The organism is Niallia sp. 03133 (assembly GCF_052663225.1).
In genome coordinates, this window is the sequence record NZ_JBQTCY010000014.1 from 1 (window position 1) to 57,671 (window position 57,671).

The following is a 57,671-nucleotide window of genomic DNA, read 5'->3' on the forward strand; positions in this document are numbered from 1 at the left end:
AACTTACAATTTTTGGAATCTTAAGTTGATGACATTGGGATGAACCCCCACTGATGGAAGGTTCACTTTATGAAATTTTTTTATGAATTATATCTACTAAATAAGGAACGGAATGAAATGCATATATTTTTTCTTTCAATTCTCTTTCTTTAAAAATCAAAAGACAAGGTACACTCTCCACTTCATATTTTTCTGCTAGCTGTGGTGCATAATTCAAGTCAATCTTTGCAAATTTCTGATGCTTTAGCATCGCTTGAACAACATTCAGCATTTTGGATGCTATTGCGCAAGTTCCACAAAGGGGAGTATACAAATAAAGCATAAATCCGTTTTCCTTTTCTTCTATTAAGATATTCTCTACTTCTTCTAGTGTACAATCATTCATGACTAACTCATCCTTAAATCTAAAAATTCTGGAAAAATATCAATATTTGCATGCAATAATACTGCAGCTAAATGATGCTCAGGCGCTGATGCAACTTCCCTGTACATTCTGTCTATATATAAATGCTCAGCCTCGGGAAGTTCTTTTTTAAATTGTTTTCTTAACTTTTCTCCTGACTTATCGGCATCAACTAAAATATAGACATCTTTATCAAATAGCTCTTCGATTAATTCATCTAATTTGGAAATCCCAATCGTTCCATTTGTACATATAATGTCTATTGGTTCTCTAATAATATTTTTTATTTTGCTTTTATCCGATTTACCTTCAACAATGATTATTTTTTTCATATGATCACCTAAAGGAAGTTTTGAGTTTGAATTTAACTTTATCATATTCAGAGCAGGAGATAAAGTGCCGACTTCTTTTTTTCTGAATTTTTAAATTATTTTTATAGGGTCCACTCCATTCATTAAAATTTTCGTTCCTCCCATTCACCATTAACAAATCTTTACGGATCTCCTTCTTATCCTACTCTCGTATAGGAACACGAAGGCTTTGCCATGTAATTTTATCCCACTCTTAACGGGTAGTAAGCCTCCCACCTCGGGGATGCTGAGAAATCGAGGAAGCAGGTGTTGAAACTTGCCCGTAAAGGTCCGATAAGTTCAACTAACCATCAGTGGGGGATGAAGAAAACCCCCACTGATGGTTAGTTGAACTTTATGATACTTTGGAGGTATTTTTGGTTGGAAGTTGAAAACCAGTGTATATGCAATAAAAGCACCGGAAAATACCGGTGCTTTTCATTATTAATCTTCTTTTGTCATTTCTTCATACTGCTCAGCAGTCATAAGATTATCGATATCTTCTTTATTGCTTGGTTCAACTACGATCATCCATGCTTTTTCATATGGAGATTCATTTACAAACTCAGGACTGTCATCTAAGTCTTCATTTACCTCTACTACTTTTCCACTAACAGGAGCATATAGTTCAGATACCGTTTTAACAGATTCAACACTGCCAAATGGCTCGTCCGCAACAATTTCGTCTCCAACTTCTGGAAGCTCGACAAAAACAATATCCCCTAACTCGGATTGAGCAAAATATGTAATCCCTATACGAACATTGTCACCTTCAACTTTTACCCATTCATGTTCTTCTGAATAACGCAAATCTTTTGGTGTACTCATTTACAAATCCCTCCAAATTAATAATATATAAGAAAAGCACAAGACGCCTTTTTAGCAAAAAATGAACGGATGCGCTCCACATGTAATAAAGGAAACTCAAAAAGAAGTGCAAAGTACATAAGTCGCTGGCGCCTAGAGCTAGACATCCATATTGTTATATAAATTTAATGCTATACTTCACGTAAGTTCTCGCAGTTAATGAAGGGTTGCATTACAATGTCCTGCTGACAGAAAAATCGTTCCTTTTATGTCCAGCTTTTTTTAAAATCCTCTTCTTTAAATCCTACGGTAACTTGCTTGCCATCTGTAGTCAGTGGTCTTTTAATCAGCATCCCATCCGATGCAAGCAAATCTAATAATTCATCTTCTGATGCATCTTTGATTTTATCCTTCAAACCAAGCTCACGGTATTTTTGTCCACTCGTATTAAAGAATTTTTTTAATTCTAGACCACTTTTCTTATAAAGATCTTCCAACATTAAACGTGAAGGAGGATTTTCCACAATATGTACTTCTTCATATGTTACATGATTTTCATCGAGCCACTTTTTGGCTTTTCGACATGTACCGCATTTCGGATACCAATAAAAAGCAACTTGCATTCCATCACCTAATTTTATCTGAGATATTTTTTCATATATTTGAATATTATCATAAGATTGCACAAAATCATAACAAATAATACTAAAAATAGTATTTATTCTATTAAAACACTTACTATAAAAAAATATAAATTATAAGGTGAAACTAAACCATTTGAAGATTTTAACCATCCCCCATGAAGGTTAGTCCCACCATTTAAGCTTACAGAGAAAAAATATTTATTTATACAATATACTGGCTGTTAGCTAATATTTTGACTGCAGCTTCTCTTTTTAATTGAATAATTGGTTTTGGTGTATATCTCGTTAATTTTTTTAAAGTGGCGAGCATCATGCGTAAATTATCGCCGCTTTCTATATAAGCTAATGATTCTGTTGCTTCTAAAACAATTTGTTGAAAAGCTTCTTGGCAAAATATTTCTGTATATAATTTTTTTTGTTTATTGTCTTCTATTGAATGATTAACCGCTTTTTCCGTTCTTAATACAGCAGACTCCATTGCATATACTAACGAAATAATATTAGAAATATTTACAAGCAACTCTTGTTCCTGCTCTATAGTATGCTCATAGTGTTTTGCTGATAATCCTAAAAGAAGCAGTGTAATTTTTTTGCTGTTGGTTACAAACATCTTTTCTTGTGACAACAATGTTTGATCTGGATCATGAGGGAAAAATCCTACTAGTTGTTTTACTAGCAGCTGGGCAGATTGAAGAATAGGAAGTTCTCCTTTTATCCCTTTTCTTAATAGATTCCCAGGAACTAATAAACGGTTGATTTCATTTGTTCCCTCAAAAATTCGATTGATTCTCGAATCCCGGTACATTCTGGCAATATCATAATCTTCCATAAAACCATTTCCTCCGTGTAATTGTAAACATTCATCTACAATCCTATCTAGTACTTCGGAGGCAAATACTTTATTTAAACTGCATTCCAGTGCATATTCATTCGTTGCTTTGGCTGCATCTTTAAATTCGGAATCATCTTCTAATGGATTCATAATATCTGCTAGTAAACCAGCAGTGCGGTAAACTGAACTTTCAGCGGCATACAAATGGGAGGACATTGCTGCTAGTTTCTCTTTTGTTAAAGGAAATTGTGAGATAGGGGAATGAAATTGTATACGATTATTTGTATAAGAAATGGTTTGTTTCATTGCTTCTTTACTTGCACCTATTGATCCAACTCCTAATTTAAAGCGACCAAGATTTAAAATATTTAATGCAATAATATGTCCTCTTCCTATTTTCCCAAGAATGTTTTCTACGGGTACAGCTACGTTGTCTAATAGAAGCGAACAAGTAGATGAGCTTTTGATTCCTAATTTATTTTCTTCTTTCCCGATAGATACTCCCTCAAAGTTACGCTCAACAAGAAAAGCTGTATATTTTTTTCCATCTATTTTCGCATAAACGGTATACAGATCTGCAATACCTGCATTTGTAATCCATTGTTTTTCCCCTTTTAATAAATAATGGGTGCCTTCTTTATTTAGTTTTGCAATTGTTTTAATTCCAACTGCATCAGATCCTGCTGAAGGCTCGGTTAAGGCATATGCAGCGATTTTTTCGCCTGTTGCCAGCAAAGGTAAATATTTTTCTTTTTGTTCCTTGCTTCCAAATAAAACAAGCGGAAGAGAACCAATACCAATATGAGCTCCATGTGTAATAGAAAATCCTCCTGCAATTGCCATTTTCTCTGAAATTATGGCAGAACTTATTTTATCAAGACCTAATCCACCATATCCTTCTGGTATATCAGCACTTAATAAACCTAACTCCCCTGCTTCTTTCATTAATTGTATGGTTTTTGCAAAATCATGCTGTTCCATAAAGGGCAAATTTTTCAACACCCTATCTTGAATAAAATCGGATGTCATAGCTGCAATCATTTCATGCTCTTCTTCAAAATCCTCTGGTGTAAAAATTTCTTCATAGTTAGTTTCTTCTATAATAAAGCTTCCACCTTTTTTCATGATTCGATTCTCTCCCTTACTGGATTACTTCCGTTATTTTATTTTTCCTGTTTGTAAAAGGTGTAATATCCGGTCCTGGGTTTGTTTTTGCTGAATTAATGATAAGAAGGCTTCTTTTTCTAAGCTTAATAAATAATCTTCTTCCACCTCAGTTTTAAAATCTACGTTTCCTCCTGTTAATACGAAAGCGAGCTTTTTCGCAATAATTAGATCATATTCCGCTAGTTTTCCTATTTTTTCTAGTTCCTGTAATTCACTCATTAACAATTGATAGCCAGATGTTCCAGCAACCATAATTTTATTTCTTTTCGGAGGAAGATAGCCTTGTTTCTCCAACAGAAGTACTTGCTGTTTTGCATCATATAATAAGTGTCGATCATTTATCGTTATGTTATCTACCTTTTCCAGGAAACCAAGTTCCTTTCCATTTTCTGCGGAGGTTGATACATTACTTGTTAACACCGTATAGAAAACGTCTTTTACCAGTTCCATCAATTCTTTATCACTGTAGGATTGCTTGTATTTTAATCGATTTATATAAAGCTCTTTTGTACCACCGCCTCCAGGCACTAACCCTACAGCAGTTTCTACTAATCCAATATATGTTTCTTGTAGTGCTTGAACTTGCGAAGCAGCCAAACAAATTTCCGCACCGCCGCCTAAGGTTTTTTTGCTAGGTGCTGCCACAATTGGTTTTATGCAGTATTTAATTTTCTTCATTGCCTGTTGAAATCGATTTACTGCCATCTCCAATTCCAGCTTATCACCAGACTGTGCTTCTAATAATAACAGAGCTATATTTGCTCCAACACTAAAGTTTTTGCTTGTACTTCCTATGACCAGTCCTCTGTAATTTTTATTTTTTTCTATTATTTCGACTGATACCTCTATCATTTCTAATGCATCCATGCCAATGGCATTATTCAAAGTATGCAGTTCCAGCAATGCAACACCATCCCCAATGTCTATAAGGCTGGCAGAATTATTAGAATGAAGTAATCCTCCTTTTTCTTTTTCTTCTTTTACCAAAATTCTTTTTGCATCTTTCGGTACCGCTTCATATCTTCCGTGCTTATAGTAATGGAGTGTCCCTTTCTCTTCTTTATAAAATGAAGTAAAACCATTGTCTATCATTTCATTAATCCAATTCGGAACTGTTGTATTTTCTTCTTCTAATCTTTTCACCACGTCTTGGATCCCTATAACATCCCATGTTTCGAAGGGGCCTTTCCTCCAATTAAATCCTGTTTTTACTGCTTCATCGATTTCGTATATAGAATCCGAAATTTTTCCTACTAATGATGCAGTATATACTAAAATCGGAGTAATACAATTCCAAATAAAATTTGCTTCTAATGAATTTTCATACAAAAAATCTTTTAATTTCCCAGGTGGGTTAGAAGGTTTTTTTTCTTTTTTTATATCGATATATTGCATGGTTTGATAATCTAAAACCTGTATGCCGTCCTTTGTTTTTTTATAAAATCCACGGCCGCTTTTTCTTCCTAGCATATTATTACTGAGCATTGCCTGCAATAATGGGGGCATCTTATAAATATCCTTTTCTTCTTCAGAAAAAATGCGGTTTTTCATATTTTGAATAACATAAGAAAAAGTATCTAAACCTACCATATCCAACGTTTGAAATGTACCACTTTTAGAGAATCCAATAAAAGGACCAGTCAGCTGATCCACTTCATAGATACTTCGATTGGATTGAATCATTTCATTAATTATCGTTAAAAAGGCGAATCCACCGAGACGATTTGCAATAAAATTCGGTGTGTCCTTTGCCATGATTACAACCTTCCCCAATTTTTCTTCAGCAAAATTTTTAAAAGTATTAATGATAGCAGGATTTGTTTTTGTACTTGGAATAATTTCTAATAGGCGGATATAGCGAGGTGGATTAAAAAAGTGCGTACCAAAAAAGTGAGTTTGAAAATCTTCTGAAAAATCTTCCATCATTTCTTCTATGGATATCCCTGAGGTATTGCTGCTAATAATAGAACCTGTTTTTCTAATCTTATCTATTTTTGTAAATAATGTTTTTTTCTCCTCTATATCTTCTGTTATAGCTTCTATGATCCAGTCCGCTTTTGATAATAAATCAAAATTATCTTCTATATTTCCTGTTTCTAATAAAGATAGCTTTTGGTTGGAGACAATAGGACTGGGTTTCATTTTGACTAAATTTTTTTTGGCTGAATCTACATAACGATTTCTTACAATAGGATGCGTTAATGTTAACTGATGGTCTATTTCTTCCTGAAGCAATTGGTTTGGAACAATATCAAGAAGCAATGTAGGAATGTTCACATTCACAAGTTGTGCTGCAATAGCTGATCCCATTACTCCAGCACCGATAACTGCTGCATATTTAATTTCACTTGCCATAATACTCCTCCTTCTTTTTCATTTTTTCTACAAGAACTTTTCCCAATAATTCATTACTTATTAACAATAAAATAAACAAAACCGTTATACAATAAACACTAGCGGAATTTAGCACATATTTTTGTCGATCGTTCAAACAAATTTCTTTCTCTATTTAAACTTGCCCTTCACAAAATTTGACATGCTTTTACTAAAAACTCTGCTTTTTGTTAATCCATTCATTAAATCAGTTGGTTTGGGAGACGCTAGTAAGTGTACATAGTGGAGGAGGTGACAATTCAAATGGCTAGACTTAAAAAAGACCCTTCTAGAGCAGGAGTTAGTGCAGCAAGTGTAAAAGGAAATGCAGGTCCTACTGTTGAGAATGATGGTGGAGGAAAGGTAAACAGTCAAAATAATCAATATAAAAAACAATAAATGAATATACTTAATAACTATGAATGGAGGAGTAAATTATGCAGCAGCAAACTAATACTATGCAAAATACGAATAATATGATGCAGCCGCCATCAACACTTACAGTAAAGGATTCACTCTATTTAACGGATATGCTTTCATGGAATTTATTAGCTATGAAAAAAGCTCATTTTTTTGCTAATGCAGTACAAGATCAATCCATTAAATCTTATTTGGAAAAATGCGGACAAATGCATCAACATCACTACGAAAAAATCTTGTCTCATTTAAATTTCCAACCATCTCAGCCTAATAATAATTACCAATAATAACCACATCGAACAAAGATTATGGACAGGAGGAATTAAAAATGAAGCAACAGCCAATTCAGAATCCAGAAAAACAAGTACCGAAAACACCTCAAATGAATGATCGAGATTTTGTTAATGATTTATTATCGACAGAAAAATATATGACAGATTCTTATTCCATAGCATTAAATGAAGCAAGTCATCAAGCTTTGTACCAAGATTTATTAGCGATCTTTACTGAAGCACAAAATATGCAAAGAGAGCTATATACTGTTATGTTCCAAAATGGCTGGTATAAGCTGGAGCCTGCCGAACAGCAGAAAATACAACAAACATATCAGCAATTTAAAGGGTATACAACCCAATTTCCTTACGGCAGCTCTACTCTTCAATAACTTGCCGGGACAGATGGCATAGATATTAAGAGTGGCATGAAATAAAGTTGTCTATGCCGCTCTTAATATCATATGTTTTATTTTTTATTTTGTTTTTGTAATTCGTTCAATTTCTTTATTTCTGTCACAATTTTCACCATCTCTTTTTTGCCATTTGGAAATTCTGCATTCCAATGCTTCACTAATCCAGGCATAGATTTAGCCATATGAGAATAAAGCATCCACAATTCTACTTTTTTCTTTAAAGTTTCATTCTGTTCCCCTAACAATAATTCTGTATAATTTGTTAAAAGTACATCAAAATTCTCTAAAAAATCTTTTTCCATTTTTTAAAACCTCCAAAAAATCAAAATATTCTAACCTAAAATATTGACATTATTCCTATTATATTTTATTATTAAATTAAATCAATTGATAATGATTATCAATTTCATTATGTGTTTTCCATCTATATTTATCACCGCTTCCTTTTCCCCTCACCCAAAAGGAAGCTAGTGAATAAACAAGAAAGTTGATAAAGTGAACCTTTCCATCAGTGGGATTTTCTTCATCCCCACTGATGGTTAGTTGAACTTATCGGACCTTTACGGGCAAGTTTCAACACCTAGCTTCCTCGATTTCTCAGCATCCCCGAGGTGGGGGTATTACTGCCCGTTAAGAGTGGGATAAATAACCTAAGTATAAAAAATTAAGCTTTTTCTGCTCCTAAAAAATAGTGTAAGAAAACCTATCTACCACTCCAATTTATTGTATTTTACGTCAAAAAGTTGGTGCTACCCGATAAACGAAAAAAATAAACAAACGCCAATCCCTTAAACGTATGGGTTTGGCGTTTTTGCTAAATGAAATTAATATAGGATTTACAATCTTTTAACAAAACGATGCTATACCTCCCTATACCCTCTGGTTACAATTGTCGGGAAGATTAATAAAAGGGTTCGATGTAATAGGGGGAAGAGATATTATTTAAAATCTTCCCCAAATCCTATTACTTTTGTTTTCATTATATAATTTTACTCGCGAATCTCCCTTTATTTTTCCTTCAGATTCTTTGTAGCGATTTGTCACCTCAACTAGTTCCTCAACCGCAGATTCAAATTCTTGACGCGTTAATTGTTTATTTGCGAAAGATAAACATAGCAATGAGAGTGCAATTGGCATCGTATCAATTTGAACATTTACATTAACATCTACGTCTGAATTTCCACTTTGATCAACAGAAGAAGAGAGGTTAGATCGAATATCGTTAAAAGAACTTTCCTTTGTTCTCATTAATTGATCGAAATGCTGCAATGATCGATTTTTGCTCTGTTTCTCCATCAAATATCATCTTCCTCAAAAACTAGTTAATTTAAAGGAGTATTAGCACTAAAGAATACCCCTTTAAATCAATCATTTAAAATTACGCTTTAAAACTCTTAATCTTAATCTTGATCCTGTTCTTGATCTTGGTCTTGATCAGATTCAGCACGTGAACGAACTCTTGCCTTAGAGTTGGAATCTACATCAATATCAAGATCAACTTTAGAATTCCCACTGTTAGAAATCTTAGCATCTGCCTTTGCTACGTTAATATTTTTGTCAGTGTTTTTTAATTTGTTATCAACATCCGTATCTATATCGTTGTCGAAATCTACATCTGCCTTTGCTTTTGAATCACTGTCTGCCTTTGAACGACTTTTGCTATTATTTCTTTCATCATTATTCGGAAACCATGGTTTGTTCATCTGTTCTCCCTCCTTTCATGTTGTTCACAAGCAATATATTCAAACATGGTAATATCGGTTGGACAAGTTTATCAGTTGATTTGCGGATTTCAAAAACAGTTATACAATGACGAAAAGAGAACGTGACTCTCACGTTCTCTAAAATGTGCAACATTATATACAAAACCTTATTTAAATCCATTTTCTTGACTTTTAATAAAATATAATAATAGGTTCTGTTTGTCTTCAATTCCTTATTCATCATTAGAAAACATGTACTTTTTATAATGATAACGGATAGAGAATATTAACCCCATCGCAAGCATATTTCCCATTAATGAACTTCCTCCATAACTAATAAATGGCAATGGTATTCCTGTAATTGGCAGAATCCCAATGGTCATTCCGATATTTTGGAATACATGAAAGGTAATTATGCTAATTATCCCTACACATATACATGTATAAAAAGGATTTTTTGTTTCTAATGCAACTTTTGTTATATGGTAAATAAGCAAAAAGAATAAGCTTACCAAGACACTTGCACCGATAAATCCAAACTCTTCTCCAACTACACTGAAAATAAAATCTGAATGACTTTCAGGTAAATAAACATCTCTAATTCCTATCCCTTTTCCTGCAGTTTCACCTGATCCTATAGCTAATAGCGACTGTGTTAAGTGATATCCAGTGGTACTTTGATAATTATAAGGATCTAGCCAAGAATAAATCCGACCAAACTGATATTCTTGTACACCGAGGTATTTCTCCAGCCAATCTGGATGCCATAAGACTAAATATAATACACTTGTAGCAAGAATAATACCGGAAAGAAAAATAGGTAGCAATATTTTCCATGTTATTCCTGAAATAAAAGTCATGCCAAGCATAATAGCAATAAAAACTAAGGAAGTTCCTAAATCAGGCTGCTGCATAACTAATAGAAGAGGGAAAAAGGTAATTAGTCCAATTTTTGTTAATAGCCAAAAATCAGAGCTTAAAGTCTTTACTATATACTTTTCCTGATGCTCTACAATGACTCTAGATAACGTTAATACAATAAATATTTTAACAAATTCCGAAGGCTGCAAGGAGATTCCTGGAAGCTGAAACCAGCTTTTCGCTCCATTTACTTTTCTTGCTATACTTTCAGGAGCCACTATTAATAATAAAAGCAAAACAATTCCAAAAGCATAGGAATACCAGGAAAGCTTCTTTAATTGATCGGAATCTAAAGTGATGATACTGGCAATTATAGCAATTCCCACTCCATACCAGAAAATTTGTTTTACTAGAAAATTTTGATTATATTGTCCTGTGCTTTGTGCACTAAATATAGCTACACAGCTTGCAATACATAACAGCATTAAAATAAGGACAAGGGTAAAATCTATTTTAGAAGTATTTTTCATTCGCGTCATTTATTCATTACTCCTTGATATAACCACAATATTAAGCAACTGCCTCCAAGGCAGTTATATGCTATCAACAACAGACTGCTTTTCAACCACCCTGAAGAATTCGTCATTCTCATTTTCTACACACTTATTGTCTTTTCCATGACAAATATACTAATAAAAATAAGATAATTTCATTCATGCTTAGAAAAGCTTCATACAATTCTCCATTATATTTGTAATTTTGATAAATAACAACTTTCGACAATGATTTCACTAAAATTTAATCCAAATTATCTATATAAAAAAATGTACTGCACTACCCAACGATAAAAAAAAAGCCTTATTCAGGCTTATAAAGATGATAACTTTTTCTCTAATCTTAACCGTTAGCATTTTTCCTACTTCTAGTTCCTGGGTCCACCTAAGAGGAAAGATTCGAATAAAGGGACCATTTCACACATTAACTCTTTTTGTGTCTGCGAAGTTTTATATATTAAAATCTTTTGTTAACATAACTAAATCATCTGAAATGCTTGCAAGCAATTTCGTTGAATGCGCAATTTCTTCAATAGCTGCTAATTGTTCCTGCGAAGATGCCGATACACTTATGGAATTTTGGCTATTTTCTTTTGCGATACTTGTTACTTGATCAACAGATCCAGCAACTTCCGCGATATTTGCTGTAATATTATTTGCTGCTTCCAACACAGACTGCATCTGACTGCTCATATTAGACATAGAATCAGAAATCATATTGAACTTTTCTTTCGTATTATTTGTAATGCTGATTCCTTCTTTTACTTCATCTGTTACTCTTTTCATGGTTTTGACAGATGTAAGTGTATCCTTTTGAATTTCATTTACTAGCACCGCTATTTGCTTAGCGGACTGATTAGACTGTTCTGCCAGCTTTCTTACTTCTTCTGCAACTACTGCAAATCCTTTTCCAGCCTCTCCTGCTCTGGCAGCTTCAATTGCTGCATTTAGTGCCAATAAGTTCGTTTGATCTGCGATTTCTGTTATTACATTTAAAAATTGGCCAATCTCCTCTGATCGCTCCTGCAACAGTCCAATGGAATCATTTGATTCTTTCACAGAATTTTGGATTAAACTCATTTGTTTTACTGTGCTGTCAACTACTTGCTGCCCCTCTTTTGCTTTTATAATCGTATCATCTGATGATTTTGCCATCTCTTCTGTATGTTTTGCAATTTCTTTTATTTCCGTATTTACAACTGCCACTGATTCTACAATCGTTTCCATACCCTTTGTTTGTTCTTCCGAACCAGCTGCTACACTTTGAATCGCATTGGATATCTGCTCTGAAACATGACTTGTTCCTACCGTATTTGCTGTCAATACCTCTGCAGAGGATGTAATATGTACAGATGTTTCATTAACTTTTACAACAAGACTTTTAATCGCATCTTTCATTAAAATAAATTCATCTGTCAACAAACCAATTTCATCATTCGATTTTTTTTCAATACTCATGTTTAAATCGCCTTTACGAATCGCTTTTGTATAATTCAGCAATGTTTTTATTGGTTTAATAATGAGCCAGCTAATAAAAAGAGCTGAAATGAGAGTAGTAAAAATCAGATTAATTACTGTATTTATGACCATCCCAAATTGAGGTGGCAGCATCTCCGTTTCTCTAATAATACCATTTAACTGAATAGAAATTGGGGTACTAATAATTGTTGCCAAAACTATTACCATAATCATTTTAGCTCTCAAGCTGCGAAACTGAAGCCTTTTTTTCATATCATGTACCTTCCTAACCTTTTTATTTTTTAGGATATTTTACCTATTTTTTTATAAAAACTATTCAAACATACCTATATATTAGTTCTATCGGCATGATTTTAATTTTTTGAAGTTTTAACCATTATTTATTATTTTTTTTAGATTCTAAAAAACAGGACCATATATGGAAGAATTAAAAAAGAGACATAGTATCGCTACTATGTCTTAAATGAGAGGAGGTTATGGGGTTACGGTATAAAGGGAAAGCATTGTTATTAGCTTCTGGGAAGATAATACAAGCTATCCTTTATACTTTAAAGATATGTTTTTAACAAGAAAAAGTGAGGGCTTATCCTCTTTTATTAAAAAAAGGGCAAAAAAAAAAACGAAAAGCAAAAGGTGCCCGCTTAGCGACAATGGTCTTCTAATTTTTTATGTTCAAGCATATGTTAACGATAGATAAAGCGAAACTTTTCTTTGGAATGAATTTTACTGGCAAAAGCAGTTTTTTATTTTTTTAGAAAGAAGGTACCTTCATGGAAAAAACCTTTAAGCTGTCTGCTGTACAGTATTGTATGCTCTGGACATTTATCAGTACGTTTTGCTGCTTCCTTGCAACTGGAATTTCTGTTTATACAATTGCAGCATTAGCTGCTGGCATTACACTTGCTTTTTTAAACTTATTGGAAGATGAAATAATCCATGAAAAGATTCGTGGGGAATAAGAAAAATTCTTCTTGTCTCACCAGAAAAAATTCTAATAAAAATAATTTTATATGTATAAAAAATGAAAAAAGGGAACACAATGTTATTACAAAGTGTAATTCCCCCTTTTGTTGAAGAGGCGTTAGAAACATTCCCCCTAAAGAATGACTAACAGCCTCTTTTTTTTTATTGAATTAGCTGCAAAAATCTTTTTGTTCTTTCTTCTTTTGGTACAGTAAATATTGTTCCAGGATCGCCTTTTTCCACAATATAACCGCCGTCCATAAAAATTACTTCATCTGCCACTTCTTGTGCAAACTTCATTTCATGTGTCACAATGATCATTGTCATGCCCTCAGTTGCAACTTCTTTCATTACTTTTAATACTTCTCCGACTAATTCTGGGTCCAGGGCGGAGGTTGGTTCATCAAACAACATTACTTCCGGCTCCATCGCTAATGCTCTAGCAATTCCAACCCGCTGCTGCTGTCCGCCCGAAAGCTGATAAGGATAAAAATCAACTTTATCTGCCATGCCTACTTTGGCAAGCAGCTGCTCTGCTTTTCTTTTAGAAGTCAACTTGTCTTCTCTTTTTACCGTTACCGGCCCTTCCATCACATTTTCCAATGCAGTTTTGTGTGGAAATAAATTATAGTTTTGAAAAACCATACCGGTTAATTTGCGAAAAGAGGTAATCTGTTTTTTTGTTACTTGATTAGAAAAATCAACTTTTTGATCTTTGATCAACAATTCTCCATTTGTTGGTATTTCCAATAGGTTTAAACAGCGAAGCAAGGTTGTTTTCCCTGAACCAGAAGGACCAACAACAACAATTACTTTCCCTTTTTCCACATGTAAATTGATATCTTTTAATACCTCTAATTTACCAAAATGCTTCGATAATCCATTAATTGAAATCATTTTCCTGCCCCTTTCCATAAAGCATCCAGTCATATAAAGTGAACCTTTCCATCAGTGGGGGTCTTGCTCAATGTCATCAACTTAAGATTCCATAAATTGTATTAATATAAAAATTGTTCGTTTGGAGAGGCGTCCGCTCGCCCCATGGAAAGCGAGCGGTAAGCCTCGGAAAACCTAACGCATACTCCCACTTTTTATTCGATTTCCAATATATTGAAGTTAAACTTGATTACATTGGGGTCTTGCTGCCCGTTAAGAGTGGGATAAAGATTTCTTTTATACTATCTAAGTAAATGCCTGCTTAAACGCTCCTCGATATGCTGCTGAATAAGTGAAAGTGGAAAACAAATTATCCAATAGATAAGGGCTACCTCTGAATACAATAGTAAAAATTCATAATTGGTGCTGGCAATCTGCTGTGCTGCACGAAACATTTCTGTTACTAAAATAAGTGATGCTAGAGATGTATCTTTGATTAAGCTTATAAATGTATTCGATAATGGCGGCAATGAAACTCTTGCAGCCTGCGGCAAAATAATTCTTCTTAAATTTTGTCCATAGCTCATGCCAATGGAATAGCCAGCTTCCCACTGTCCTTTCGGAATGCTGATAATAGCGGCACGAACAATTTCGGAGCCGTATGCGCCAACACTTAAAGAAAACCCGATAACAGCTGCTGGAAATGGATCAATAATAATGTTTAAATTAGGCAAACCATAAAAAATAATAAATAACTGCACTAATAAAGGAGTTCCTCTAAAAATAGATACATAAATTCTCGCTATGATTTGCAGTAATTTAACAGTCGATATTCTCGCAAGGGCGGTAAATACAGCTAAAATTAAACCAATGATAAATGCAATAATGGATAATGGTATCGTATAAAAAACGGCTCCCTTCAGCAATGGCAGAAGGGAACTTTGGGCTATGTCCATATATCTTTGAAGCTGTTCAGGATCTGTAAATATATTACTTAAGTACATCTTCACCGAACCATTTTTCAGAGATTTTTGTATACGTACCATCATCAATCATTTCTTTTAATGCTTTATTAACAGCCTCAACCAATGTGTCATTGTTTTGTCTGAACATTAATCCGCTTTGTGCAACATCATCTGCTGTATCTGCAATTTTGATTTTAGCATTTGGTTTTTGTTTTTTATAATCCAAATAGGACAGTTTATCATTGATGGTCACATCTACTCTTTTGGAATTTAATAATTCCACCGCTTGGTTAAAGCCATCCACACTAATCAGTTCTGCACCATAGTTTTTAGCCATTTTTCCATAATTGCTTGTTAATGACTGCGCCGATTTTAACCCTTTGATGTCATCAAAGCTTTTTACTTTTGAATCATTTCTTGTGATTAATACAGCTGACGAGGAGATATATGGTTCAGAGAAAGAATATTTTTCCTTTCTTTCATCGTTGATTCCTACTTGGTTTGCAATCATATCAAAACGTTTTGCATCTAACCCTGCAAACAGCGCATCCCATTGCGTTTCTTTAAATTCTGCTTTTACTCCCATTCTTTTTGCCACTTCTTGTGCTATTTCTACATCAAAACCAGTTAGATCTCCATTTTTTTCATGAAAAGAAAAAGGTGGATATGTGCCTTCCGTCCCAACAACTATTTTGCCACTGCTTTTGATGTTTTCCAATAAATCTTGATTAGTATTGTTCGAACTTGACTTATCTGAATCTTTATTAGTACCGCAAGCTGCCAAAACAAGCGATAAGCTCAAAATCAACACAGTCAATATATTAATTTTTTTCATATGAATTCCTCCAAATTCCGATGAGTTTTATAGACAATCGCTATCATAATATACAAAATAATCTTTTGTCAAAGTTATTTTCTCCAAAATAATAATTGCTACACTTTGTTTTTATTCCACATAAAAAAACCATGAAACCTTCTTTACCTAACAAATATATGTCAGGTAAATTCACATTTATTTCAAAAACAAAAGAGTGGCAAATGCCACTCTTTAATTAACTGCTGCCTCCGAAAACTGACTATTGTACAAATCTGCATAAAATCCATGTTGTTTTACCAGTTGTTCATGATTCCCCTGTTCGATTACTGTACCATTCTTCATTACTAAAATAATATCTGCATCTTTAATAGTAGAAAGGCGATGGGCAATAACAAAACTTGTTCGATCTTTCATCAATGCAGCCATGGCTGCCTGAATTTGCGATTCTGTCCGTGTATCAACACTGCTTGTTGCTTCATCAAGAATTAATAACACTGGATCTGCCAATATGGCTCTAGCAATCGTAAGTAATTGTTTCTGCCCTTGAGAAATATTAGTACCTTCTTCATTAATCAAGGTATCATAGCCGTTTGGCAGGGTTCGAATAAAATGATCAGCATTAGCGGACACTGCTGCCTGCACAATTTCTTCTTTTGTTGCTCTTTGTTTTCCATAGGCAATATTATCACGTATTGTCCCTTTAAATAACCAGGTATCTTGCAAAACCATACCGAACAAACTTCGAAGACTGCCTCTGCTCATTTCTCGTATATCGATGCCATCAATGGAAATCGAACCGCTGTCAATTTCATAAAAACGCATCAATAAATTCACCAGCGTTGTTTTTCCTGCCCCAGTTGGACCAACAATAGCAACTTTTTGTCCTGATTTAATGCTAATGGATAGATCTTTGATTAGCTCTTCTTCTTGTTTATAACAGAAATTCACTAAATCAAATCGAACCGCTCCATTAGGGTAGGCAATTGTTTTTTCATCTAGTACGGCAGCTGCTTCTTCTTCTTGATCCAACAGCTCAAATACTCTTTCTGCTGATGCTAATGTGGATTGAATTACATTCGATATATTGGAGAGCTGAGTAATTGGCTGGGAAAATTGGCGTGAATACTGAATAAATGCTTGCACATCTCCCACTGTTATTCTGCCGGCAGATGCAAATATCGCACCAACAACCACCACAAAAACATATCCTAGATTATTAATAAAAGTCATCAGCGGCATAATTAGTCCTGAGACAAATTGAGAGCGCCAGCTTGATTCATATAGATTGCTATTAATGCTGTTGAATTTTTCGATTGCTTTTTGTTCATGTCCAAATGCTTTAACAATAGTGTGTCCAGTAAATATTTCTTCCACATGCCCATTTATTTTTCCAAGTGTTGTTTGCTGATTTTTAAACTGGACCTGTGAACTTTTCGCAATTTTAATTGTCACAAATATGCTTAATGGGATTGTTAAAAAACAAATCAATGCAAGAATTGGACTTATTGTTAACATCATAACTATGACTCCAATAAATGTTACAATCGAAGTAATCAACTGGGTTACACTTTGCTGCAATGTATTATTTATATTATCAATATCGTTGATTGCTCTGCTTAATGTTTCTCCATGTGGTGTTTGGTCAAAATATTTTAATGGCATTTTTTCTAATTTCTTTTGAACATCCTCCCGCATTTCAAAAATGGTTTTTTGCGAAATGCTTACCATGATAATTTGTTGAATATAGGTAAATACTGCACTTATTGCATATAATGCAATTAAAACCAGCAATATTTTTCCAATAATATAGAAATCTATTGAAGCTCCTGGCACTCCTTTAATCTTACCTACAAGTCCTTCAAATAGATGATCAATTGCTTTTGCCAGTATTTTCGGACTTAAAATAGAAAAAACTGTACTCATAATAGCTGACAATAATACAAATAAAAGCTGCATTTTATAATTTCCTAAATAAACGGACAGCCTTTTTAATGTTCCTTTTGCATCTTTTGCTTTTTGTACAGGCATCTGCAAATGCATCGGTCCGCCATGTCCTCTTGAAGGGAAGCCTGAGTTTCCTTTATTTCTTATGCTGCTGCTCATACTCTCTCCTCCATTACACCTTGCGAGTAGACAATTTCTTTATATACTTCACAAGAATCTACAAGTTCCTGATGGGTGCCGGTCCCTGCTACTTTACCATCATCAAGCACAATGATCTGATTGGCATCTTTTATCGTACCAACCCTTTGGGCAACAATAACTATTGTTTTATTTTCCATATTCTGCTTTAATGCTTTCCTTAATGCAGCATCTGTTTTGTAATCCAATGCTGAGAAACTATCATCAAAAAGAGACAACATAGGTTTTCTTACTAGTGCTCTAGCAATGGATAAGCGCTGCTTTTGACCGCCTGAAATATTTGTCCCGCCTTGTGAAATAGGAGCATGAATCCCTTTATCCATTTTCTCCACAAATTCCTTTGCTTGAGAAATTTCTAAAGCTGTTTCTATCTCCTGCTCGGATGCATTTTCCTTGCCGAAGCGTATATTTTCTGCAATTGTTCCAGAAAAAAGAACAGCCCTTTGTGGCACATAGCCAATCTCATTTCTTAGGTCACTTTGCGGATACTCCTTAATATCCATACCATCTATTACTATTTCTCCGCTGTTCGCATCATAAAATCTCGTGATTAAATGTAAGATGGTAGACTTGCCAGAACCTGTTCCGCCAATAATAGCTGTTGTCTCTCCTGCTTTTATCCGAAAAGTTACATTTTGCAGCACTGGTTTTTCTGCTCCAGGATAAGAGAAATCGACATTTCGGAATTCAACCTCTCCACTTATGGGCTTTTTCTGCTTTGCTTCTTTGGAATCTTTTATGCTTACAGGCATTTCCAGCACTTCATTTATTCTATCTGCAGAAGCTGATGCTCTTGGCATCATCACAAAAACCATGCTTACCATCATTAAGGAAAACATTATTTGCATTCCATATTGAATAAAAGCCATAATATCCCCAACTTGCATGGTGCCTTCCTCTACTTGAATTCCTCCAAACCAAACAATTGCAACGGTTGAAATATTTAAAACAACCATCATAATCGGCATGGTCACCGCCATGATTTTATTCACTCGAATTGCTGTTTCTGTTAAATCTTTATTTGCATGGTAAAAACGCTCTTGCTCAAACTTCTCTTTATTAAAAGAACGGATAACACGCATTCCCGTTAAATTTTCTCTAAACACGCTGTTTAATTGATCCAGTTTTTTCTGCAATACTTTAAATAATGGAATTCCTTTTTTTATGATCAGAAAAATAACGAGTGCAAGCACAGGTATTGCTACAACAAAAATAAAAGATAATACAGCATTTTTGGAAACAGCCATTATAATTCCGCCAATACACATCATTGGTGCGAATATAACCATTCGGAGCATCATGATGGTAACCTGCTGCACTTGGTTTATATCATTTGTTGTTCTATTTATTAAGGAAGAAGTTCCTATATAATTTACTTCTTCCACCCCAAAGCTTTCGACCTTCTGAAACATTTTTGTCCTGATGTCTCTGCCAAATCCAGCAGCTATTTTTGCCGAATAATAGCTGGTAAAGACTGAACATAACGTGCCGAATGCAGCTACCAGCAGCATCCATCCGCCTAATTGAAGCATATAGGTTTTATTATTTTGCACAATGCCGACATCCACAATATCGGACATAATATTTGGCAAATACAGCTCTGAAAAAGCTCTGAAAATAGTAAATCCAAGCACAATAAAAATACCAATCCGATATTTGCCTACTTCTCGTAATAGCTTGCTCATCCTCGAATACTCCTGTCTATTTTTTTCTTATCTTATTATTTTTCTCCATCTGGTTTATCTGTTAAAAAAAAGACATTCACTTCTTCCAATAAGCTTATTAATAATTTGCTTTTTTCTTCTCCAAGATGTTCAACCAGCTTCATATACTTTTCTTCTATTTTTTTATGAATTTCTTTTGTAACAGATTTTCCCTTTTCAGTTAGGACAATCCGAACAATTCTGCCATCTTTTTCATCATTGATTCTTTCTACATACCCATCCCTTTCTAACACATTAATTACTTGTGTTACAGAAGGAGAGGTGATTTGTAAAATGGAGCTTATTTCTGATACAGTGATTGCTTTTTCACCTTGCTCGTTTCTGCGGTGGATTACAAATAACATCATCATCTCACTTCTTTTAAAACCATAAATAGTCCGATTCATATGAATCAGCTTTTGAAATTGTCTAAATGACTGTACTAATTGATGTGCTAAATCAGCCAATTTAATTCTCTCCTTTTTATTTAGGTAGGCAACCTAATTATATATTCTTTTAAAATATATTTCAAACAAAGGACACTGCCACCATTATTAAATAAGTTTCTTTATATTCGAAAGGATTTTTGCATAAAAAAATAGATTGAATAGACCTGCAGTGGGTCTTTCAATCTATTAGTCACTTTATCATCCTGTTGCACCCTATTCGTTATACTGCTTAAATTCTAAATTTGTTTACAACAACTAATAATTCTTCTGCCATCAATGTTAAAGCTTTTGCGGATGCTGTTATTTCTTCCATCGAAGCGAGCTGTTCTTCAGAAGCAGCTGCTACTTCTTCTGCTCCATTTGCATTTTGTCCAGCGATAGAAGATATATCGCTCGCAGATGATGTTACTTCGTGAAGACCTGCAGACATTTCTTGAACAGTTGCAGACACTTCTTCAATTTGTGGATTCATTTCTCTTGTACTTCTAATAATCTGTTCAAATTTATCAGAAGTCTCTTTTGATATTTCCACCCCATCTTCTGCATTTTTCGATACTTCCCCCATAATGCTGACTGAGTGCTCCGCATCCTTCTGTATTTCTCTAATAAGTGAAGCAATATGTTTTGCAGATTCCTGTGACTTTTCAGCCAACTTTCTTACTTCGTTTGCAACAACGGAGAAGCCTTTTCCATGTTCTCCTGCTCTTGCCGATTCAATCGCTGCGTTTAATGCTAATAAATTGGTTTGATCTGCTATGGAGCCAATTACGTCAATTATTTTGCCAATTTCATTGGAACGATGGTGTAATAAATCAATTACTTCATTTGATTGTTTTACAGAATGATGGATAAATTTCATTTGTGTTAAGTTTTTTTCAACAAATAATCCACCTTCCTCTGCCACCTGTGAAGTTTCTTTTGATAAGGAAGATACTGTTGCAGACCGCTCCGCTATTTGTTGAATTCCTTGCAGTACTTCTTCCAATGAATGGTTATTATTCTCTATTTTTGTTGTAATATTTTCTGCATCGAAAGCAATCTGCTGAACCGATATACTTACTTGATCAGATGCTGCCGAGGTTTGCTCCGCACTTGCCATTAATTGTTCTGATGATGCAGTTACCTGCTCCATTGCCTTATTTAATTGCTCGACAATTTGACGGAGATATGACTGCATTTCTGCAAAACCTTTCGAAAGCTGTCCAATTTCGTCGTTTGATTCGACATTAATGTCCTCCGTTAAATCACCACTGCTTATGCGGTTAGCACTGTTTGTTAATTTTTTTAATGGTGAAATAATAGACTTAATAATAAAAATGACAAGTACACCACCCAATAGGATAGACGCTGCTAATACAATGGCCGTAATATTAAAAATACTCGAAGATGCCTGTAATATTTCCGAATTATACATAACTCCGGAGATTTTCCAGCCTGTTTTTTCATCCGATTCATAAACCATTATCAGTTTATTCTTATCTTCTCTATAGTTATATTCACCATTTTTATTCCTGTAAATTTCATTTAGCCACCCGGGATTCCCTGTCGGTTTGTAACCTGAAGTGAATTTTGGATGATAGATAAAGTTTTTATTCTTATCCAATAACATTAAATAACCTTTTTCACCGATCTTGCTGCCTCGAATCATATCTTTTAAAGCACTGATTTTCAAATCAATGCCAATAACACCTTTTTTATCGTATGTAGATTTTGCAAATGTTACAATGGAATTACCAGTTCTTCCATCTTCTCTAGGCTGAAGCATCACTATATTGCCATCAGCATCCATTGCTTCTTGGTACCATTCTTGTGTCATTGGTTCCAAGTCCTGCGGGATTTCTTGGTTTGCATTCAAAAACATTTCCCCGTCTTCTCGCGCATAATAAACATTCGAGACGTCCTGATTCTGACCTAAATATTGTGTGAACATTCTACTAATTTCATTTCTATCGCCATCCAACATCGATCCATTTATATTATTGGCAAGGAACGTTGCATCTTGTCCTTTTTTATCGGTGATTTTTCTTATCTCATCATGGATATTCGCGACATTTTGATGTGCAGAAATAATCAAATTTTTTTTGATTTTTTGTTTTGCACTAATATAAGATGTTGAACCTATGATAATGCTTGGAATGAATAGAATGGCTAGAAAAGATAAAATAAGCTTCTTTCTCATCGATTGTTTTTTATTTCCTGCTTTATGTTTCAAGAATATGTATTTATTTTTTTGTTTTTTTTTCCTTCCTCCCTTCTTTTTCTCTATTCTTTTCATCTTTATTTTCATGAAAATTACTCCTTTAAAACTAGTGATATCTTTTTTATCGACAATTCTCAGCAAATTATTATAGTAAAATAGCCATTTTCAGAAAAAATTTAATAGTGGAATATTTATTATTGTTTAAACGGACAGTTTTTTACACTACAACATGTGTCAAAGGCTGTTTTTTTATATAATTTTGTATATTTTCAATAATAGTCTCTCCAATTCTTTCTGAACATTCGTCTGTTGCACCACCAATATGGCTAGAACAAATAACATTTTCAAGCTGTGCCAGTTCCAAATTAGGAGGTTCTTGACTAAACACATCAAGTGCTGCACCCTTTATATGATTTTCTTTTAAACATTGTATAAGGGCTGATTCATCAATTAAATCTCCCCTTGATATATTAATTAAATAAGCACTTTTTTTCATGAGAGCTAGTTTTTGTTTATTAATTAAATGATACGTGGATTCTTTTAGATTTGTGCAAATAACAACATAATCAGATGTGGCGAGCAGCTCATCTAAATCAATAAAATGTACGCCAAGTTTTTCGGCTGTCTCTTCGTCCTTGTAATTTCCATATGCAACAATGTCCATATCAAAGCCTGTTGCTCGTTTCGCGACTTTTTTGCCAATTTCTCCAAATCCGATAATGCCAAGCCTTTTCCCCTCAACATCATTTCCCATTAACAATTTCCAGCCTCCGTTTTTAACTATCTCATTAGATTTCGCCAAATTTCTGGAAATACTTAATAATAAACCAAACGCTAAATCTGCTACTGAGGAAGCATTTTGTCCTGGTGTATTTGTGACTGTAATCTTCCGCTTTGCCGCTTCTTCTAAATCAATACTATCCACACCTGTTCCGAACTTTGATATATACTTCAAATTTGGTGCAGCATCCATAATAGTTCTGTCAATCTTCTCCACACCTGTTATAATAACTTCTGCGTCATGGACATAATCTAATAATGATGCTTTTTTTGTTACAATAGAACGCACATCAGCGCCTAACAATTCTAATTCCTCCTTTATTTTTTTGTTTTCAGCTACAAATACTTCACTTAAAGATACTAATACTTTTGCCATAATCGAACTTCACTCCTTGCTGTTTCTTATCTCCAAATAATGCTTTTTATTCATTATGATACAAAAACTTACATTAATCATTAGTTTTACGAAAAAAATCGATTAAAAAAATCAAAAACATGAATAAATGACAGAAATAATGACATTAGGGGAGAAAGTATGTCTATATGGAAATAAAGAGAAGCGCAAAAAACGCAGCCATCCAAGAAAATGATAAAGAAGCACAAGAAATGAATGGGCAAATACAAATTGCCGTAGATCAATTAAACGTTGTAGTAAAACAAATGAAGCTTGCCGCCAACTCCTTAAACCAATCACAAAACACCCATGCATCACTATTTTTTTCCAATAACCGCTAATGATGAAGTTGTATGTATTGATATTTCCTTTTAAGCTGCATGGACATAAATAATAAGACACAAAATTAATCCACCTGCTGAGATTAGCAGATGGATTTTTGTATAACTTTATTATTTTGGATGGGATGCAAGAATGCTTTTATAATTTCCAATTAAAGGCAGAGCCCCCATTTTTGCTGCGACCATTGCACCAAGTATACAGCCTGATTGTACGTAACCTTTTAAAACTTCCAAAGAAGCTGGCATTCCCTCTTTATAAATTCGATAAAGAATGGCTGCCATAAAAGCATCACCAGCTCCATTAGTATCTTTTGCTTCGATAGGATTGCTGCTTACTTTTACAGCTGTTTGAAAAAGCATTCCGTATGCTCCTTTTTCTCCCATTGTAATGAAAACAACAGGAATACGATATTGCTTCAGCCTTTTTATTCCTTCTTCAACAGTCGATGTTTCAAATAAAAATAATAATTCTTCTTCTGACAATTTAAAAACATCTATTGCATGGAGAAATTGTTTGATCGTTTTTTTGCACTCTTGCTCACTTTTCCATCTTGATAACCGTATATTTGCATCGAAACTAATAATGAGATTATTATCTTTTGCCAATCGCACCGCTTTTTCCGTCGCTTTTCGCGCTTTGGGATGAAAGAGGGTACCTGATCCAAAATAAAAAATTTTTTTATGCTGAAATGCTTCTTTCACTATATCTTTTTCTTCTAACACATCGTCGGGTGTGTTATTTATGTAAGAATGAAAATTCCGCTCCCCTTTTTCATCTAAATGGACATATACGCCGCATATTTCTTTTTCAGAGGCATGAACACTATAATCGAGGTGAATACACTCTTTTTCCATTTCTTTTTGAACAAAATGACTATCCTCATTTTCCCCTAATTTTGTTATATAATAACTTGGTATTTCTAAACGGCTTAAATGAACAGTAACATTAACTGAAGCACCACCAAGCTTTTTTTCAAACACTTTATTCGTTGGATTTGTTGAGAGATAATCAATAAAAGCATCTCCTAATGTGACAATCCCTTGTTTTTTCATCATATCTTCCTTTTTACTGATTTTATACTATAATCATACTAGTATTCTTTCCAATTTACCAAACCTTCTTTTTGCCAGTTTCTTTTTTGTGAAACTTTCCCATTCATTTTAACGTTATAAAGAAAGTATATAATAATAGTTTTTTCATTCCCCTTTTTGGTAAAATTGGGAGTTTTTCTTTTAAACTATTTTTGATATGATATGGTAGGACATATATACATGAAAATGAAATAATAGAAAAGCATTAGGGAGTAGGAGTGAATAGCTTGAACGATTTATGGAATATTATTGTCGCTATTATTTTAGGAATAGTAGAAGGATTAACAGAGTTTGCACCAGTATCGTCCACAGGTCATATGATTATAGTGGATGATTTATTATTAAAATCAAAAGACCTGTTTTCACCTGAAGTAGCCAATACATTTAAAGTGGTTATTCAGCTAGGTTCTATTCTGGCCGTTGTTATCTTATTTAGAGACCGTTTTTTAAATCTTCTGGGACTTAAAAAAGATATTAATGGACAAAAAATTATCGGACATAAATTAAGCCTTGTTCAAATTTTCATCGGCTTGCTTCCTGCTGGAGTACTTGGCGTGCTTTTTGAAGATTATATAGATGAAAATTTATTTAGAATGACAACTGTTGTATATGCATTAATTGGCGGCGCCATTTTGATGATTATTGCAGATTTCTCGCAAAAAAGAAGAAGAGTTTCTGTTGAAACAGTCGACAAAATAACCAATAAACAAGCATTTTTAATTGGTCTTTTCCAATGCATCTCTTTATGGCCAGGATTTTCCCGTTCTGGATCTACTATATCTGGAGGTGTATTGCTGGGACTAAGCCATCGTGCCGCAGCTGATTTTACATTTATTATGGCTGTTCCCATTATGGCTGGAGCAAGCTTTCTTACTTTATTAAAAAATTGGCAATATATCACTATGGATACACTTCCATTTTTTATTGCAGGCTTTATTAGTGCTTTTATTTTTGCGATCATTTCCATTCGCTTCTTCTTGAAATTAATCGACAAAATTAAATTATTGCCTTTTGCCATTTATCGGATAGTTCTAGCAGTAATTCTTATTGTAGTATTCTTTTAATCTTTATTTAATAGAACAAAAGCGCAATCGCCTTGATCATCGCCGTACAAACTGGCCGATTAACTACGCAAAAGAGGAAAATCGACTAATAAATACGCAACGTCCTGTTGCAACGTCGATTGACCCGCATCCTGCGAGCCTGTGGCAACATCGGCACTAGTACATCCTGTACGTCGGAGCTCGACGCGGACCAAACTGCTAAGTTATCCACCACTCTATTTCGTTTATAATTTCCTAGACAAGAACAAAAAATCCAATCTCTTGCAAGGAAGAAGATTGGATTTTTTGATTTATCCCACTCTTAACGGGCAGTTATCCCCCACCTCAAGATGCCGAAAAATCGAGGAAGCTAGGTGTTGAAACTCGCCCGTAAAGATCCAAGTGAGGGGTTCACAAACTATGATCGCCACTTCCTTATGTCTTCGTTTGTGTGATCCACATCCTGTGGAACTCAAGCTTTCCATCAGTGGAGGATGAGGAAAAACCCCCACTGATGGAAGTTTACTTTATCCTATTCACTTAATGGGTATTGAGGAATAGAAATTTCAAAATGGGTTCCATTTATACTGCTTTCTTTTATCAGAATATCGCCTCTGTGCTCAAAAATTATTTTTTGAACAAAAGCCAGTCCCATTCCCATCCCAAAGGGTTTTGTTGTCATAAAGGGATTAAATATTTCATTTAAATTTGTACTTTCAATGCCTTTTCCACTATCCCGAAAGGAAATGATAACATGTTCATTTTTCTTTTTTATTTGAATGGATATGATTCTACTGGATCGTTCAGGTGGAATTGATTCTATGCTGTTTTTTATTAGATTGAGAAAAACCTGCTGCAAATTGGGTTTATTTATATAGGCTTTTATCCCTTTTTCTTTTGTATTGACTTGGATAGAAACCTGTTGTTTTTTCGTTAATTCTCCCACCATCTCACAAACTTCCTCTAAAACAAGTTTTATATCCTGCATGGTAAATTCTAGCTCACCCTGTTTTATATAAAGGGAATAATTATCTGCTATTCCTTCTAATTGATGTGATGCTTTGTCCATTAATTGTAGGAGTTCTTTATTCTTCGGATCTATATCCATATTCTCTTTTATTAATTTAGTAACGCCTTTTATTACTTGAACATTATTTTTCACTTCATGTATTAAACTTCCAGATAAACTTCCAGCATAATCTAATTTTTTTTGTCTTTTTAATAACTCATTATATTGGGTGGTTTTATCTATATTCATTTTTATAAATTCAAAAATAAGTAAAATAGAAAAGATGACAATGCCTAAACTGCTGAAAATCGCCCCAGTTTCTGGGATAAAATTGAGAAATCCAAAAATGAAAAGCAATAAAGAATACATAGCATAGCATGTTAGAAATCTTTTAATTGATTTATTTTGAATTTGAATCGCCACCATCATGAAAGAAAGCAAGAATGGAATTAAGCTGCTTACATGTATGAAATAGACGATATTAAAAGAGCCATAGCTAGGAAAATAATAATGCAAGTTCCAATCATGGTTCGTTAATACAGTTAAATTTTTTATTCCAAATTTTGACCAATTCATCACAAAAACAAATGTACTCCAAGCAACATACACATAAAAAAACTTTTTTGTAATCAGCCGGGAAATTAATGTAGAAAAAAGATTTTTTTTTGTTGGAAGTACTTGATAACTTTCTACTATAATTAACACTACATAAAAAATAGCCGACATTGCATAGGTTGGCCCCATTCGAAACATTCGAAATAATAATAAGGCTGTTTCTTTCGATAACGTGCCTGGAAAGTATAAAACACAAACGGAAAACTGCCAAATACTGATGAGTATCATATATAGCAAAACAGCAACTGCTATTTTTGAATTATTAAATAACCGCAAAGTTCCTAGTGCTAACACTATAGGGATAAGTCCTATAATAAAAATAAATAAACCAATGACCATTGTCTTTCTCCTTCAAATTCCTCTATATAAGTAAAATTGAGTTTTATCGTGCAAATGGAGATTTGCAATGTAAAAAAGGAATGCTCCCTTTTAGAATTTAAGAACCCGATACTCTTAATATTTGGTTAAGCCACACTGCCTATATAAAATAACATAGTTATAAAGACTCATTTTAATAAGTTTTTTTAAAAAAATAAGAAAATTCTTTCCATTATATCATTATTTTGGTAATATCCAAAGGTAGTTACCATTCAAGGAGTTAACAAAGATGACCGTCCTACGAGATAATAATGATTTAGAAAATTTATTAATTTACATTAACAAGCTGCGGCAGGATTTAATTGAAGTTGGTTTAATCAACGGCCTTGCAAGCAGAGAAACCATTCAATTAAGTGAGCAACTAGACTACTATATTATTCAATACCAACGAGTGATTCATAAAAATCCTTAATTGAATATTAAGACAAATAATAAAATAAGCACTGCGGACAGCACTTATTTATTATTTTTTCTTAATAATCTTTTTTCCCCATTTTTCACTTCTAAGATATCTAATAAAAAGATAAAAATAGGTATCCCAACGATTAGTCCCCAGACTCCGAAAAAATGTTCCGAAAAAATCAGAACAATAAACGTGAAAAATACTGGGAGATCTGTTTTAGAAGACATCAATTTAGGATTCAGGATATATGCTTCAATCACATGAATTACCATAATAAGAATAACTATTGTGATTACTTGTGGAAATCCTCCTAATGTATACGCAATGGTGCATAGTGGAATTAAGGAAAGAATCACTCCGGCTACAGGAATAAGTCCAAGAAAAAAAATCATGATAGCAACGCCAATTAGTTGTGGAAATCCTAAAAAATATAATGCCAATGTCGTAAAAGTACTATTAAACAACGCAATGATAAATTGTGCCTCAATTACTTTTCCGAAAGTTCCCGCAAATTTTCTTCCAAAATACATAAATTCTTCATAAATTGCAGCAATTTTACTTTTGCTAACGCGTTTGGAAAAAGCACTTAACTTTTCCTTTTCTAATAAAAAAAACAAACTCAACACAATAGCTAAAAAGAACTGCAAACCAATCTTTCCTATGCTTGTAAAATAAGGTAATAATAAAGCAACCCCTTGTTGCAAATAACTAGAGATATGGTAATTGTCTATAATATTCACAATATAGTTAAAGACAATATTATTATGCGGCTGTGTATAAAAATCAATGATTTGTTTAATCAGCTGTGTTATTTCTGTCACAATAATCGGTAAATACAAGCTTATTCCTGACACTACAATGCCAATAACAAATATATATAAAAGCATTACAATAATATTTCGATTGATTGGAATTCTTTTCGCAAAGATATTAACAAACCTATCCATTAAAAAAGAAAATATAAAGGTAAATAAAATAAGATTTATCATACTTTGAACTGAAAAAAGAATAAATGCAAATAAAACAAGAATTAATAATCGTTTCAAATCCTTGTTAAGGATAAATCTAGATAAATACTCCATTTAAAAGACTCCTGACAATTGTTAAATAACTTAGCCTGTTATGTATTTTCCTAAAAACATATTCCTTTTAATATCATTATTTACGAATAACATAAAAATAACAAGGGATATTTCGTTAAAATATTACATTTTCCCCTAAATATCGGGGAATGTGTCGAATTTTTTTACTTTCTTTTCTCTTAAAAAGCTAACTGCTTTTCCTATGATAGAGGATCTTCTATTTTCTCCCAAATTTATAAAAACATGTACTTTATCCCGACTTACTGTCATAAACGAAAAGCTTTTTTATTTTCAAACAATAAGGAAAATTGTTTCTTTACATGCAATATAAAAATTAGTACAATAACTGTTATGTTATCTTTTATAACATGCTTCGATTTTTTTCAACAAATTATGACATCGGAGGTATACATGAATATTTTTCGTAAAAAAGCTGTATCTACGAATGCAACCACTCCTTTAAATCGTGTATTAGGTTCATTTGATTTAACAATGCTTGGTGTGGGAGCAATTGTAGGTACAGGAATATTTGTATTAACAGGTGTTGCTGCGGCTAAATATGCAGGTCCAGCGCTTATTCTTTCCTTTATTATTGCGGGACTTGCTTGTGCGTTTGCATCTCTATGCTATTCTGAATTTGCATCTATGATTCCGGAATCCGGAAGTGCTTATACATATAGCTATGTTGCTTTTGGTGAAATTATTGCCTGGATTTTAGGATGGGATTTAGTACTTGAATATGGCTTGGCATCTGCTGCGGTTGCAAGCGGATGGTCTGGATATTTTCAAAGCTTATTAGCTGGTTTTGGCATCCATTTCCCAACATTTATGACAAGCGCTTATAATCCTGAAGCGGGTACTTTTATTGATGTTCCGGCCATTCTTATTGTTTTCATTATTACTTTAGTTTTATCCCGCGGCATACGAGAATCATCTAAATTAAATATCATCATGGTATTCATAAAAATTGCCGTTGTTCTCTTATTTATTTTAGTCGGCGTGTGGTATGTTAAACCTGACAATTGGGTTCCATTTACTCCTTATGGATTTTCAGGCGTTGCTTCAGGAGCTGCGGTTGTTGTATTTGCTTATTTTGGATTTGATGCTGTTTCAACTGCTGCAGAAGAAGTTAAAAACCCGCAGCGCAATCTGCCAATTGGGATCATCTCTGCTTTAGCCATATGCACCGTTCTTTATATTATTGTCTCCCTGATATTAACGGGAATTGTTCCTTTTACACAATTAAATGTTAAAGATCCAGTTGCATTTGCTTTAAGCTATATTAATCAAAACTGGGCAGCTGGCTTTGTATCTTTAGGTGCTATCATTGGAATTACAACGGTTTTAATGGTAATGATGTTTGGACAAACTCGTTTATTCTATGCAATGAGTAAAGATGGACTTTTACCATCAGCAATGAAAAAAGTTAGTTCAAAAAGTCAAGTCCCTATTGTAAGTACTTGGATAACTTCTGCGCTAGTTGCCACCTTTGCAGGTTTTGTTCCACTTAATCAATTAGCAGAATTAACCAATATCGGTACACTATTTGCATTTTCTGCCGTATCACTAGGCATTATTGTACTGCGGCTAAAACAGCCAAACTTAACACGTGGCTTTAAAACACCGTTCGTTCCTGTAATACCAGGCCTTGCTATTATTTTCTGCGTTTACCTTATGATGCAGCTCAGTACCTTTACTTGGAAAGGCTTTGGCATTTGGCTCTTGATTGGACTTGTTATTTATATTTCTTACGGATATAGAAATAGTAAATTAAATAATACTGCTAATTTAGAAAAATAAGATATATAATCTAACGATAAAAAAGCATCATGCATCCCAATCTAATTTGGTGCTGATGCTTTTTTATCGTTCTCGTTCCTAAACGAAATTACGCTTTTACTTTTCTATTTCACTTCGTATAGGTAGATGTGCCAGTAGCCTTCTTTTGTTTGAAAGTCTTTACGGAAAACAAGATTGTTTTCCTTGGCATTTTCGATTTGTACTGCTGACAGTACAAATCGTCCACCCATTTTTTTTAGCTGCTCTGTATTTAGATTTAAATGGTGAATAACCTTTTTTGATTTTTTGGAGAATTGATAATGTTTTCCTAATTCATCTACAAAAATGTAACATCTTCCTCCCCAGTCATCATAGTATTCTTGGAGAGTTTTATTCTTATGTAGTTCAGGTTCGATTATTTTACGGAACTCCAGCTTATAACGAAGCGGGTAGATATTGCTATAGGAATCCAATGTGTAAAAGCCATTATATTGTGATACATCTGGATGCATGCCAATGCTGATAACTCGGTATTGATTCATCGGAAGATTTATATAGTTTTTTATTTGTGTAAATTCTTCTTTTGCAAAATATTGTCCATAGCTTGGCTGATTATGATATTTTACTTCTTCATTATTTGGCACTAATACAAGCAATTGCAGAAAAATAAGTATATAGACAATTTTTTTTCCGAGGCTTTCCTTTTCCCATATCATTTTTAAAGAGAGAGCAAATATCGCATATATAATCATTGGTCTTAAATAATGAAATCTAGCAAAGTTAAAGGTTGTTAAAATACTGATTCGTTCTTTTAATGGCTGCCATCCCTCAAAAAACCAAAATGCATACCAGGTAGACAGTGCTATATTTATTATGTGAAGTCCAATAAATAATTTATGTTCTTTCCATCTTTTTTTCCAAAGCACCATAAATAAACAATAAAGACTTAATGGCAGGATTATAAACTCATGAATGGTTCTATCCTGATTATGGCTGATTACATAGTTTTTCCCTACCAATCTGATTGTTTCCCAAAAAGTTAATTTCGACTGGTAAAAAACATCTCGGTTTGTCAGTTCATGAGCTGGTGCAACCATGGAAGCCACTAGTCGATAGTCAATGCATAAATAAATCAAAAGCATATAAAATATAGAGAAGAAAAAAGGCCAATTCCATTTTTTTGTTTTAACTACATCGTATAACCAGATACATCCCATTGCGGCAAGAAAATAAAAGAATCCAATTACAAATGTGGAGAAAAAAGGAAGAAGAGTTAAAATAAAATAATTTTTCCAATGATTTTCTCCCCTGCGAATATTAAGAAAGCTCCAAAGTGCCAATGGCATACCAAGGATGCTGAGCATTCCTGACGGCCAATAAGGAGTTAAGGAAAAAGTAAGAGCTACTCCCACTAAAATAAGGAAATGCTCCTTATCTTTAAACACATACTTTTTTAAAAGTAAATACATTCCTAAAAATGCAACAAATCTTGTAATAGCTTGACTTAGTCCATATGCGATGACTGGAGGAAAAAGCTGAAATAAAAAAACCATGGCATAATACTCCGAATAAAAAGTATCTCGTGAAAAATTACCGTTCATAATTTGTTCCATTGGTGTATGCAATGGAGCGAATAATTGACCGCTGTCTTTTAAAACTTGATACCAGCCTAAGTTGGAATCTAAATTATCATGAATGCGCATATGGGCATTTTCATTTAATACAAAATAGGGCGATACCCATAATAAAATAATAACAAGTGCAATACTGAAATAAAGTTTTTCTTTGTTTCTTTTTTCTAGTTGACGAATCATTGTAAACTCCTTGGTCCTTGCTTATATTTTTCCGGGAACACAATATATTTTTGTCCTAAATAATTGAGAATCGTATAGAATCCAGCTCCAAAAAGTACAGCTATTTCTTCTATATAACCAGTTGGCAAAGCAAGCAGCATGACGATTTCATCCACTAGCTCCAACCCGATTTTATAGGCCGCAAAATAAGATAAAATAATAACAATGGCAAATCGAAAACTGCTGCCCATAAATGGTGCTTTGCTTTGAAAAGTAAATCGTTTATTTAAAAAATAGCTGACACATGCTCCAAGCAAATTCCCAATAAAGGTGGATGCCCAATAATGCAGCCCCAATATATTTAAACATGTATACGTAATAGATAATCCTATTAACGTATTGATGACGCCAATGGCAAGAAATTTAATAAAAGAATGACGAAACATTAAACATGCACCTTCGTCTTGATTTTTGTATTTGCATGTTTATTGCATAAATTATGTTCTATAATATAACGGGGACGATGCTTTACTTCCTCATATATTTTCCCAATATATTCTCCAATCAGACCAATGCTCATTAATAATAGTCCTCCGATCAGCCAAATCGAAATCATAAGAGAAGCCCACCCTGACTCCGTATCACCCATAAATTTTTCAACAAGAACATAAAAGCCTGCGATAAAACTAATAAAAAAAGATAAAAAGCCTATACCTGTGATAAAACGGATTGGTTTCACGCTAAAAGAGGTTAATCCATCAAATGCAAAAGCAAGCATTTTAGCCAATGGATATTTTGATTCCCCTGCTTCACGAGCTTTTCGTTCATAATAGACTTTTGTCGATTTAAAACCTAATAAAGGAACGATTCCTCTTAAAAACAGATTACTTTCGTTGAAACGGAGCATTTCAGCTAAAGCACGCTTGCTTAATAAACGATAATCTGCATGATTGTATACAAGTGACAAACCTAATTTTCCCATCAGTTTATAAAAACCTTCAGCTGTTGTTCTTTTGAAGTAGCTGTCTGTATCGCGTTTACTTCTAACACCATACACCACATCATAGCCTTTTAAATATTGCAAAACAAATTCTCTAATAACGGATGTATCATCCTGCAAGTCTGCATCAATGCTAATGACACAATCAGAAAACTTTACAGCCTCTTCCAAACCTGCTAATAGAGCCTTTTGATGCCCAAAGTTCCTTGAAAGCTTTACACCGCTTACATACGGATCGATACGGCAAGCTTCACTAATTTTCCCCCATGTTGCATCTTTGCTGCCATCATCAATAAATAACAGCTGACTATTCTCACTGATTAATTCATCATCTATTAAGTTATTTAACACACCCTTTAATCGAAGGTAAGTACAGTCAAAAACCTCTTCTTCGTTATAGCATGGTACTGCAATGGTCAAAATCTTTTTCTTCATCGTTAATCCTCACTTCTTTTAAAACTAAATATTTCTTTTATAGTATGAACAGAAATAAAAAAAAATCACAATTTCTCGATAAGCACTCACTATCTTCGTTGCCTGCCTTCTTTGACTGCTCCACTTTTCCCTCATTGCAACTCCTCTTCTCCCAATGCTTTCCCCTTCGAAATAAAATGTTTTCGACTTGCATGAAAAATTAGAAATAGTACTGCGAAAATGATTACTCCTCTTTTAATAACGAACAACCGAAAAAAAAGTTTCAGGTTTTATACAAACTAATAAAAGTTCACAATTGGAATTTTCTTCATAATAAGGAATAATTGTAACATATGTTATATGAAAAAATAGTGAAAAATAGTTAAAAAAATTATTATTTTTGGTTTGCCATAAAAAAAAAACCAAATGGATACATCTAATTCGCAGTGCCATTTGAGTTTTCTATTTTGTATTTTTAGCTCCATCGCTCTATCGACTCCAAAGCTTCCTTCAACTCGTCTTCGATAAGTCAAGCACGAACTCGCTTTCGCTCTTCGTGTTTCCTTTATCTCACTTATGGTACACAAATTAAGAACGCTACATCCTTATGTCTTCATTTGTGTGATTCATATCCTGCGAACCTCAGCTTCTTCCGTCGATAAGCAAGAGCGATTGCGCTTTTCTAGTTATTCGGTCTTTTAAATGGCCACCAGTTTGCTTCTCCGAAATTCTTCACCATTACTGGGATAAATAACGGCAAAATAATAAATGCATATAAAACCAATCCTGCTAAAACGATGCTGGCAATCTGCAGCAAGGATAGCATTCCGGATGGCATCATTGCGGCAAATGTTCCTCCTAGAATGATGGCAGCGGAGATTATTACTGTTCCCATTTTTTTCATCGCTTCTAACATCGCTTCTGAAATTGTTATATCGCGATATTCATTAAAACGATCCATTAAAAAGATACTGTAGTCAACGCCTAGCGCAACTAATATAACAAATCCAAAAAACGGCACAGCCCAACTGATCCCCGTATATCCTAATAAATTTACATAGATTGCTTCATTGATGCCCATTGCAGTATAAAAGGATAAAATTAAAGAACCGATAATATAGGCTGGCATCATAATAGAACGGAATAAAAAGACAAGGATAATGGAAATGCCAAGCAGCATAAAAACAACGGTTCTTGAATAGTCTTGATGGGAGATTTTCTGCAAATCGGCATTCGTGCTAGTTATTCCACCAACTGCCACGTCGGCATTTTCCAATTTCGTTCCTTTCGTTGCTCTAGTTACTGCATCTTTTAATTCACCCACTTGTTGCATCGCTTCATTTGAATAAGGATTGGCAGAAAAAACAACATCTAATTTCATTATTTTCCGATCTTTAGACATATATGTTTCAATCGATTGGGCAAAATCCTTGCTTTCTAATACTTCCTGTGAAATATAAAAGCTATCATTATCATTTTCGGATAAACCGGATAAGTATTCAGTTGCAGACCCTAAACCTTCCGAAACTTTGTCCAGCCCATTTGCACTTTTATTCAATCCGGCAGATAATTGGCCAATTTGACTTCCTAGATCGCTAAATCCATTTAATAGCTGTTTATGACCGTCATTAATACCGGTTAAGCCATTGGTTAATTTCGGTATATTCGAAACAATTTTCCCTTGGCCATCTGCTAGCTGGTTTAACCCTTTTTTCTGCGCTTGAATGCCTTCAATTAATTGTTCCAAACCCGTTCCAAGTGATGCTTGATTTTGCACAATTTGAGCGTATCCGCTATTTGCATCTTTCATCTTGGTTTGCAATTGAGCTAAACCGCCATTTAATTCTTTTATACTAACAATCACTTGCGGCAATTTAGTTTGTGTTGATAGTAAAGCAATTTTTATTGCTTGGTATTTTGGGTCCTCACCTAAACCACTATATGTTTGTTCCAAATCACCAAACGAGTCTTTTGGAACTTGATTGATGTCATTCGACAACTGTTCTAATCCATCTCCAACATTTTCGTACTTCTTTAAAATAGTCGCTAAATTAGCATGGATTGCCTCATAGACAGGCTGCAGCTTCTGATGTTCAGCTAATAATTTCGCAGCGCCCGTTTCTGCATCTTCCAACCCTTTAATAATCTTATCAGAACTTGAAGATCCTTGACGGATACCATCTTCAATTTTCACTAAATTTGTTTGAATTTCTTTTAAACCTGACTGAATGCCTGAAGTACCATTGATTAAATCATTGATCCCTTTTGAGGCATTATTTAGTTCTGGCTTGGATTTAGATAACTCGCTTCCTGCACCATGTAGTCCGTCACTGATTTTATTTATTCCTTGTTTTCCTTCTCCAAGACCATTTTCTAAGCTTTCTGCTTGCTTTCCTACATATAAATCTTCAATTGGATCGCCTACTGGCCGAGTAGCTGATCTTACTTTATCTACAAGCTGAACTTTCGCTAATTCTTTGCTTATATTTTCCGCTATCCCTAAGTATTCTGTTGAATCCATTCTTTCATCATTTTTTATGACAACGGTGGAAGACAGTGCTTCCCCAGGTCCAAAGCTGTCTGCAATGGCATTAAATGCTTTAATAGAGGAAGCCTCATCACTAATTTCATCTAACGAGTTGAAGGATAATTTTCCATCATATGTTGCAAGAAAAGGAACACAAACGATCGCAACAATCAGCAGGGCAATAAGCGGACGTGCCAAAGAAAATTTACCTGCTATTGCCCATATTTTGCTGTCACCATGTTCTGCACTCGATTTAGATGGCCAAAATATCTTTTGGCCAAGCACCATCATGAAAAATGGCACTAAAGTGAATAACGCAATTAATAGTAATGCCACGCCTACTGCAACAGCGGAAGCCGATTGATACAATTTAAATTGGGAAAATCCAATGGCTGCAAACCCAATCATTACAGCAATTCCGCTAAAAAGAACGGTTCGGCCTGCATTTTTGTATGTTTCGAGTATTGCCTCCACAACATTTTCTTGATGAGAAAACTCCTCTTTAAAACGGGATAATAAAAGGATGCAATAATCGGTTCCTATTCCAAATAGCACTGCAACTAAAAAAATCTGCGAATAGTTTGAAATAGGAAAATCAAACTTATCAACAAGAATAGAAACAATGGATTGAGAAGCCAAATAGGAAACTCCTACAGTAACCAACGGAATGAAAGGCGCAATGATAGACCGGAAGACGATTAATAATACTGCTAGAATAAATACAACTGTGATTCCTTCTGTTTTCTTTAATCCTTCCTCTGAGCTTTTCGTCAAATCCTGATCAATCATCCAGCTGCTCGTGTAATAATGATCTACGTGAAATTCTTTTATCGTATTATATAAAGCATCTTTTACTTCTTCAGCGTCTCTGTCATTCCAGCTTACTGACAAGGAAACTAAAATAGTTTTGCCGTCTTTTGAAACAAGCTGATCTTGCAAACTTTTGTCTGTGAAAGAAGAGAGTATGTTAGTAATGCCCAGTTGTTTCTTATTAGCGTCTAATTTTTGAACGGCTTTTTTTGCCTCCGCTACCTCTTTGTCTGCTAACTTTTTATCCTGATGAAAAACGAGGGCTACGGTTGATTGATCCCCTATATTCTTTTGCTTTTGTATTTCATCTATTATTTTCCCAGCTTGTGAAGAGTTAAATCCGCTTGGGATACTTACTTGCCCTTTTTCCCGCACTAAATCGCCCATATTTGGAGCAAAGAAAAATAAGCCAACAATAACTGCAATCCATACAATCGGAATAAACCATTTTCCTTTTAATATTGTATTCACTCTTTCTCCTCCACTACTATTTCTTTACTTTCCATAATTAATTTGTCTAGTTTCTCAAAAGTAGTTAAAAAGTTTTGAATCTCCGTTTCATCAAATTTATTAATGATGGACTCTACTAACAGATATATTCGTTCTTCCATTTTTGTAAAAGTGCTATTTCCCTTATCAGTCATTGTTAAATAAATCACTCTTCTATCCTTTTCATCACGAGTTCTCTTAATATATTCTTTTTCAAATAAGCGATTTACTATAGAAGTAATGGCACTTTTTTTCACTCCAAAAACCATCGCCAATTCAGATGATGTACAAACTTTTACTCTGTTTATGTAGCGCAATGTATAATGTTGTTCACATGTTAAAACATCACCAATTTCCAGCTTAATCAAATTTTCTAATTTCCTGTTAACAGAAAAATTAATATCAACATAACGATCCACTACGTCTTTAATTTTTAGATTGCTAATGAAAATCACTCCTTTTTTCCTTATTTAGTTCAAACACTTAACTATTAAACAGTTTAACCTTACTTTATTTTTACTGTCAATAATAAATACATCTGTTCACAAAATTTTAACAAGAATATCTTCTCTATCAAATTTGCAGTCAAATTTCCCCTGCTCTTGTTATTGGAACGGACAAATAAGTATTATTTTGCAACACAAATTAACACCTATTCGTCTACCCGCTTATTCATTCTGATTATGCTATAATTGATTAAAAATAGAAGGGTTTTTGGAGGAATTATGCAGACATTTAATATGAAAAACACGTTAATGGAATCATTGGGAATTCAAATAAAAGAAGTAAAAAAGGACGGTACTTGCATTGCTACAATGCCAGTAGATTCTCGGACAAAACAACCTTTTGGCTACTTGCACGGAGGCGCTTCTGTAGCGTTGGCAGAAACTGTTGCTAGTCTTGGTGCTGCCAGTCTTGTAGATTTAAAGACACAAGCTGTTTTCGGACAGGAAATTAATGCGAATCATATTCGCTCTAAAAAAGATGGCATGGTAACGGCCATCGCATCTGTTATTCATAAAGGAAGAACTAGCATGGTGTATGAAACAAAAATTGTGGATGAGGAAGAAAATTTAATCAGCATTTCTCGCTGCACCATTGCCGTAGTAAATAAACGAAAATGAATGAGGATAAAACATTTTAAAAATCATCTAGGAAAGCTCTTATTAAAGATGCAACAATGTTGCAATGTCCTAGGTATTTCACCTATACAAAAGTATGTGAAGGACAAAACAAGGGTATTTCGCTTGCCAACTGTTCAATAGATGGGGTATGGGTTTAGGAAGGAAAAAGCTGACTCCAAAAAGTCGTTATTAACTAACGACCTTTTGAGATAGCCCCTTTCTTTATTTCCGTTAAATCATTCTCTTAGGATGTTTTCTAAAAGGATTATTAACTAATTAATAGTGCTCTATAATTTACTTGTATAAACTCTTGCTTCAAATGGTTTTAGGGATAGACTAGTAGTAAATGCATGTTCTTCTATTTCATAGTTGGAAAGCAGTAAATTTTTTGAATGAAGCTCCACTACCCGGTTTTTGAATACCGCTTTATCAGATGTCATATTTACAATCACCACTATTTTTTTATCTCCTAATGTTCTTGTATAGGCGAATACGTCCTCGTTTTCGCGATCGATTAAATCAAATGTACCATAGGTTAAGATTGGTCCATTTTTCTTTAATTCAATCATCTTTTTATAATAGTGATAAATAGAATGAGGATCCTGTTTTTGCTTTTCTACGTTTATTTCTAAATAATTTGGGTTAATTCCCATCCATGGTGAAACGGTAGAGAATCCTGCATACGCTTCGCTTGACCATTGCATTGGAGTACGAGTATTATCACGACTGGAAGCCCAGATAATCTCCATTATGTCTTTATGCTCCATTCCTTCTTCTAACTTTAGACGATATAAATTTTTCGTTGCCACATCATCGTATTCCTCAATAGTTGGGAATTGAACATTAGTCATGCCGATTTCCTGTCCTTGATAAATAAATGGCGTTCCATGCATAAAAAAGTACATGGTTGCTAAAGCTTTTGCACTTTCTTCCCAATAGTCTTTATCATTCCCCCATGTGGAAACGGTTCGAGCCTGATCATGGTTTTCAATAAATAATGCATTCCATCCTCTATTTTCGAGACCTTTTTGCCATTTATTTAATACGGTTTTTAATTTTATTACGTCTACTTTTTTCTTTTTATCCACAGTCCATAAGTTAAGATGCTCAAATTGGAAAATCATATTAAATTTCCCCTTTTTTTCTCCAACCCATAACTCTGCTTCTTCTACAGTTACACCATTAGCTTCTCCAACCGTCATAATGTCATATTTAGAAAGAGACTCCTCTTTAAATTCTTCTAAAAACTTTTGGATTCCCTCCACATTCATATGTTTCTCAAAGGAAGGCACATACTCCAATCCCTCTGGATTATCCATATCTAAAAGTCCTTCTTCCTTTTTAATATGACTAATGGCGTCAATTCTAAATCCATCTATCCCTTTATCCAGCCACCAATTGACCATGGTATATAGTGCACTGCGCACCTCTTTATTTTCCCAGTTTAAATCGGGCTGTTTTGTCGAGAATATATGCAAAAAGTATTGCTCTGTTTTTTCATCATATTTCCATGCTGAGCCGCCAAAAATACTTTCCCAATTGTTTGGCTCCTTGCCTTTTTTGCCATCTCTCCAGATATACCAATCTCTTTTTTCATTTTCTTTCGAAGACCTAGATTCAATAAACCAAGGATGTTCATCACTTGTATGGTTAATAACAAGATCAATAATCAGCTTCATTCCTCTTTGATGCACTTCATACAATAATTGGTCAAAATCAGCCATTGTTCCGAATTCTTCCATTATATCTTGATAATCGCTAATATCATAACCGTTGTCATCGTTAGGAGATTTATACATTGGACAAATCCAAATACAATCGATGCCGAATTCCTTTAAATAATCTAATTTGGAAATAATACCTTGCAAGTCACCGATACCATCTCCATTTGAATCCATAAAACTTCTTGGATAAATCTGATACGCCACGGCTTCTTTCCACCATTTTTGTGATGCCATTCTAAATATCCTCCTCTATTTTTACTCAAGATTTTTTTGTTTAGTCATTAAATAGGACAACAAGACTTTCTTTCTAGCATCTTTGCAGGAATAATCATCTTTTTAGGAAGAGAATCTGGATTTTTCATTTTCTCTATTAAGCCATTAGCTGCTTCTACTCCGAGCTGGTAAATATTAATATCGATGGAGGTTAAAGAAGGCTTCATATGCTTAGCAACAACAATATTATTAAACCCGACAATGGATATATCTTTCGGTACCGATATATTCCATTCCTCTGCATAGCTAATCAGCTCTATTGCTACAAAATCGTCAGCAACTACTAGTGCAGTTGGAGGAACATCTTTATGCAGCAGCTGTTGAAGCTGTTTTTTAGCATTCACTTTTAAATCTTTGTCATACAAAATATTCGATTCATCAAATGGAATGTTTGCCTGCTCTAATGCTTGTCTATACCCTTCTAAACGGTCAAGTGTAAAAACCATTTCCATATTCGCTCCAACAAATGCAATATGCTGGTGCCCCATGCCGATTAAGTATTCCGTAATTTGTTTTGTAATAGAAATATTGTCGTTGTCCACATAGGTAATTTGTTCTGCATTGCTATATGGTCTTCCTATCACCGCAAAGGGAAAATGTACTTTCACCAAATAATCCATTACTTTATCATTTTTTTTACTATATAAAAGGATAATACCATCCACTCTTTTTCCCTGTACCATTTGCACGACTTCTTGATAAATTTCGTCTTCTGCCGCGCCTGTTGTTAAATATATTCCATACTTATTCTCTCGGGCTTTTAAACTAATTCCTCTAATTACTTCTGGAAAAAAAGGATTTTCAAGCATAGATTCAGCTGAGTGGGGCATTACAATCCCAATAGTATTCGCCGATTGTACAACGAGACTTCTTGCTTGCAAATTTGGATGATATCCCAATTTTTCCATCGCTTCCCGAACTTTTATTTTTGTTTCTTCACTAATTTTTGGATGGTTCGCAAGTACTCTTGATACAGTTGATGGCGAAACATTTGCCTCTTTGCCAACATCTTTGATTGTAATTGCCAAAACCGCTCTCTCCTTTTTATGCATTTTCAATCAAACTGCTGTTATAACCTTCCTCAATTTATATAAAAATGGACTTATTCCTATTATCTTGTTACATATACATTAAATCGCAGTGCAAACGATTGCACTTAACGATATTAAAAATCATACCACAGGTCTAATAAATGAACAATATGCTATTGTTTATTATTCACTATCAAAACAAGGTTTTTCTTTTCCTCTTTCATTGTGCATAATAGTAGACAACACGTTTGATATTCTTTATATTTTAATTTATCCCACTCTTAACGGGCAGTAAGACCCCCACCTCAAGATGTTGAGGAATCGAAGAAGCTAGGTGGGGGATAACTGCTCGTAAAGGTCCGATAAATTCAACTAACCATCAGTGGGGGAGGAAGAAAACCCCCACTGATGGAAAGGTTTACTTTATAGTTTTTTAGAAAGGGAGTGCTACAATTGGCATCACTTAAAGGAAAAACAGCATTAATTACAGGTGCAGGCAGAGGCATCGGCCGTGCAACTGCGATTGCACTTGCACAAGAAGGGGTAAATTTAGGCTTAATCGGGTTAACTTTATCCAATCTAGAAAAAGTTGCGGAAGAAGTGAAACAATATGGAGTATCTGTTTCTGTTGCTACTGCAGATGTAGCAGACAATAATTCTGTTATAGAAGCGGTAAACCATATTACATCTGAATTAAAACAAATTGATATTTTAATCAATAATGCCGGGATTGCAAAATTTGGCGGTTTCCTGGATCTTTCTACAGAAGAATGGGAAAATATAATCAATGTAAATGTGCTTGGTACATATTACGTTACAAAAGCTGTTTTACCAGGAATGATTGAAAGAAAATCAGGGGATATCATTAATATTTCCTCATCTGCAGGGCAAAAAGGCGCTCCTGTAACAAGTGCGTACAGTGCATCTAAATTTGCTGTTCTTGGATTATCTGAATCGCTTATGTTAGAAGTGAGAAAACATAATATTCGTGTAACAGCCTTAACTCCAAGTACCGTTGCTACTGATTTGGCAATCGAAACAAACTTAACAGACGGCAATCCAGAAAAAGTAATGCAGCCCGAAGATTTGGCTGAATATATGGTCGCACAGTTAAAATTAAATCCACGTGTCTTTATTAAAACTTCCGGCATGTGGTCAACAAACCCATAATCGATTGAATAAACCATTAAAAAGAAGGAACATATAAGCATACTAAAAGGAATAACAACATTATTCACAGTATGCTATATGTCCCTTTTTTATTTTTTCTTTTATATAGGCTTAGCAGAATATAAAGCTGTGAGGCATTGCCTACATAAGAATACAATCTATCTGCATTTATCATTTGTCTTTCATACTCCTGCTATTGTACTAAGCTACAGCATGAACCGGCGCCTTTCAAATTTCATCATACTGCCTCTATGAATGTTATTATGATCTATACAAAATAAAAAGAAAAGTATGCACTTATTAGTATAATAGGTACCAAACAGTATCATAGGAACTATTCAGCACCTATAATTACCCTGCATAAAAAAAGTGTCTGTTCCATAAGTCGGTGCAAAGGCTTATGGAACAGACACTTTAAATCAAAAGTATGATATTTAATAATGAAATAGAGCAATTTCTTTTTAAGTATTATAGGGCGACGCTAATAGAAATGAAATAATATCTATTGCAAAAACTCATTAAATTACTTTTTGATTTACAATGAAAGGTTTTTATTATGTTTACAACAAATTTGTCCATTACTATTGATATCCTTCAATACCGCATATTCATTCCCCCATGCACACATGGTGTTTAATACTGGAACAAATGATCTTCCTAACTCCGTCAAACTGTATTCTACTTTTGGCGGCACTTCGTTAAATACCTCTCTTCGGACAAGCCCATCTCTTTCCAGCTGTTTCAATTGATCGGTTAACACTTTTTGCGTAATTCCCGGTATCAACTCATAAAACTCTTTTGTCCTAATTGATTTTTGACTTACGAAATAGAGGATTAAACATTTCCACTTTCCACCTACAATATTCATAAAAATATTTATTCCAGTATTATGATGAACCATACCTTATTCCTCCTAAATAGGCACTAAAAAGTGGTTATACCACATTAATGTACGTTATTTTCTTATTTATTATTGCCGACTATACTTTTAGGTGCAACAAATAAAAACTTGGGAGTGGATATCATGAGTGTAAAAAGCATTTTAGAAAAAAGAAGTTCCGTTAGACATTATGATCCAAATTATTAAATTAGTTCAGAAATTCTGACATCATTAATTGAAAGTGCAAGCAAGTCACCTAATGGAAACAATATTCAAGCAACTCGATACTTAATCATTGAAGATCCAGCTTTAAAAGAACTTTTATTACCTATCGCTTTTAATCAACAGCAAGTGGTAGAAGCTTCCACTTTAATCGTGATGTTAGGTGATTATCATGCATTTAATGAAGATAATATTATGAAAATACATGAAGAAGAGTTTCAAGCAGGCTATTTCGACGAAGCATTAAGAGACTTTCTAGTAAATGCTGCAATTAATTACTATGCTACTAAATCAAAGGAAGATTTAAAGCTTGAATTAACGAGAGACGTCAGTCTGGCTGCCATGTCATTAATTTTACTAGCAAATGAAACAGGTTTTGAAACGATCACTATGTCTGGTTATGATTCTACCCAGCTTAAAAAGGCTTTAAATATTTCTGAAAGATATCTAGATGTAATGCTTATCGCTATTGGGAAAGGGATTAAACCTGGACATCAGACAGTAAGACATGATGTGAATAAGGTAATTTATAAAGATAAGATATGACATTTTTTACGCGATATGAGCAATATCTTATGTAATCTAGAGCTGACCTTTTGAATAGGTCAGCTTTCCTTATTTCTCCAGAATCAATAAAATCCATTATTTTTTTATACAAGTTTCTGACTGACAGATTATTATCTTAAAAATAAAAGGAGCGATCCGATACAATCTTGCAGAAAAAAACGGTTTTATTTATCTTTCAATATGAAAATCCTGCAAAAAGAACAGCTGACAAAAAAATGATTTGCAAGATAGTTCGAAGCACAATCGGAGTTGCGGGCTTTCCGGCAATCGCAATTCCTTCTCTCGCTGCACGAATATTTGCAGGAAACATGGCCAGAAGCAGGAGCGACAGCCCAATGGATGCAAGCTGCGATGTAGCTGGCAGAACAATTCCAATTGCACCGATTAATTCAAGCCATCCAGTCAGTGTTATCATCCATTCTGGTTTTGGAAGCGACGGTGGAACCATCTTGATTAAATCAGGGCGTCTCTTTCCCCAATGGGCGGATGCTGATAATAGAAACATACAGGCTACTGCAAATCTTAAGTCAATTACCCATGAATCTAAATAAGTCCATCCGACGATCCCCAATACACGAAATAATAAGAATGAACTAACAAGCACGATAAATGGAGCCATTTCAAAGGTCTCTCCTTCACTAATAAGGTTTATAAATCATCATGTATAAAACAACAACTGGCAGTATGGTAGCTGCTATTCCAAAAATCATCCAGTACAGACTTACTTTTTTATAGGATTTAGAAAGAACCCCAGTTTCAATTGCTTTAGCACTATGGCGAATCATACTGTGTTGAAGAGGAACCAGTATAGCCCCCCAAATCAACCCGCATAAAATGAACAACGTTTGGGAAACCGTGATCCAGTTGAAACCGGACATGGGAAACCCAGCTTTAACCGCCATCAGATTTCCTGTTACAATAATAAGAACTAGACCAGGAATGGTAAAGATGCAATCAGCTAACATAATATTTTTCGCAGAGCTATGAATAACAGCTAGATCACCCTTCAAATCCGCCATTACTTTCCAAAAAGCAGCCGTAATGATATTCCCTAAAAAAGAACAACACCAAATAGATGCAGAATCAAGTAAACCTTCACTTTTTATTCCTCCCTTTCGATGGCATCATTTTTTTGGTTTTAGCATATCGACGATAAAATTGGCAAAATCAGAAATTTCAAATGAAAACAGATTGGAAGTGATTGCTGTTCTCATACGGAATCCATAAGATATCAATACGAATAGTTCAGCTGTTTTATCGGCATTTACATCTTTGGAAATAACTTCATTCTCTTGTCCAACTGCAATCCATTGCTTAGAGGTTCGAACCGCCTGTTCGTAAAACCGCTGAACCACTTCATTTACAGCAGGTTGCTCACTTTTTCCTAGCAGATAAACTAAAATTCGATTGGTAACATTATTAGAATCAGTCAACATAGACAAACTATTAGTTATTTCCTGCATAGGAGCTTCAAACTGCTTTCCCTTTTTCTGAATAGCATCGAAAAATCGGCTATTTGTCTCCTCAAGACTAGCCTCAAGAACAAGAGCAAATAATTCGTCTTTCCCTTTGACATAATGAAAGATGGCTCCTTTGGAAAGCTCAGAACGTTCCATGATGTCATTTAACGTCGTTTTGCTGCACCCTTTCTCCCTAATGAGCATTTCAGTAGTATCTAATAATAATTTTTTAGTCTGCTGTCGTTTTAGTTCACGTTTCATTTTTACTCCTTTCGTTGTGAAATGTAATTATTTTAACTCCATTATACAAACCGACCGACGGTTTGTATATGTTTTTATTATTAATCAAGATAAAAGAAAGTCGATTACTTAATTAGTAGTTGTTCTAAAACTCTTGACTACTTTCTTATTCTTGTAGAGAAAAATAAAATAAAACACTAGTAAGAGCAATTAAAGACATTTAAAAAGTGTAAAACGCTTGAAAATCCAAGCGTTTTTCGAGCTAAATATATTGTTAAATGAAATGCTAAATCCAATGTGATTCGATATAAATAATCACATTAATATTTCGATTTTTCTCCGCTTTTATCTGAAACAAAGGTAATTTAAAGATAATAATAGCCATACTAATTATACCACTCTCATCTTCCTTCAGAATATTTTTACCGAAAGAGAAAAACTATCAGGATGTGTTTTCTCTTTTCCTTTCCTATTCTGTAGAAAAAGTGGAAAGAGGCCATTCATCTCCCAACTACTCCCTTCATTCCTTGAGGAAGGAGTCTTCTTGCTGAAAATGATAAAGTAAACTTCCATCAGTGGGGGTTTTCTTCATCCCCCACTGGTGGTTAGTTGCACTTATCAGACCTTTACGGGCAGTTATCTCCCGCCTATCTTCCTCGATTTCTCGGTATCTTGAGGCGGGGGTCTTACTACCCGTTAAGAGTGGGATAAATTTCTTTCCAATTGTATTCTTCAAACAATTTCATTCATCTTTCCTGCCTTACTATATTCTGCTGCAAGTTTATCGATGATTTGTTGGACAGATAGAATTTCTTTTACTTCGTGTACTCTTGCCCCCGCAAAAACAAGTCCATTTTCCACATCACCTTGAACAATTTTGAACAATGAATCTAATGTGCAAAAACGGTAAGAACAATTTTTTAAGCACTTGTGGCATTTATTTATTTTTACCTTGTTTGAACCAGTGATTAAATCAGTAAAAGAATTGGCAATTACTCTTCCTTTTAATCCTACAGTTGTTTTTACAAGAAGAGTGTCTTCCTTTCTAGCATCGATATATTTTTGCTTAAATGCCAATGGAGCATCACACTCATTGCTCGCTACAAACCTAGTTCCCATTTGCACCCCAGATGCTCCCATTTCAAGGGCTTTCGCAATATCTTTACCAGTCATTATTCCACCAGCAGCAATGACTGGTATGGTAACTGCTTCCACTACTTCTGGAAGAATTTCAAACAACGGTCTGTCTGTTCCTAGATGCCCGCCAGCTTCAAATCCCTCAACAACCACGGCAGCTGCTCCTAGTTTTTCGGAAATTCTAGCTAATTTAGCAGAAGAAACAATGGAAATAACCGGTATATCCTCTTGTTTCCCCCAAGCATACATATTTCTTGAAATTCCTGCACCAGATATAATAAAATCCACTTTTTCTTCTATAGCTGCTTTCATTTTTTCGGCAAAATCATTCATGGCAAATAATACATTTACTCCAATGTATCCAGAATCCTTCACTGCTTTTTTCGCTCGTCTAATATGATCGCGCATTTCCTCAACAGAAATTCCTGTACCAGAAATAATGCCAATTCCACCTGCATTTGCAACCGCTGAAGCAAGTTTGCTTAATGAAATACCTACACCCATCCCTCCCTGCATAATGGGAACTTTTGGCGTCATATGTCCTATCTGTAATTGTGGGAAGTTCAATTAAATTCCTCATTTCAAGAGCTTATTTTAGATTAACCATTGTGAAGCTTATCACGAAACCTATACTTCAAGTAGTTACGTTTGTCATAAATTATAAAGATAAATACGTAAAAGACTTTTACCTTATTTACATAAGATTAATAGGTGAAACTAGTTTGTATAGTCTACTCGATAAACTGCTATCTAAACGAGAACTTCACTAGTATGTTAGATACATAGGACAAGCACACAAACACAAAAGGAAAGAAATAATAAGATAGGATGATGACAATATAATTCGAAGGAGAAGATGAATTTTGTCGAAAAAGAAAAATAAGAAACGTAATAAAGAAAAGGAAGAGAAGTAACCAAAAGAAAGTATTTCTTTCAAGCATGACAAAGACGGGCTTAAAATTTATATAATTATCAACAACAACAATAACCTTGCAAATGAAGGTGGAAATACTGGAGTAAAACAAGAAGCATCAAAAGGAGGACAGATTGCTGATAGAGGTGGAAAGAATAAAATCAAGGATGCAAAAAATGATCCGGGTTCTAGTGAACAAGCTGATGAAGATGACACGGTCATTTAATTAGTAGATTTTTAAAGAGAGTAAAAAAATAGCAGGATAAAGGAAAGGCGAAGCCCTCCCTTCTTATTGATAAATGGATATAAAGAAATTTCCTATAGCGAAAACTTTTTTCTTTTTTTCAACTGCTCCCTTACTCCACGTATGCCATTCAACAGAATTATGGTATGTTAGAGTAACTAGGGAGATTTTTTATTTGTCATAGTTTTAAAAATAAAATCATAATCGATGACTTCAACCATACATGCACTAGACTGTGATATTAAAATATAATAACAGCCTTTTTCTACTACCTTCCGAATATTTCACATAAAACCAAATCTTCATCAAGCATACTCTTCGCTTTTTCCCGATATACTTCTTCATGAAGATAGGTATGCCTAGTAGGTTTAATTAGAGGAGCTAAGTCAATGGCCTGCTTATATTCTTCCTTATCTAAACTTAGTGTTTTTACATAATCGAAAAAACCTGTTCTTTGAAAAACCTTTCGCAGCCTTTCATATCGATGATCCTGTACAAGTGCCATTACGTAGGTGGCGATCCCGACTTGTACGCCATGCATTTGAGGATTATTTGAAATCTTGTCCAATGCATGGGAAATGAGATGCTCCGAACCGCTTATCGGTGCGCTGGTTCCGCTGATTTCTGTCGCAATCCCCCCCATCGTCATAGAGCTTACTAATTCCTTTAAGAAGATAGGGTCTTTTACATCAGACATTGGGGTTCTTACAAAACTGTTGACTCCTTTTTTGCTGAGCATAGCCGCAAATGCATCTACATTACCGACTCCGTGTTTCTCTTCAAAGCTCCAGTCATACAATGCTGTTATATTGGACATTAAATCCCCAACACCAGCAAGAATCAATGGTTTTGGCGCTGTTCGAATAATGCCTAAATCTACTATAATGCCAAAAGGAATTTTTGCAGGAACCGTCGTTTTTTTATTATTTACTTGCAGGGAACAGCTGCTGCTTGCGAACCCATCATTAGAAGCAGATGTAGGAATGCTGATAAATGGAAGCTTTCTAGCAAAAGCAATATATTTTCCAAAATCAATAATCGCACCGCCACCCAAAGCTAGGACAGCATCGTAGCTGCTCATTTGAAATGCTATAGAAATAAGTTCATGAATATCCATTTTGGAAGGAAGAACTTCCATTTCAATTTTTACTGTAGTAAAAGATTCTAAAATTCCTGGGGCAAAATGTTCGTTTGTATAATCATCTAAAAAGAGAATGATGTTCTTAAGCTCATATTTCTTTAACAGTACCTCTAATTGCTGGATGACTCCTTCCCCAATTTCAAGGATGGTTGGAGTATTAAAGCTTCTTCCTTGGTTTGTCATTTTGAAATCAACCCTTTATCTACAAGATATTTTTCAATTTCCGTAAAGTCCTCGAAAGCGATAAATGGCACTCCTTTTTCTTTCAATAAATCCTTTAATACATCCTTCGCAAATGTTAAATCTGCAAAAACTGCTGGGTGTGAATCAGGCTCGCTGTCTCCAGCGTAATGAACCACTTCATACTCTTCTTTCAGCTTTTTGATGACAGTCGCTTTATCGATGCCATAGCGTTCTGAATACTTCCAATCGTTGGCATCAATATTCAAATGGATATTTCTTTCATGAAAAATGCCTTCGTTTGAGAATACTTTTACATTTTCAATCTTGTACTTATCAATAATATGATTAATATAATAATCCGTACCCGCGCTTAAAATATAAAAATCCCCGCCATTTTTTTGTACAAGCTTAATAAATTCTGGGACATATTCATCAATGGGAATACCATGAACATCTTTAATAATTTGTTCTTCCTCCTGATGGATTGCTTTAAATACCGTCCCCAAAAAATCAATATCTTTTAACTTTCCTGATTTCCATTCTTTGTAAAGCTCGTTTCCCTCTGGAAAATATTGCTCTATAACAAGCCAATAAAAATCTTTTTTAGAAATCGTTCCGTCAAAATCAGATACAAATGCCCAGTGTTTCATAATTAGTTTCTCCATTCTTTTTTTTAATAGCTACTATATATGTAATATATGATACTCAATCAGAAAGCAAATTGCATTCATCAAAAAAAATAAAGAACCTTTTAGAAAGCATTCGATTTGTTTTTCTTCATTTTAAAAGTTGCAATAACTGCAACTTTCAAGCTGTCAACAAACTCGCTTTGGATCAGCCTGAAAAGTTGCAAATCTAAAAACATACTCTAAAATACTTTAAGTAGAAGCTGCTAACCTCTTATTAATTCACAGGTCCAAAACTAAACATTCACCTTTCGATCGGGAAACACACGCTAGGATCACATTGTTTTCTTGTTTTTCCTGTTCAGAAAGAAAAAAATCACAATGGTCAACTTCTCCTTCTAAAACATCCACTTGGCAACTGCCACACCCTCCAATTTTACAAGCATGAGGTGCTGGGATTTTTTGTTTCAACAAAGTTTCTAATAGAGTTTCTCCTTCCGGTATATCAAGTACCAGGTTACTTTTATGCAATTTTACTTGGAACTCATGTAATGGACCAAGGTCAGGAGGCTAAAGAGTTCAAAGTGTTGTAATATGTGAACCCCCACAGAATTTTGGAAGTTGATAACCATTGATTGGTACTAGTTTAAACCGTTTTACAACAAAAGATTCGCTATTTATTTCTTCTACTGTAACTTTAATATTACTACGAGTAAGCATTATATCACTCTCCTATTTCCACCGTTAATAAAACCAAGATAAGCTTCGAGCCTTTTGGAGTAACGTGTTGTGACATCTAATAATGTATTACAGTTATTGCATGTTATATAATTATCTTCGGTTTTCTTATTAAAAGAGCAGCATTTAACGCAGAATACATTTTCCTTTTTTTCCATATTCAGAGTATTGAATTTCATCATCTTCATAACCAACTTCATATGCTAACTTTTTTAACTGTTTAACGGTTTCCCAATTTCCTGCAATAAATAAATTCGTACCAATATATTGCTGGGAAAGAATCTGGTATTCTGTTGAGGAAAAACCCATCGGCAATAAAGTAAATTGATTGAAAAAAATAATGGAGAGACTTATTTTTTCCGTTTTCACATAAAGCTCCTTATCGATTTTTCTTTTAGAAAGAAAATCGATAAGAGCTAGTCTTTCTAAAATTGCTAATTCATCAATAAATAACAACATTTTGTGTACATTTGTTCTTAAGGTGAAAAAAGGTTGCAAAGAAACCTCACAACAAAAAAGACCGGTTTCTAAACTATCTATTATTAAATCACGATCCTTATTTGAACATGATTGAGTAACGAGAAATAAACGATATTTTTTTTCTGTTTTATTCACTTCTACAAAATAAATTGGCAAGTCAAATGAATTTTTATTATTATCATAAATATTATTTTTAGACCTAGCTGAAGATTTAACATATGCGCAGCTTCAAAAAACCAAGCATTATTCCAGAAGATTATAAGTACAAAGCAGAGGGTCAAATCCTAATGATTTGATCCTCAAAAATTAACCAAGAGGGCTTTTTCGTTTTAAACCTCCGAAGAACCCTCTAATAAACTTGTTTTCTAATAAGCTACTAATCATCAACAATTTATTCCTCTTGTTGATTTTAATAGTAGAAAAGAAGATAAGTTACTTTTAAAAAAGATATCAATCTTGTTCAAGACTGCTTTTTAAATAATCGGTAATCTTCTCTTTATTTGGAAGATATCCTTTATAGCTCGCTATATCATCAGGTAAATCTATCAACACTTTATAAAACCGCTCTGTCCACTCTTTATTATTTGTAAGTTCTTTCAATGATAATAAATGAGTATGAATACTAAATAAAAGGCCATTACTATGAGGGAGCCTAAAGAACTTTTGAGCCTCGACCCTCATATGTATCAGATCTCCCACGTTTTCCACCGTAACTTCTGTTCGTTTTTTCCCCATTCATCAAACTTAGCAGGCATTGTAGGAAGAATTTTCCGGCAGTTATCGTCCAGTTAAATCTTGTCCAAGGTTTCCCAGTCTCTATTCTCATTAAAAATTCTCGTGCTTTCCGAGCAAGGCCACTATCAGAGAACGAAGGAACGGGTGAATGAATCTCTTCGAACGTTCTTCCTAAATTAAAAGGAAGGGACCAATTACCAGGGAAACACAACTGACCAGCATCCAAGTAGATGTTACCACCCCTTTGGTTAAGAAACATAATGTCTTCTTGAATATGTCTTCCAATAAAGTCAAGCGGTTCTACGGAAAGACTTGTTAAGTCCCCAAATTTAAAGATTTGTTCTTCTTGCAATAAATGGTTTATAAAATGCCATTCATCTCCATCTTTATCTAATGTAAAACACAAATTGTCACAATATTATGTTATCTTAGTCTTAATCTTTAATTTTATGTGAGAAAAACTAACAAATAGGTGATGGAAGGTGGTATATTATGAAAAGTTCAGCTCTACTAACAATAAAAGAGTTATTAAAACGACCTTTATTTCAAGAGGCTAAAATTGTTGCGGGAGAAAAAGGGATAGATAAGGAGATTGGTTGGACCCATGTACTGGATATTTCAACCGCTAAACAATTTGTCAACAAAAAGGATCTTATCCTTACAACAGGAATAGGATTTCACCATAATACTAAAAATAGTCTATCTTATCTGAAAGAAATCATTGATCAAGGAGCTTCTGGTCTTTGAGTAGCTTTAGGAGAATATCTCCCAACTCTTTCTCAAGACATGGTGGATACGGCGAACAAATATGAGTTTCCTTTGATTACTTTCAAAATGACCGTACGATTTGTTGATATTACCCAAGCTATTCATTCTTATATCATTAATAATCAACATCAAATTTTAAAGATTTGGAGTTATATTCAAGAAAGCTACAGCAGCTTACATTACAATGGACGGAGATTCAATCCATTCTGCGATTACTACATGACTATACTTCTTGCCAAGTTGTTTATTATTCTTTATTTGAACAAAACATTTTTTTCCCATCTACTACCTTAGAGTTTTCAAAAAATTTCATCATGCAATATCAAAAGGAAATTAAAAAAAATAATACTGCTACTACTGAAAGTAGTTTCTTACTATTAGATGACAACACGATTATTCTTTCACAACCAATAATTTGTTTAGGACAGACTTTATCTTATGTAGGAATAATCATCGATAAACCGGAAGAAAAGGATGTACTTTCCTTATTACTTGATTATACTGGTAAAGCGATTGCCATTATTTTAATACGTAAACTATATTTAGAGGAGAAAACCCTTGAAAATCAAAATGAATTAATTAATGAAATTCTGGAAAATAAAATAAGCAATGAAGAACAAGCCTTAACTAGAATTGGCCACATTCCCTTAAAGCAAGGCCATTATCTGTATCTTTCCGCCATTTTGGAAATTGAACATGACCTAATGAATCAAGAAACCAAGACATTCTTATTTTGTTAGGCTCTCTACTAAAGGAGCGAGGAATGCATAGTTTATTGCTTAGTAAAAATAATCAAATACATATCTTATGTATCATCGAGCCATTCTCTAACACTTCTATGAAAAGCACAAAAAGTTTATTGATAAAAACCATTGAACAATTAAAAAATACTCTCCAGTCGTCAGTCGAAAACTTAAATATGACATTTGGGTTTGGTGAATTTAAAATGAGAATTACTCATTCATACGAAAGTTTTAAGGAATCACATCACACTTTGGATTTAAATCGAACACTTCCTTTTTCAAATCCATTTTATGCAGACATTGGTATTTTTCAATTGATTAAAGGTATTCAAGATCAAAAATTACTCTCTTATTTTATCGATACCAATTTAAGAGAAGTCATTGCGCATGATAAGAATTACAATTCCAATTTGTTGGAAACATTAGCTGAATACCTTAAATGTTGCGGATCAAAAGAAGAAACAGCAAAGAAATTGTTTATTCACAGGCAAACTCTTTATCGCCGACTAGAAAAATTAAAAGAATTGTTGGGCGAAGACTTTCTTAAACCAGAAAAAAGACTTTGTCTTGAAGTTGCTTTATATGTTTACTTTTCTATCCCAACTTCAGATGCTGCGGATATGAATGTATAGGACAATGTAAACTTGAGCCATGATATTTGAAAAATAAAGAACTACTTAAGATAAAGATATATCCTATTTGTCTATGGAAAGGAAATTAAATAAATATGATGACTTTAAGAAAAATCGCAAATTTACCTGAATGTAAAACAATTACCTTAGTAGCAGGTGGAGAAGGAATAGATCGTGCGATTACGGGCGTTAATGTAACAGAAAGCGGAGAACTGGCTGAATTTTTTAGGCCCAATGAATTGATTGTTACAACTGGGATTAATATGGCAAAGGATCAAAAAAAATTATCAGAGATTGTGGAGATCGCCTTTCGTCGCAAAGCAGCCGGCATCGTGTTAAACACAGGTCCTTATATTCCCTTTATTCCTGAGCAAATCTTGCAATTTGCTAATCAGCACCATTTTCCAGTCTTTCAAATGCCTTGGGATTATCGAATAGCTGATTTTTTAAAACTAGTCGTACAATTTTTAGACAGAGAGCACACTGTACAAACGAAAAAGGAATATATACTCTCGGATATTCTATTTAATTCAGAGAGCCAGCAGGAAAGGATTACTCAAGAGATTCTTGGACTTGGATACAAGAGAGATGCTGAATTCAGTACTATTGTTTGTGAAATTAATACTCCTAACGTTTCTATCCATTCATTAGTCCAAACTATAGAAGAGTGGTTTCATAAAAGATACAAATCCTTCCTTTCAATGGTTTATGAAAATCAACTAATCTATATGATCGAACATTCAGATTTTCATACTTCTAAAATTCCTTTTTCAAAAGCGATTAAATGCTTGTACACTGATGTAAGTATGAAAAGAAATGAAGCAAAATTAGTGATTGGAACAGGAAACTTTTATAAAAACGTGACAGAACTATCGAAAAGCTTCAATGAAGCCAAAACAGTCATTCATCTGAGCAAACGGAATCCTAATCAACTTTTTTATCATTATAAAGATATTGGAGCATATAAACTTCTTATAGGGTTACAAGATCGCAATTTGATTGAATCCTATCATCAAGAAATGCTGGGTCTTCTTTATCGATATGACCAGTTAAATGAGACAGATTATGTCTCTTTTCTCCGGATTTATCTAGAAGAAGATGGTCACACATCAAATATTGGCCGGAGGGAATTTATTCATCGCAATACGGTCCTTTATAAACTGAAAAAAATCGAATCCATTTTAAATATTGATTTAAGTAACTCTCTTACTAAAACAAATATTTTATTAGCTTTCATGATTGAAGATATTTTAATATGAAGCTATACCAAGTATAAAAATTTTAATTGAATCCTATACGTTTTAATCACAGCTCATTATATTGACAGTGTTATTTTCAGAATATTTATTATAATGAACTTATATAGAAATAAACTCATTTATTTTCTTAAAAACAAATCCCTTAAGAACCGTGGCAATCATGGTTCTTTTTTTTGCTAAGCAGCTCTATTAGATCATGAACTTGTGCAGTTGCACAAACATTTTTGTTTGAATAATCATTGTTTTCAGATAATTAATTCAATTATGATGAGACTATACTAATGATAAGGGAATGGAGTGTTATCTTATATGAAATCTATCGATGTATCTCAAATAAAAGATGATAATAAAAATTTTGTCTTGCAATCTTGGTCAAAACAAAAAAATGTAAACTCAAAGACTATCACAAAGGCACAAGGTGTTTTTTTCTGGGATGAAGCAAAAAACAGATATTTCGATATGAGTTCCCAGCTAGTTTACTTAAATGTAGGTCATAATCATCCTAAGGTTCTCGAAGAATTCAAACATATTGGTGAAATACCAATGGCAGCACCAAGCTTTGCGACTGCTTCCAAAGCGGAGCTAGCCAAAAAAATCATTGAAGTTGCTCCAAGTAATATGTCAAAGGTCTTTTTTACTTGCGGAGGTGCTGAATCGAATGATCATGCAGTGAAAATGGCAAAAATGGCTACTGGACGCTACAAAATCTTTTCGCGCTACCGCTCTTATCATGGCGCCACTTTTGGTGCAGGAAACTTAACTGGAGAAGGCCGTCGTTTTACAGTAGAGCCTGGATTACCTGGGTTTGTCAAGTTTGATACTCCTTATTTATATCGAGAAGTCATTGATTTTGAAAGTGAAGAAGCGGCAACTAAATTTTATTTAGATCGATTAAGAAATCAAATGCTCTATGAAGGACCTGAAACAATTGCTGCTGTTTTTATGGAGCCGATCCCAGGGAGCAATGGAGTATTAATCCCACCAAAAGGTTACTTAGAAGGTGTACGTAAATTATGTGATGAATTCGGTATTCTCA

57 protein-coding genes and 1 pseudogene (1 of these 58 running past the window's edge) are annotated in these 57,671 nt (G+C 34.1%); 16 read left to right on the forward strand and 42 right to left on the reverse strand.

The window, feature by feature from the left end:
- Nucleotides 1–67: 67 nt before the first annotated feature.
- The 6 genes from ACTYBU_RS18030 to ACTYBU_RS18055 all read right to left on the reverse strand — a co-directional run bounded on the left by ACTYBU_RS18030 (nt 68) and on the right by ACTYBU_RS18055 (nt 6,558).
- The gene (locus tag ACTYBU_RS18030; protein WP_445491842.1) at nt 68–385 is read right to left on the reverse strand and encodes a thioredoxin family protein; all 318 of its coding nucleotides are present in this window, start codon (nt 383–385) and stop codon (nt 68–70) included.
- 2 nt (nt 386–387) lie between these two features.
- Nucleotides 388–780 (reverse strand): toprim domain-containing protein, encoded by a 393-nt coding sequence (locus ACTYBU_RS18035; RefSeq protein ID WP_445491844.1) that lies wholly within the window; start codon nt 778–780, stop codon nt 388–390.
- Nucleotides 781–1,197: 417 nt separating this feature from the next.
- On the reverse strand, nt 1,198–1,581 hold the full coding sequence (gcvH, locus tag ACTYBU_RS18040; RefSeq protein ID WP_445491846.1) for a glycine cleavage system protein GcvH: 384 nt from the start codon (nt 1,579–1,581) through the stop codon (nt 1,198–1,200).
- Between the two features lie 245 nt (nt 1,582–1,826).
- Nucleotides 1,827–2,183: an arsenate reductase family protein gene (locus ACTYBU_RS18045; protein ID WP_445492056.1), complete on the reverse strand. Its 357-nt coding sequence runs from the start codon at nt 2,181–2,183 to the stop codon at nt 1,827–1,829.
- A gap of 223 nt (nt 2,184–2,406) precedes the next feature.
- Nucleotides 2,407–4,161, reverse strand: coding sequence for an acyl-CoA dehydrogenase family protein (locus ACTYBU_RS18050; protein WP_445491847.1), 1,755 nt, complete (start codon nt 4,159–4,161; stop codon nt 2,407–2,409).
- Between the two features lie 33 nt (nt 4,162–4,194).
- Nucleotides 4,195–6,558 carry a 3-hydroxyacyl-CoA dehydrogenase NAD-binding domain-containing protein gene (locus ACTYBU_RS18055; protein ID WP_445491849.1) on the reverse strand — a complete coding sequence of 788 codons (2,364 nt, stop codon included), beginning with the start codon at nt 6,556–6,558 and terminating at the stop codon, nt 4,195–4,197.
- A gap of 282 nt (nt 6,559–6,840) precedes the next feature.
- Between ACTYBU_RS18055 and ACTYBU_RS18060 the strand changes: the two genes are divergently transcribed.
- Genes ACTYBU_RS18060 through ACTYBU_RS18070 form a run of 3 tightly spaced genes read left to right on the forward strand, consistent with a single transcriptional unit; the run spans nt 6,841 to nt 7,660 of the window.
- Entirely contained in the window at nt 6,841–6,975 is a 135-nt protein-coding gene (locus tag ACTYBU_RS18060; RefSeq protein ID WP_445491850.1) for a YuzL family protein, read from the forward strand.
- 38 nt (nt 6,976–7,013) lie between these two features.
- The gene (locus ACTYBU_RS18065; protein ID WP_445491852.1) at nt 7,014–7,283 is read left to right on the forward strand and encodes a hypothetical protein; all 270 of its coding nucleotides are present in this window, start codon (nt 7,014–7,016) and stop codon (nt 7,281–7,283) included.
- 41 nt (nt 7,284–7,324) lie between these two features.
- Complete coding sequence (locus tag ACTYBU_RS18070; protein ID WP_445491854.1) at nt 7,325–7,660, forward strand: spore coat protein; 336 nt, start codon at nt 7,325–7,327, stop codon at nt 7,658–7,660.
- Between the two features lie 77 nt (nt 7,661–7,737).
- Here ACTYBU_RS18070 and ACTYBU_RS18075 read toward each other — a convergent pair whose 3' ends face one another.
- The 5 genes from ACTYBU_RS18075 to ACTYBU_RS18095 form a co-directional block, all read right to left on the reverse strand.
- A complete protein-coding gene (locus ACTYBU_RS18075) occupies nt 7,738–7,986 on the reverse strand; it encodes a DUF2573 family protein (protein WP_445491856.1) in 249 nt (82 codons plus the stop codon).
- Nucleotides 7,987–8,626: 640 nt separating this feature from the next.
- Complete coding sequence (locus ACTYBU_RS18080) at nt 8,627–8,983, reverse strand: hypothetical protein (RefSeq protein ID WP_445491857.1); 357 nt, start codon at nt 8,981–8,983, stop codon at nt 8,627–8,629.
- Nucleotides 8,984–9,084: 101 nt separating this feature from the next.
- A complete protein-coding gene (locus ACTYBU_RS18085) occupies nt 9,085–9,387 on the reverse strand; it encodes a hypothetical protein (protein WP_445491859.1) in 303 nt (100 codons plus the stop codon).
- 233 nt (nt 9,388–9,620) lie between these two features.
- Nucleotides 9,621–10,787, reverse strand: coding sequence for a rod shape-determining protein RodA (gene rodA / locus ACTYBU_RS18090; protein ID WP_445491860.1), 1,167 nt, complete (start codon nt 10,785–10,787; stop codon nt 9,621–9,623).
- A gap of 465 nt (nt 10,788–11,252) precedes the next feature.
- Nucleotides 11,253–12,494: a methyl-accepting chemotaxis protein gene (locus ACTYBU_RS18095; RefSeq protein WP_445491862.1), complete on the reverse strand. Its 1,242-nt coding sequence runs from the start codon at nt 12,492–12,494 to the stop codon at nt 11,253–11,255.
- 557 nt (nt 12,495–13,051) lie between these two features.
- Here ACTYBU_RS18095 and ACTYBU_RS18100 point away from each other — a divergent pair.
- Entirely contained in the window at nt 13,052–13,240 is a 189-nt protein-coding gene (locus ACTYBU_RS18100; protein WP_445491864.1) for a hypothetical protein, read from the forward strand.
- Between the two features lie 166 nt (nt 13,241–13,406).
- Here ACTYBU_RS18100 and ACTYBU_RS18105 read toward each other — a convergent pair whose 3' ends face one another.
- The 8 genes from ACTYBU_RS18105 to ACTYBU_RS18140 form a co-directional block, all read right to left on the reverse strand.
- Entirely contained in the window at nt 13,407–14,141 is a 735-nt protein-coding gene (locus tag ACTYBU_RS18105) for an amino acid ABC transporter ATP-binding protein (RefSeq protein ID WP_445491865.1), read from the reverse strand.
- Nucleotides 14,142–14,422: 281 nt separating this feature from the next.
- Complete coding sequence (locus tag ACTYBU_RS18110; protein ID WP_445491867.1) at nt 14,423–15,124, reverse strand: amino acid ABC transporter permease; 702 nt, start codon at nt 15,122–15,124, stop codon at nt 14,423–14,425.
- Nucleotides 15,111–15,920, reverse strand: coding sequence for an amino acid ABC transporter substrate-binding protein (locus tag ACTYBU_RS18115; protein ID WP_445491869.1), 810 nt, complete (start codon nt 15,918–15,920; stop codon nt 15,111–15,113). Before ACTYBU_RS18115 ends, ACTYBU_RS18110 begins: the two co-directional genes overlap by 14 nt.
- 213 nt (nt 15,921–16,133) lie before the next feature.
- Nucleotides 16,134–18,005 (reverse strand): ABC transporter ATP-binding protein, encoded by a 1,872-nt coding sequence (locus ACTYBU_RS18120; RefSeq protein WP_445491871.1) that lies wholly within the window; start codon nt 18,003–18,005, stop codon nt 16,134–16,136.
- A complete protein-coding gene (locus ACTYBU_RS18125; protein ID WP_445491873.1) occupies nt 18,002–19,729 on the reverse strand; it encodes an ABC transporter ATP-binding protein in 1,728 nt (575 codons plus the stop codon). The genes ACTYBU_RS18120 and ACTYBU_RS18125 overlap by 4 nt, the downstream gene beginning before the upstream one ends.
- Before the next feature lie 35 nt (nt 19,730–19,764).
- On the reverse strand, nt 19,765–20,214 hold the full coding sequence (locus ACTYBU_RS18130) for a MarR family winged helix-turn-helix transcriptional regulator (protein WP_445491875.1): 450 nt from the start codon (nt 20,212–20,214) through the stop codon (nt 19,765–19,767).
- A gap of 211 nt (nt 20,215–20,425) precedes the next feature.
- Nucleotides 20,426–22,483, reverse strand: coding sequence for a methyl-accepting chemotaxis protein (locus tag ACTYBU_RS18135; protein WP_445491877.1), 2,058 nt, complete (start codon nt 22,481–22,483; stop codon nt 20,426–20,428).
- A 130-nt stretch (nt 22,484–22,613) separates the two neighbouring features.
- Nucleotides 22,614–23,552 carry a phosphoglycerate dehydrogenase gene (locus ACTYBU_RS18140; RefSeq protein WP_445491879.1) on the reverse strand — a complete coding sequence of 313 codons (939 nt, stop codon included), beginning with the start codon at nt 23,550–23,552 and terminating at the stop codon, nt 22,614–22,616.
- 167 nt (nt 23,553–23,719) lie between these two features.
- Between ACTYBU_RS18140 and ACTYBU_RS18145 the strand changes: the two genes are divergently transcribed.
- Nucleotides 23,720–23,911 (forward strand): hypothetical protein, encoded by a 192-nt coding sequence (locus tag ACTYBU_RS18145; RefSeq protein ID WP_445491881.1) that lies wholly within the window; start codon nt 23,720–23,722, stop codon nt 23,909–23,911.
- Between the two features lie 111 nt (nt 23,912–24,022).
- Here ACTYBU_RS18145 and ACTYBU_RS18150 read toward each other — a convergent pair whose 3' ends face one another.
- Complete coding sequence (locus tag ACTYBU_RS18150; protein WP_445491883.1) at nt 24,023–24,967, reverse strand: carbohydrate kinase family protein; 945 nt, start codon at nt 24,965–24,967, stop codon at nt 24,023–24,025.
- Between the two features lie 263 nt (nt 24,968–25,230).
- Here ACTYBU_RS18150 and ACTYBU_RS18155 point away from each other — a divergent pair, with 263 nt between their 5' ends.
- Nucleotides 25,231–26,067 carry an undecaprenyl-diphosphate phosphatase gene (locus ACTYBU_RS18155; protein WP_445491885.1) on the forward strand — a complete coding sequence of 279 codons (837 nt, stop codon included), beginning with the start codon at nt 25,231–25,233 and terminating at the stop codon, nt 26,065–26,067.
- 511 nt (nt 26,068–26,578) lie between these two features.
- Here the strand turns inward: ACTYBU_RS18155 and ACTYBU_RS18160 are convergent.
- On the reverse strand, nt 26,579–28,009 hold the full coding sequence (locus ACTYBU_RS18160; RefSeq protein WP_445491886.1) for an ATP-binding protein: 1,431 nt from the start codon (nt 28,007–28,009) through the stop codon (nt 26,579–26,581).
- Nucleotides 28,010–28,277: 268 nt separating this feature from the next.
- Here ACTYBU_RS18160 and ACTYBU_RS18165 point away from each other — a divergent pair, with 268 nt between their 5' ends.
- Nucleotides 28,278–28,460, forward strand: a complete 183-nt coding sequence (locus ACTYBU_RS18165) for a Spo0E family sporulation regulatory protein-aspartic acid phosphatase (protein WP_445491888.1) — start codon at nt 28,278–28,280, stop codon at nt 28,458–28,460.
- A 44-nt stretch (nt 28,461–28,504) separates the two neighbouring features.
- Here the strand turns inward: ACTYBU_RS18165 and ACTYBU_RS18170 are convergent, their stop codons facing one another.
- Nucleotides 28,505–29,533 (reverse strand): AI-2E family transporter, encoded by a 1,029-nt coding sequence (locus ACTYBU_RS18170; protein WP_445491890.1) that lies wholly within the window; start codon nt 29,531–29,533, stop codon nt 28,505–28,507.
- 411 nt (nt 29,534–29,944) lie between these two features.
- Between ACTYBU_RS18170 and ACTYBU_RS18175 the strand changes: the two genes are divergently transcribed.
- Entirely contained in the window at nt 29,945–31,333 is a 1,389-nt protein-coding gene (locus ACTYBU_RS18175; RefSeq protein ID WP_445491892.1) for an amino acid permease, read from the forward strand.
- Between the two features lie 104 nt (nt 31,334–31,437).
- Here ACTYBU_RS18175 and ACTYBU_RS18180 read toward each other — a convergent pair whose 3' ends face one another.
- The 5 genes from ACTYBU_RS18180 to ACTYBU_RS18200 all read right to left on the reverse strand — a co-directional run bounded on the left by ACTYBU_RS18180 (nt 31,438) and on the right by ACTYBU_RS18200 (nt 38,800).
- Nucleotides 31,438–33,126: a DUF6044 family protein gene (locus ACTYBU_RS18180; protein ID WP_445491893.1), complete on the reverse strand. Its 1,689-nt coding sequence runs from the start codon at nt 33,124–33,126 to the stop codon at nt 31,438–31,440.
- Nucleotides 33,123–33,551 (reverse strand): GtrA family protein, encoded by a 429-nt coding sequence (locus ACTYBU_RS18185; protein WP_445491895.1) that lies wholly within the window; start codon nt 33,549–33,551, stop codon nt 33,123–33,125. Before ACTYBU_RS18185 ends, ACTYBU_RS18180 begins: the two co-directional genes overlap by 4 nt.
- Nucleotides 33,551–34,540 (reverse strand): glycosyltransferase family 2 protein, encoded by a 990-nt coding sequence (locus ACTYBU_RS18190; protein WP_445491897.1) that lies wholly within the window; start codon nt 34,538–34,540, stop codon nt 33,551–33,553. Before ACTYBU_RS18190 ends, ACTYBU_RS18185 begins: the two co-directional genes overlap by 1 nt.
- A gap of 661 nt (nt 34,541–35,201) precedes the next feature.
- Entirely contained in the window at nt 35,202–38,327 is a 3,126-nt protein-coding gene (locus ACTYBU_RS18195; RefSeq protein ID WP_445491899.1) for an MMPL family transporter, read from the reverse strand.
- Entirely contained in the window at nt 38,324–38,800 is a 477-nt protein-coding gene (locus tag ACTYBU_RS18200) for a MarR family winged helix-turn-helix transcriptional regulator (protein WP_445491901.1), read from the reverse strand. The genes ACTYBU_RS18195 and ACTYBU_RS18200 overlap by 4 nt, the downstream gene beginning before the upstream one ends.
- 270 nt (nt 38,801–39,070) lie before the next feature.
- Here ACTYBU_RS18200 and ACTYBU_RS18205 point away from each other — a divergent pair, with 270 nt between their 5' ends.
- Nucleotides 39,071–39,469, forward strand: a complete 399-nt coding sequence (locus tag ACTYBU_RS18205; RefSeq protein ID WP_445491903.1) for a hotdog fold thioesterase — start codon at nt 39,071–39,073, stop codon at nt 39,467–39,469.
- 287 nt (nt 39,470–39,756) lie between these two features.
- Here ACTYBU_RS18205 and ACTYBU_RS18210 read toward each other — a convergent pair whose 3' ends face one another.
- Together ACTYBU_RS18210 and ACTYBU_RS18215 are read right to left on the reverse strand one after the other, a co-directional pair.
- Entirely contained in the window at nt 39,757–41,427 is a 1,671-nt protein-coding gene (locus ACTYBU_RS18210; RefSeq protein WP_445491904.1) for a glycoside hydrolase family 13 protein, read from the reverse strand.
- Nucleotides 41,428–41,474: 47 nt separating this feature from the next.
- Nucleotides 41,475–42,494 (reverse strand): LacI family DNA-binding transcriptional regulator, encoded by a 1,020-nt coding sequence (locus tag ACTYBU_RS18215; protein WP_445491906.1) that lies wholly within the window; start codon nt 42,492–42,494, stop codon nt 41,475–41,477.
- 456 nt (nt 42,495–42,950) lie between these two features.
- On the opposite strand from ACTYBU_RS18215, the gene ACTYBU_RS18220 reads away from it, so the two are divergent.
- Entirely contained in the window at nt 42,951–43,667 is a 717-nt protein-coding gene (locus ACTYBU_RS18220) for a 3-ketoacyl-ACP reductase (RefSeq protein ID WP_445491908.1), read from the forward strand.
- A gap of 535 nt (nt 43,668–44,202) precedes the next feature.
- Here ACTYBU_RS18220 and ACTYBU_RS18225 read toward each other — a convergent pair.
- The gene (locus tag ACTYBU_RS18225; RefSeq protein ID WP_445491910.1) at nt 44,203–44,568 is read right to left on the reverse strand and encodes a winged helix-turn-helix transcriptional regulator; all 366 of its coding nucleotides are present in this window, start codon (nt 44,566–44,568) and stop codon (nt 44,203–44,205) included.
- 198 nt (nt 44,569–44,766) lie between these two features.
- Here ACTYBU_RS18225 and ACTYBU_RS18230 point away from each other — a divergent pair, with 198 nt between their 5' ends.
- A complete protein-coding gene (locus ACTYBU_RS18230) occupies nt 44,767–45,315 on the forward strand; it encodes a nitroreductase family protein (RefSeq protein ID WP_445492057.1) in 549 nt (182 codons plus the stop codon).
- A 196-nt stretch (nt 45,316–45,511) separates the two neighbouring features.
- Here the strand turns inward: ACTYBU_RS18230 and ACTYBU_RS18235 are convergent, their stop codons facing one another.
- From ACTYBU_RS18235 to ACTYBU_RS18290, 12 genes are all read right to left on the reverse strand, one after another.
- Nucleotides 45,512–45,955, reverse strand: coding sequence for a DoxX family protein (locus tag ACTYBU_RS18235; RefSeq protein ID WP_445491911.1), 444 nt, complete (start codon nt 45,953–45,955; stop codon nt 45,512–45,514).
- Between the two features lie 19 nt (nt 45,956–45,974).
- The gene (locus tag ACTYBU_RS18240) at nt 45,975–46,355 is read right to left on the reverse strand and encodes a DUF2269 family protein (protein ID WP_445491913.1); all 381 of its coding nucleotides are present in this window, start codon (nt 46,353–46,355) and stop codon (nt 45,975–45,977) included.
- 105 nt (nt 46,356–46,460) lie between these two features.
- Nucleotides 46,461–47,057 carry a TetR/AcrR family transcriptional regulator gene (locus ACTYBU_RS18245; protein ID WP_445491914.1) on the reverse strand — a complete coding sequence of 199 codons (597 nt, stop codon included), beginning with the start codon at nt 47,055–47,057 and terminating at the stop codon, nt 46,461–46,463.
- A 711-nt stretch (nt 47,058–47,768) separates the two neighbouring features.
- On the reverse strand, nt 47,769–48,710 hold the full coding sequence (locus ACTYBU_RS18250; protein WP_445492058.1) for an NAD(P)H-dependent flavin oxidoreductase: 942 nt from the start codon (nt 48,708–48,710) through the stop codon (nt 47,769–47,771).
- Nucleotides 48,711–49,598: 888 nt separating this feature from the next.
- Entirely contained in the window at nt 49,599–50,654 is a 1,056-nt protein-coding gene (locus ACTYBU_RS18255) for an iron-containing alcohol dehydrogenase family protein (RefSeq protein ID WP_445491916.1), read from the reverse strand.
- Entirely contained in the window at nt 50,651–51,304 is a 654-nt protein-coding gene (locus tag ACTYBU_RS18260; RefSeq protein ID WP_445491918.1) for an MtnX-like HAD-IB family phosphatase, read from the reverse strand. Before ACTYBU_RS18260 ends, ACTYBU_RS18255 begins: the two co-directional genes overlap by 4 nt.
- Nucleotides 51,305–51,562: 258 nt before the next feature.
- Nucleotides 51,563–51,811, reverse strand: a complete 249-nt coding sequence (locus ACTYBU_RS18265) for a 2Fe-2S iron-sulfur cluster-binding protein (protein ID WP_445491920.1) — start codon at nt 51,809–51,811, stop codon at nt 51,563–51,565.
- Nucleotides 51,812–51,859: 48 nt separating this feature from the next.
- Complete coding sequence (locus ACTYBU_RS18270) at nt 51,860–52,000, reverse strand: hypothetical protein (RefSeq protein WP_445491921.1); 141 nt, start codon at nt 51,998–52,000, stop codon at nt 51,860–51,862.
- Nucleotides 52,000–52,218: a hypothetical protein gene (locus ACTYBU_RS18275; RefSeq protein WP_445491922.1), complete on the reverse strand. Its 219-nt coding sequence runs from the start codon at nt 52,216–52,218 to the stop codon at nt 52,000–52,002. The genes ACTYBU_RS18270 and ACTYBU_RS18275 overlap by 1 nt, the downstream gene beginning before the upstream one ends.
- Complete coding sequence (locus tag ACTYBU_RS18280) at nt 52,145–52,633, reverse strand: hypothetical protein (RefSeq protein WP_445491924.1); 489 nt, start codon at nt 52,631–52,633, stop codon at nt 52,145–52,147. Before ACTYBU_RS18280 ends, ACTYBU_RS18275 begins: the two co-directional genes overlap by 74 nt.
- A 315-nt stretch (nt 52,634–52,948) precedes the next feature.
- A complete protein-coding gene (locus tag ACTYBU_RS18285; protein ID WP_445491926.1) occupies nt 52,949–53,233 on the reverse strand; it encodes a heme-dependent oxidative N-demethylase subunit alpha family protein in 285 nt (94 codons plus the stop codon).
- Entirely contained in the window at nt 53,151–53,639 is a 489-nt protein-coding gene (locus tag ACTYBU_RS18290; RefSeq protein WP_445491928.1) for a heme-dependent oxidative N-demethylase subunit alpha family protein, read from the reverse strand. Before ACTYBU_RS18290 ends, ACTYBU_RS18285 begins: the two co-directional genes overlap by 83 nt.
- Before the next feature lie 86 nt (nt 53,640–53,725).
- On the opposite strand from ACTYBU_RS18290, the pseudogene ACTYBU_RS18295 reads away from it, so the two are divergent.
- The 5 genes and pseudogenes from ACTYBU_RS18295 to ACTYBU_RS18315 all read left to right on the forward strand — a co-directional run.
- A pseudogene (locus tag ACTYBU_RS18295) lies at nt 53,726–54,103 on the forward strand (PucR family transcriptional regulator ligand-binding domain-containing protein); the annotation flags it as partial.
- Between the two features lie 41 nt (nt 54,104–54,144).
- Nucleotides 54,145–54,741, forward strand: a complete 597-nt coding sequence (locus ACTYBU_RS18300) for a hypothetical protein (protein ID WP_445492064.1) — start codon at nt 54,145–54,147, stop codon at nt 54,739–54,741.
- 23 nt (nt 54,742–54,764) lie between these two features.
- Nucleotides 54,765–55,376 carry a helix-turn-helix domain-containing protein gene (locus ACTYBU_RS18305; RefSeq protein WP_445491929.1) on the forward strand — a complete coding sequence of 204 codons (612 nt, stop codon included), beginning with the start codon at nt 54,765–54,767 and terminating at the stop codon, nt 55,374–55,376.
- A gap of 98 nt (nt 55,377–55,474) precedes the next feature.
- Nucleotides 55,475–56,635, forward strand: coding sequence for a PucR family transcriptional regulator (locus ACTYBU_RS18310; protein ID WP_445491931.1), 1,161 nt, complete (start codon nt 55,475–55,477; stop codon nt 56,633–56,635).
- Nucleotides 56,636–56,944: 309 nt separating this feature from the next.
- Nucleotides 56,945–57,671, forward strand: the 5' portion of a protein-coding gene (locus tag ACTYBU_RS18315; RefSeq protein ID WP_445491933.1) for an aminotransferase class III-fold pyridoxal phosphate-dependent enzyme. 641 nt of this gene lie beyond the right edge of the window; only the first 727 of its 1,368 coding nucleotides appear in the window; it begins with the start codon at nt 56,945–56,947; the stop codon falls past the right edge of the window.

What these genes read in the sequence shown, in the direction of transcription:
- ACTYBU_RS18135 (WP_445491877.1), bottom strand. Translation starts at nt 22,483, where the DNA reads ATGAAAATAAAGATGAAAAGAATAGAGAAAAAGAAGGGAGGAAGGAAA.
- ACTYBU_RS18110 (WP_445491867.1), bottom strand. Translation starts at nt 15,124, where the DNA reads ATGTACTTAAGTAATATATTTACAGATCCTGAACAGCTTCAAAGATAT.
- ACTYBU_RS18065 (WP_445491852.1), top strand. Translation starts at nt 7,014, where the DNA reads ATGCAGCAGCAAACTAATACTATGCAAAATACGAATAATATGATGCAG.
- ACTYBU_RS18100 (WP_445491864.1), top strand. Translation starts at nt 13,052, where the DNA reads ATGGAAAAAACCTTTAAGCTGTCTGCTGTACAGTATTGTATGCTCTGG.
- ACTYBU_RS18070 (WP_445491854.1), top strand. Translation starts at nt 7,325, where the DNA reads ATGAAGCAACAGCCAATTCAGAATCCAGAAAAACAAGTACCGAAAACA.
- ACTYBU_RS18125 (WP_445491873.1), bottom strand. Translation starts at nt 19,729, where the DNA reads ATGAGCAAGCTATTACGAGAAGTAGGCAAATATCGGATTGGTATTTTT.
- ACTYBU_RS18120 (WP_445491871.1), bottom strand. Translation starts at nt 18,005, where the DNA reads ATGAGCAGCAGCATAAGAAATAAAGGAAACTCAGGCTTCCCTTCAAGA.
- ACTYBU_RS18210 (WP_445491904.1), bottom strand. Translation starts at nt 41,427, where the DNA reads ATGGCATCACAAAAATGGTGGAAAGAAGCCGTGGCGTATCAGATTTAT.
- ACTYBU_RS18180 (WP_445491893.1), bottom strand. Translation starts at nt 33,126, where the DNA reads ATGATTCGTCAACTAGAAAAAAGAAACAAAGAAAAACTTTATTTCAGT.
- ACTYBU_RS18105 (WP_445491865.1), bottom strand. Translation starts at nt 14,141, where the DNA reads ATGATTTCAATTAATGGATTATCGAAGCATTTTGGTAAATTAGAGGTA.
- ACTYBU_RS18145 (WP_445491881.1), top strand. Translation starts at nt 23,720, where the DNA reads ATGGAAATAAAGAGAAGCGCAAAAAACGCAGCCATCCAAGAAAATGAT.
- ACTYBU_RS18160 (WP_445491886.1), bottom strand. Translation starts at nt 28,009, where the DNA reads ATGGTCATTGGTTTATTTATTTTTATTATAGGACTTATCCCTATAGTG.
- ACTYBU_RS18115 (WP_445491869.1), bottom strand. Translation starts at nt 15,920, where the DNA reads ATGAAAAAAATTAATATATTGACTGTGTTGATTTTGAGCTTATCGCTT.
- ACTYBU_RS18035 (WP_445491844.1), bottom strand. Translation starts at nt 780, where the DNA reads ATGATAAAGTTAAATTCAAACTCAAAACTTCCTTTAGGTGATCATATG.
- ACTYBU_RS18050 (WP_445491847.1), bottom strand. Translation starts at nt 4,161, where the DNA reads ATGAAAAAAGGTGGAAGCTTTATTATAGAAGAAACTAACTATGAAGAA.
- ACTYBU_RS18085 (WP_445491859.1), bottom strand. Translation starts at nt 9,387, where the DNA reads ATGAACAAACCATGGTTTCCGAATAATGATGAAAGAAATAATAGCAAA.
- ACTYBU_RS18310 (WP_445491931.1), top strand. Translation starts at nt 55,475, where the DNA reads ATGACTTTAAGAAAAATCGCAAATTTACCTGAATGTAAAACAATTACC.
- ACTYBU_RS18075 (WP_445491856.1), bottom strand. Translation starts at nt 7,986, where the DNA reads ATGGAAAAAGATTTTTTAGAGAATTTTGATGTACTTTTAACAAATTAT.
- ACTYBU_RS18060 (WP_445491850.1), top strand. Translation starts at nt 6,841, where the DNA reads ATGGCTAGACTTAAAAAAGACCCTTCTAGAGCAGGAGTTAGTGCAGCA.
- ACTYBU_RS18185 (WP_445491895.1), bottom strand. Translation starts at nt 33,551, where the DNA reads ATGTTTCGTCATTCTTTTATTAAATTTCTTGCCATTGGCGTCATCAAT.
- ACTYBU_RS18045 (WP_445492056.1), bottom strand. Translation starts at nt 2,183, where the DNA reads ATGCAAGTTGCTTTTTATTGGTATCCGAAATGCGGTACATGTCGAAAA.
- ACTYBU_RS18240 (WP_445491913.1), bottom strand. Translation starts at nt 46,355, where the DNA reads ATGGCGGATTTGAAGGGTGATCTAGCTGTTATTCATAGCTCTGCGAAA.
- ACTYBU_RS18095 (WP_445491862.1), bottom strand. Translation starts at nt 12,494, where the DNA reads ATGATTATGGTAATAGTTTTGGCAACAATTATTAGTACCCCAATTTCT.
- ACTYBU_RS18245 (WP_445491914.1), bottom strand. Translation starts at nt 47,057, where the DNA reads ATGAAACGTGAACTAAAACGACAGCAGACTAAAAAATTATTATTAGAT.
- ACTYBU_RS18260 (WP_445491918.1), bottom strand. Translation starts at nt 51,304, where the DNA reads ATGAAACACTGGGCATTTGTATCTGATTTTGACGGAACGATTTCTAAA.
- ACTYBU_RS18255 (WP_445491916.1), bottom strand. Translation starts at nt 50,654, where the DNA reads ATGACAAACCAAGGAAGAAGCTTTAATACTCCAACCATCCTTGAAATT.
- ACTYBU_RS18170 (WP_445491890.1), bottom strand. Translation starts at nt 29,533, where the DNA reads ATGGAGTATTTATCTAGATTTATCCTTAACAAGGATTTGAAACGATTA.
- ACTYBU_RS18250 (WP_445492058.1), bottom strand. Translation starts at nt 48,710, where the DNA reads ATGACGCCAAAAGTTCCCATTATGCAGGGAGGGATGGGTGTAGGTATT.
- ACTYBU_RS18275 (WP_445491922.1), bottom strand. Translation starts at nt 52,218, where the DNA reads ATGAAGTTGGTTATGAAGATGATGAAATTCAATACTCTGAATATGGAA.
- ACTYBU_RS18270 (WP_445491921.1), bottom strand. Translation starts at nt 52,000, where the DNA reads ATGCTTACTCGTAGTAATATTAAAGTTACAGTAGAAGAAATAAATAGC.
- ACTYBU_RS18285 (WP_445491926.1), bottom strand. Translation starts at nt 53,233, where the DNA reads ATGGGGAAAAAACGAACAGAAGTTACGGTGGAAAACGTGGGAGATCTG.
- ACTYBU_RS18175 (WP_445491892.1), top strand. Translation starts at nt 29,945, where the DNA reads ATGAATATTTTTCGTAAAAAAGCTGTATCTACGAATGCAACCACTCCT.
- ACTYBU_RS18235 (WP_445491911.1), bottom strand. Translation starts at nt 45,955, where the DNA reads ATGGCTCCATTTATCGTGCTTGTTAGTTCATTCTTATTATTTCGTGTA.
- ACTYBU_RS18165 (WP_445491888.1), top strand. Translation starts at nt 28,278, where the DNA reads ATGACCGTCCTACGAGATAATAATGATTTAGAAAATTTATTAATTTAC.
- gcvH (WP_445491846.1), bottom strand. Translation starts at nt 1,581, where the DNA reads ATGAGTACACCAAAAGATTTGCGTTATTCAGAAGAACATGAATGGGTA.
- ACTYBU_RS18030 (WP_445491842.1), bottom strand. Translation starts at nt 385, where the DNA reads ATGAATGATTGTACACTAGAAGAAGTAGAGAATATCTTAATAGAAGAA.
- ACTYBU_RS18225 (WP_445491910.1), bottom strand. Translation starts at nt 44,568, where the DNA reads ATGGTTCATCATAATACTGGAATAAATATTTTTATGAATATTGTAGGT.
- ACTYBU_RS18150 (WP_445491883.1), bottom strand. Translation starts at nt 24,967, where the DNA reads ATGATGAAAAAACAAGGGATTGTCACATTAGGAGATGCTTTTATTGAT.
- ACTYBU_RS18190 (WP_445491897.1), bottom strand. Translation starts at nt 34,540, where the DNA reads ATGAAGAAAAAGATTTTGACCATTGCAGTACCATGCTATAACGAAGAA.
- ACTYBU_RS18140 (WP_445491879.1), bottom strand. Translation starts at nt 23,552, where the DNA reads ATGGCAAAAGTATTAGTATCTTTAAGTGAAGTATTTGTAGCTGAAAAC.
- ACTYBU_RS18055 (WP_445491849.1), bottom strand. Translation starts at nt 6,558, where the DNA reads ATGGCAAGTGAAATTAAATATGCAGCAGTTATCGGTGCTGGAGTAATG.
- ACTYBU_RS18205 (WP_445491903.1), top strand. Translation starts at nt 39,071, where the DNA reads ATGCAGACATTTAATATGAAAAACACGTTAATGGAATCATTGGGAATT.
- ACTYBU_RS18305 (WP_445491929.1), top strand. Translation starts at nt 54,765, where the DNA reads ATGCATAGTTTATTGCTTAGTAAAAATAATCAAATACATATCTTATGT.
- rodA (WP_445491860.1), bottom strand. Translation starts at nt 10,787, where the DNA reads ATGACGCGAATGAAAAATACTTCTAAAATAGATTTTACCCTTGTCCTT.